The sequence below is a fragment of the Corynebacterium sp. HMSC056E09 genome (assembly GCF_001813425.1).
Taxonomy (GTDB): domain Bacteria; phylum Actinomycetota; class Actinomycetes; order Mycobacteriales; family Mycobacteriaceae; genus Corynebacterium; species Corynebacterium hesseae.
In genome coordinates this window covers 1-56840 of the sequence record NZ_KV812490.1, presented here as the reverse complement: position 1 = coordinate 56840, position 56840 = coordinate 1, and the positions used below count along the sequence as shown (strand labels likewise).

At 59.9% G+C, this 56840-nt stretch carries 51 protein-coding genes, 2 tRNA genes and 1 other RNA gene (1 of these 54 running past the window's edge); 23 read left to right on the top strand and 31 right to left on the bottom strand.

Annotated features, from left to right (window positions below; all coding sequences use genetic code 11):
- The 3 genes in view from HMPREF2912_RS03230 to thrC are tightly spaced (at most 55 nt apart) and all read right to left on the bottom strand, a layout consistent with a single transcriptional unit that may run on beyond the window.
- Positions 1-707 carry the 5' portion of a S1 family peptidase gene (locus tag HMPREF2912_RS03230; protein ID WP_246816456.1) on the bottom strand. The gene continues 79 nt to the left of window position 1, outside the view, so 707 of the gene's 786 nt are visible here — the first part of the coding sequence; the start codon lies at positions 705-707; its stop codon lies beyond the left edge, outside the window.
- Between the two features lie 55 nt (positions 708-762).
- Positions 763-915 (bottom strand): hypothetical protein, encoded by a 153-nt coding sequence (locus HMPREF2912_RS12980; RefSeq protein ID WP_167595809.1) that lies wholly within the window; start codon positions 913-915, stop codon positions 763-765.
- 4 nt (positions 916-919) lie between these two features.
- Entirely contained in the window at positions 920-2365 is a 1446-nt protein-coding gene (thrC, locus tag HMPREF2912_RS03225; protein ID WP_070683202.1) for a threonine synthase, read from the bottom strand.
- A 38-nt stretch (positions 2366-2403) separates the two neighbouring features.
- On the opposite strand from thrC, the gene HMPREF2912_RS03220 reads away from it, so the two are divergent.
- A complete protein-coding gene (locus tag HMPREF2912_RS03220; RefSeq protein WP_070683201.1) occupies positions 2404-3705 on the top strand; it encodes an MFS transporter in 1302 nt (433 codons plus the stop codon).
- A gap of 15 nt (positions 3706-3720) precedes the next feature.
- Positions 3721-3852, top strand: coding sequence for a hypothetical protein (locus HMPREF2912_RS13305; RefSeq protein WP_256375366.1), 132 nt, complete (start codon positions 3721-3723; stop codon positions 3850-3852).
- Between the two features lie 162 nt (positions 3853-4014).
- On the opposite strand, the gene HMPREF2912_RS03215 is transcribed toward HMPREF2912_RS13305, so the two are convergent.
- The 4 genes from HMPREF2912_RS03215 to HMPREF2912_RS03200 all read right to left on the bottom strand — a co-directional run bounded on the left by HMPREF2912_RS03215 (position 4015) and on the right by HMPREF2912_RS03200 (position 9378).
- Complete coding sequence (locus tag HMPREF2912_RS03215; RefSeq protein WP_227485674.1) at positions 4015-4446, bottom strand: hypothetical protein; 432 nt, start codon at positions 4444-4446, stop codon at positions 4015-4017.
- 34 nt (positions 4447-4480) lie between these two features.
- Positions 4481-4798 (bottom strand): hypothetical protein, encoded by a 318-nt coding sequence (locus tag HMPREF2912_RS03210; RefSeq protein WP_070519746.1) that lies wholly within the window; start codon positions 4796-4798, stop codon positions 4481-4483.
- Positions 4799-4973: 175 nt separating this feature from the next.
- Positions 4974-8033, bottom strand: a complete 3060-nt coding sequence (locus tag HMPREF2912_RS03205) for a bifunctional [glutamine synthetase] adenylyltransferase/[glutamine synthetase]-adenylyl-L-tyrosine phosphorylase (RefSeq protein ID WP_070596504.1) — start codon at positions 8031-8033, stop codon at positions 4974-4976.
- 7 nt (positions 8034-8040) lie between these two features.
- A complete protein-coding gene (locus HMPREF2912_RS03200) occupies positions 8041-9378 on the bottom strand; it encodes a glutamine synthetase family protein (RefSeq protein WP_070519741.1) in 1338 nt (445 codons plus the stop codon).
- A 411-nt stretch (positions 9379-9789) separates the two neighbouring features.
- On the opposite strand from HMPREF2912_RS03200, the gene HMPREF2912_RS03195 reads away from it, so the two are divergent.
- Entirely contained in the window at positions 9790-10653 is an 864-nt protein-coding gene (locus HMPREF2912_RS03195) for a DUF2786 domain-containing protein (protein WP_246816455.1), read from the top strand.
- A gap of 110 nt (positions 10654-10763) precedes the next feature.
- A complete protein-coding gene (locus HMPREF2912_RS03190; RefSeq protein ID WP_070596506.1) occupies positions 10764-12488 on the top strand; it encodes a CYTH and CHAD domain-containing protein in 1725 nt (574 codons plus the stop codon).
- Positions 12489-12623: 135 nt separating this feature from the next.
- On the opposite strand, the gene HMPREF2912_RS03185 is transcribed toward HMPREF2912_RS03190, so the two are convergent.
- On the bottom strand, positions 12624-12812 hold the full coding sequence (locus tag HMPREF2912_RS03185; RefSeq protein ID WP_070596507.1) for a hypothetical protein: 189 nt from the start codon (positions 12810-12812) through the stop codon (positions 12624-12626).
- Positions 12813-12958: 146 nt separating this feature from the next.
- Here HMPREF2912_RS03185 and HMPREF2912_RS03180 point away from each other — a divergent pair, with 146 nt between their 5' ends.
- Positions 12959-14230 carry a galactokinase family protein gene (locus HMPREF2912_RS03180; RefSeq protein WP_070596508.1) on the top strand — a complete coding sequence of 424 codons (1272 nt, stop codon included), beginning with the start codon at positions 12959-12961 and terminating at the stop codon, positions 14228-14230.
- Here the strand turns inward: HMPREF2912_RS03180 and HMPREF2912_RS03175 are convergent.
- The 5 genes from HMPREF2912_RS03175 to HMPREF2912_RS03155 form a co-directional block, all read right to left on the bottom strand.
- A complete protein-coding gene (locus tag HMPREF2912_RS03175; protein WP_070683200.1) occupies positions 14227-15630 on the bottom strand; it encodes an RNB domain-containing ribonuclease in 1404 nt (467 codons plus the stop codon). The two genes, HMPREF2912_RS03180 and HMPREF2912_RS03175, sit on opposite strands and share 4 nt — an antisense overlap.
- A gap of 36 nt (positions 15631-15666) precedes the next feature.
- An RNA gene (rnpB, locus tag HMPREF2912_RS03170) (RNase P RNA component class A) lies at positions 15667-16101 on the bottom strand.
- 15 nt (positions 16102-16116) lie between these two features.
- A complete protein-coding gene (locus HMPREF2912_RS03165; RefSeq protein ID WP_070596509.1) occupies positions 16117-17286 on the bottom strand; it encodes a bifunctional RNase H/acid phosphatase in 1170 nt (389 codons plus the stop codon).
- Complete coding sequence (locus tag HMPREF2912_RS03160) at positions 17283-17999, bottom strand: zinc ribbon domain-containing protein (protein ID WP_070596510.1); 717 nt, start codon at positions 17997-17999, stop codon at positions 17283-17285. Before HMPREF2912_RS03160 ends, HMPREF2912_RS03165 begins: the two co-directional genes overlap by 4 nt.
- A complete protein-coding gene (locus HMPREF2912_RS03155; RefSeq protein WP_070596511.1) occupies positions 18000-18848 on the bottom strand; it encodes a Nif3-like dinuclear metal center hexameric protein in 849 nt (282 codons plus the stop codon).
- 102 nt (positions 18849-18950) lie between these two features.
- Between HMPREF2912_RS03155 and HMPREF2912_RS03150 the strand changes: the two genes are divergently transcribed.
- From HMPREF2912_RS03150 to HMPREF2912_RS13165, 3 genes are all read left to right on the top strand, one after another.
- Entirely contained in the window at positions 18951-19442 is a 492-nt protein-coding gene (locus HMPREF2912_RS03150; protein ID WP_070596512.1) for a low molecular weight protein-tyrosine-phosphatase, read from the top strand.
- 31 nt (positions 19443-19473) lie between these two features.
- Complete coding sequence (locus tag HMPREF2912_RS03145) at positions 19474-20457, top strand: SURF1 family cytochrome oxidase biogenesis protein (RefSeq protein ID WP_070683199.1); 984 nt, start codon at positions 19474-19476, stop codon at positions 20455-20457.
- 137 nt (positions 20458-20594) lie between these two features.
- A complete protein-coding gene (locus tag HMPREF2912_RS13165; RefSeq protein ID WP_083304469.1) occupies positions 20595-21371 on the top strand; it encodes an excalibur calcium-binding domain-containing protein in 777 nt (258 codons plus the stop codon).
- 251 nt (positions 21372-21622) lie between these two features.
- Here the strand turns inward: HMPREF2912_RS13165 and HMPREF2912_RS03135 are convergent.
- Both HMPREF2912_RS03135 and HMPREF2912_RS03130 read right to left on the bottom strand, forming a co-directional pair.
- Positions 21623-21695: transfer RNA gene (locus HMPREF2912_RS03135), tRNA-Val, on the bottom strand.
- Positions 21696-21804: 109 nt separating this feature from the next.
- Positions 21805-22242, bottom strand: coding sequence for a DUF3052 domain-containing protein (locus tag HMPREF2912_RS03130; protein ID WP_070517365.1), 438 nt, complete (start codon positions 22240-22242; stop codon positions 21805-21807).
- 173 nt (positions 22243-22415) lie between these two features.
- Between HMPREF2912_RS03130 and aceE the strand changes: the two genes are divergently transcribed.
- Positions 22416-25172: a pyruvate dehydrogenase (acetyl-transferring), homodimeric type gene (gene aceE, locus HMPREF2912_RS03125; RefSeq protein WP_070596520.1), complete on the top strand. Its 2757-nt coding sequence runs from the start codon at positions 22416-22418 to the stop codon at positions 25170-25172.
- A 226-nt stretch (positions 25173-25398) separates the two neighbouring features.
- On the opposite strand, the gene HMPREF2912_RS03120 is transcribed toward aceE, so the two are convergent.
- The gene (locus HMPREF2912_RS03120) at positions 25399-26412 is read right to left on the bottom strand and encodes an alpha/beta fold hydrolase (RefSeq protein ID WP_070683197.1); all 1014 of its coding nucleotides are present in this window, start codon (positions 26410-26412) and stop codon (positions 25399-25401) included.
- 26 nt (positions 26413-26438) lie between these two features.
- Between HMPREF2912_RS03120 and HMPREF2912_RS03115 the strand changes: the two genes are divergently transcribed.
- Together HMPREF2912_RS03115 and HMPREF2912_RS03110 are read left to right on the top strand one after the other, a co-directional pair.
- Positions 26439-26741, top strand: a complete 303-nt coding sequence (locus tag HMPREF2912_RS03115) for an acyl carrier protein (protein ID WP_070519714.1) — start codon at positions 26439-26441, stop codon at positions 26739-26741.
- Positions 26738-27517, top strand: coding sequence for an HAD-IIA family hydrolase (locus HMPREF2912_RS03110; RefSeq protein ID WP_070562692.1), 780 nt, complete (start codon positions 26738-26740; stop codon positions 27515-27517). Before HMPREF2912_RS03115 ends, HMPREF2912_RS03110 begins: the two co-directional genes overlap by 4 nt.
- A gap of 3 nt (positions 27518-27520) precedes the next feature.
- On the opposite strand, the gene HMPREF2912_RS03105 is transcribed toward HMPREF2912_RS03110, so the two are convergent.
- From HMPREF2912_RS03105 to HMPREF2912_RS03060, 10 genes are all read right to left on the bottom strand, one after another.
- On the bottom strand, positions 27521-27955 hold the full coding sequence (locus HMPREF2912_RS03105) for a hypothetical protein (protein ID WP_070596522.1): 435 nt from the start codon (positions 27953-27955) through the stop codon (positions 27521-27523).
- 400 nt (positions 27956-28355) lie between these two features.
- Positions 28356-29159 carry a serine hydrolase domain-containing protein gene (locus HMPREF2912_RS03100; RefSeq protein WP_070683196.1) on the bottom strand — a complete coding sequence of 268 codons (804 nt, stop codon included), beginning with the start codon at positions 29157-29159 and terminating at the stop codon, positions 28356-28358.
- 10 nt (positions 29160-29169) lie between these two features.
- Positions 29170-29808 (bottom strand): excalibur calcium-binding domain-containing protein, encoded by a 639-nt coding sequence (locus tag HMPREF2912_RS03095; protein WP_070683195.1) that lies wholly within the window; start codon positions 29806-29808, stop codon positions 29170-29172.
- 256 nt (positions 29809-30064) lie between these two features.
- The gene (locus HMPREF2912_RS03090; protein WP_070683194.1) at positions 30065-31645 is read right to left on the bottom strand and encodes a mechanosensitive ion channel family protein; all 1581 of its coding nucleotides are present in this window, start codon (positions 31643-31645) and stop codon (positions 30065-30067) included.
- 43 nt (positions 31646-31688) lie between these two features.
- Entirely contained in the window at positions 31689-33287 is a 1599-nt protein-coding gene (locus tag HMPREF2912_RS03085; protein WP_246816454.1) for a peptide ABC transporter substrate-binding protein, read from the bottom strand.
- Between the two features lie 38 nt (positions 33288-33325).
- The gene (locus HMPREF2912_RS03080; RefSeq protein WP_070532747.1) at positions 33326-34399 is read right to left on the bottom strand and encodes a trimeric intracellular cation channel family protein; all 1074 of its coding nucleotides are present in this window, start codon (positions 34397-34399) and stop codon (positions 33326-33328) included.
- Positions 34400-34499: 100 nt separating this feature from the next.
- Complete coding sequence (locus HMPREF2912_RS03075; RefSeq protein ID WP_070562670.1) at positions 34500-34856, bottom strand: hypothetical protein; 357 nt, start codon at positions 34854-34856, stop codon at positions 34500-34502.
- A gap of 74 nt (positions 34857-34930) precedes the next feature.
- On the bottom strand, positions 34931-35380 hold the full coding sequence (locus tag HMPREF2912_RS03070) for a Panacea domain-containing protein (RefSeq protein ID WP_070532722.1): 450 nt from the start codon (positions 35378-35380) through the stop codon (positions 34931-34933).
- Between the two features lie 132 nt (positions 35381-35512).
- Positions 35513-35586, bottom strand: a tRNA-Ile gene (locus tag HMPREF2912_RS03065).
- 156 nt (positions 35587-35742) lie between these two features.
- Complete coding sequence (locus HMPREF2912_RS03060) at positions 35743-36201, bottom strand: hypothetical protein (RefSeq protein ID WP_070683193.1); 459 nt, start codon at positions 36199-36201, stop codon at positions 35743-35745.
- A 150-nt stretch (positions 36202-36351) separates the two neighbouring features.
- Here HMPREF2912_RS03060 and HMPREF2912_RS03055 point away from each other — a divergent pair, with 150 nt between their 5' ends.
- Positions 36352-37686 (top strand): AAA family ATPase, encoded by a 1335-nt coding sequence (locus tag HMPREF2912_RS03055; protein WP_070683192.1) that lies wholly within the window; start codon positions 36352-36354, stop codon positions 37684-37686.
- A 101-nt stretch (positions 37687-37787) separates the two neighbouring features.
- Here the strand turns inward: HMPREF2912_RS03055 and HMPREF2912_RS13385 are convergent, their stop codons facing one another.
- Positions 37788-37982 carry a helix-turn-helix domain-containing protein gene (locus tag HMPREF2912_RS13385; protein WP_083312475.1) on the bottom strand — a complete coding sequence of 65 codons (195 nt, stop codon included), beginning with the start codon at positions 37980-37982 and terminating at the stop codon, positions 37788-37790.
- A gap of 252 nt (positions 37983-38234) precedes the next feature.
- On the opposite strand from HMPREF2912_RS13385, the gene HMPREF2912_RS03050 reads away from it, so the two are divergent.
- The 6 genes from HMPREF2912_RS03050 (at position 38235) to HMPREF2912_RS13155 (ending at position 45279) form a co-directional block, all read left to right on the top strand.
- Complete coding sequence (locus tag HMPREF2912_RS03050; protein ID WP_070519692.1) at positions 38235-38468, top strand: hypothetical protein; 234 nt, start codon at positions 38235-38237, stop codon at positions 38466-38468.
- 136 nt (positions 38469-38604) lie between these two features.
- Entirely contained in the window at positions 38605-40077 is a 1473-nt protein-coding gene (locus HMPREF2912_RS03045) for a DUF3375 domain-containing protein (protein ID WP_070683191.1), read from the top strand.
- Entirely contained in the window at positions 40074-40754 is a 681-nt protein-coding gene (locus HMPREF2912_RS03040) for a DUF4194 domain-containing protein (protein WP_070519688.1), read from the top strand. The genes HMPREF2912_RS03045 and HMPREF2912_RS03040 overlap by 4 nt, the downstream gene beginning before the upstream one ends.
- Positions 40747-44139 (top strand): ATP-binding protein, encoded by a 3393-nt coding sequence (locus HMPREF2912_RS03035; protein ID WP_070683190.1) that lies wholly within the window; start codon positions 40747-40749, stop codon positions 44137-44139. Before HMPREF2912_RS03040 ends, HMPREF2912_RS03035 begins: the two co-directional genes overlap by 8 nt.
- Positions 44126-44659 carry a DUF3322 domain-containing protein gene (locus HMPREF2912_RS13160; RefSeq protein WP_246816453.1) on the top strand — a complete coding sequence of 178 codons (534 nt, stop codon included), beginning with the start codon at positions 44126-44128 and terminating at the stop codon, positions 44657-44659. Before HMPREF2912_RS03035 ends, HMPREF2912_RS13160 begins: the two co-directional genes overlap by 14 nt.
- The gene (locus HMPREF2912_RS13155; protein ID WP_246816452.1) at positions 44572-45279 is read left to right on the top strand and encodes a DUF2220 domain-containing protein; all 708 of its coding nucleotides are present in this window, start codon (positions 44572-44574) and stop codon (positions 45277-45279) included. Before HMPREF2912_RS13160 ends, HMPREF2912_RS13155 begins: the two co-directional genes overlap by 88 nt.
- Positions 45280-45453: 174 nt before the next feature.
- Here the strand turns inward: HMPREF2912_RS13155 and HMPREF2912_RS03025 are convergent, their stop codons facing one another.
- Entirely contained in the window at positions 45454-46314 is an 861-nt protein-coding gene (locus tag HMPREF2912_RS03025; RefSeq protein ID WP_070683189.1) for a hypothetical protein, read from the bottom strand.
- A gap of 94 nt (positions 46315-46408) precedes the next feature.
- Positions 46409-47092: a type II toxin-antitoxin system death-on-curing family toxin gene (locus HMPREF2912_RS12840; RefSeq protein ID WP_118854849.1), complete on the bottom strand. Its 684-nt coding sequence runs from the start codon at positions 47090-47092 to the stop codon at positions 46409-46411.
- Between the two features lie 593 nt (positions 47093-47685).
- On the opposite strand from HMPREF2912_RS12840, the gene HMPREF2912_RS03015 reads away from it, so the two are divergent.
- On the top strand, positions 47686-49950 hold the full coding sequence (locus HMPREF2912_RS03015; protein WP_070683188.1) for a DEAD/DEAH box helicase: 2265 nt from the start codon (positions 47686-47688) through the stop codon (positions 49948-49950).
- A gap of 492 nt (positions 49951-50442) precedes the next feature.
- Here HMPREF2912_RS03015 and HMPREF2912_RS03010 read toward each other — a convergent pair whose 3' ends face one another.
- Positions 50443-53205 (bottom strand): AAA family ATPase, encoded by a 2763-nt coding sequence (locus HMPREF2912_RS03010; RefSeq protein ID WP_148139402.1) that lies wholly within the window; start codon positions 53203-53205, stop codon positions 50443-50445.
- A 435-nt stretch (positions 53206-53640) separates the two neighbouring features.
- Between HMPREF2912_RS03010 and HMPREF2912_RS12545 the strand changes: the two genes are divergently transcribed.
- The 4 genes from HMPREF2912_RS12545 to HMPREF2912_RS02995 are packed head-to-tail and all read left to right on the top strand — an operon-like array spanning position 53641 to position 55833.
- Entirely contained in the window at positions 53641-54063 is a 423-nt protein-coding gene (locus HMPREF2912_RS12545) for a Wadjet anti-phage system protein JetD domain-containing protein (protein ID WP_371441101.1), read from the top strand.
- Between the two features lie 43 nt (positions 54064-54106).
- The gene (locus HMPREF2912_RS03005; protein WP_070624468.1) at positions 54107-54439 is read left to right on the top strand and encodes a helix-turn-helix domain-containing protein; all 333 of its coding nucleotides are present in this window, start codon (positions 54107-54109) and stop codon (positions 54437-54439) included.
- On the top strand, positions 54432-55235 hold the full coding sequence (locus HMPREF2912_RS03000) for an ImmA/IrrE family metallo-endopeptidase (RefSeq protein ID WP_070683186.1): 804 nt from the start codon (positions 54432-54434) through the stop codon (positions 55233-55235). The genes HMPREF2912_RS03005 and HMPREF2912_RS03000 overlap by 8 nt, the downstream gene beginning before the upstream one ends.
- Before the next feature lie 7 nt (positions 55236-55242).
- Complete coding sequence (locus HMPREF2912_RS02995; RefSeq protein WP_070683185.1) at positions 55243-55833, top strand: PIN domain-containing protein; 591 nt, start codon at positions 55243-55245, stop codon at positions 55831-55833.
- A gap of 20 nt (positions 55834-55853) precedes the next feature.
- Here HMPREF2912_RS02995 and HMPREF2912_RS02990 read toward each other — a convergent pair.
- Positions 55854-56840 (bottom strand): APC family permease (locus HMPREF2912_RS02990; protein WP_070683184.1); only part of this gene is annotated, 987 nt, incomplete at its 5' end.

The following is a 56840-nucleotide window of genomic DNA, read 5'->3' as shown; positions in this document are numbered from 1 at the left end:
TCGGCGCAGCCTTGACTGCTTGCCGCGGCTTCCGTCGTCCCCGACAGAACCCCGACGATCACGCCTTCAAAGGGGCTGCCCGGCGCGCCAAAGACCGGCGCCCCGGAATCACCATGTGTGGAACAGACTCGGGCACTCGCCGAGACGGTGTCTACCGTTCTGTCGCCAAATTGGAGTTTCCCGTGGCTTTCTCCATGTATTAGCGGTCCGCACGTCTCTCCTGTGATGCGCCCCAGCTTGCACACCTCATCCGGAAGCTCCTCCTGCCCCGCAGCGACCACGCTGGTAGGCATGTCCTGCGGGACATAAAACTCCGCCTGCCGCGTGATCTCCACCAAAGCGAAGTCGAGCTGGTGTGTGTCAGGTGAGCTGAGATCGGAATAGATGATGGTGCCGACGGGCTCCGCTGGGTACACGAATTCCCCATCCGCAGCGCCCGCCCACACCGTATCCCCCGGCTCACCGCAATGGGAGGCGGTGACGGCGATGGTACGGGCGTCGTCAAGCACAAAGCTCCACGCCACCGTGCAAAGGTTGAAGTCAAAGGCTTCGCCGGGAACGGGCTGCATAGCAGAAATGTCGAGCGCCGCGCCTGGCGGCACTGGGGAGGCATCGGGCGTATGCGTCTGCGGCGGAGCCGGCGTCATAGTGGTGTACTCGGACGTGCTCGAGGCAGCTTCGGGAACGGAGTCAACCCCCGTAGGCATTGAGCATCCAGCCACTGCCAGCGCAGTCGCGCTGAGCACCACCAGAAGGCAAGGCCTAGTCCTCCTGAGCGGATGCAGCCTCACCCGGGTCCGCCTTGTGATCCTTGTTTTCCTTCTCCATCTCAGCGACCTGCTTCATGTCACGGATGAACTTCTCCGGGTCAAACTCGGTGAAATACTCCGGACCCGAGAACTGTTCCTGTGCCATTGGCTTAAACCTCCGTGCTCTTGATGTATTGCGTGATGTAATCCTTCACCGCCGCCGCATCGTTGGGCAGATCGGTGACGTGGCGCTCGGCTTCCAGGATTCCAGCGAAACGCTCCGGCACCTCCGGCTCGCTGCCGATGGCTTCCGAGATGGTCTCCGCGAATTTCACCGGAAGCGCGGTTTCTAGGCACACGATGGGAGTGTCAACGCCGTACTCATCTTTGACTGCGCGGGCAACCTTGATGCCGTCGGCAGTGTGCGGATCCACCAGCACGTTGTAGCGCTCGTGGACATCCTTGATGGTGGCGAGGCGGTCCGCGTGGGTGGAGGAACCAGACAGGAAGCCGTACTCTGCGTGGGCGGCGTCGAGCGCCTGCTTGTCGACGTTAAACCCGCCTTCCTTCACCTTCGTGCCAAACAGATCCTTGATTTGTGCGGCATCGCGGCCAAGCAGGTCAAAGGCGAAGCGCTCGAAGTTCGAGGCACGGGAAATATCCATCGACGGCGAGGACGTCTTGTACGTCTGCTCCGAGGAGCGCGGGCGGTAGCTGCCGGTGCGGAAGAACTCATCGAGCACGTCATTCTCATTGGTTGCGACGATGAGTTTGTCGATGGGCAGGCCCATCTGGCGGGCGATGTGGCCGGCGCAGATATCACCAAAGTTGCCGGTGGGCACACTGAAGGAGACCTTCTCGGTGTTCTCCGTGGTGACCTTGAGGTAGCAGTTGACGTAGTAGACCACCTGCGCCATGAGGCGGGCCCAGTTAATGGAGTTGACCGCACCGATGCGGTTCTCGGCCTTGAAGTTGGCGTCGGCCGATACCGCCTTGACCACGTCCTGGCAGTCATCAAAGACGCCGTCGAGGGCGATATTGCAGATATTCGGGTCATCCAGCCCGAACATCTGGGCTTGCTGGAAGGGCGTCATGCGCCCGGCCGGGGTCAGCATGAAGACGCGGATGCCCTTGCGACCGCGCATGGCGTACTCCGCCGAGGAACCGGTGTCACCCGAGGTAGCACCCAGGATGTTGAGGGTTTCGCCACGGCGGGCCAGCTCGTATTCGAAGAGCTCGCCCAACATTTGCATGGCCATGTCCTTGAAGGCGGCCGTCGGCCCTTCAGAGAGGTGACCAATGTACAGGCCCTCCCCCAGTTCGCTGACGGGGACGATTTCCTCATCGTCGAACTTCGGGTAGGTGTAGGCGCGCTGGGCAATCCCCTCGAGGTCCTCTGCAGGAATATCGTCCACGAAGAGCTTGAGCACCTCCGCGGCCAGGGCCGCGTAGCCGCCTTCAGCCAAGGTCTGGCGCCACTGGGTAAGGGTGGCGTCATCAATGCGGGGATAGGTTTCCGGCAGGTAGAGCCCACCATCAGGGGCCAAACCTCCAAGGAGGATATCCGTAAAGGCAGCGGGCTGGCGGGCGGTATCGCGGGTCGAAATGTACTTCACCCCCTGCATCTTAGTTGGTGACGCGTAAAGTATCAGCCATGTCGGTTCCTCATCCACGCAATGTAATTACCACGAAGGCTCTCTCTGTGTGGGTGGCTGCGGTGTTGGTCTATATCGTGGCGATGACCGGCCGCACGTCCTTTGGCGTGGCGGGCCTCGAAGCCATCGATCGCTTCGAGGTCGACGCCTCCCGCATTGCCGTGTTCACCGCGGTGCAATTGGGTATCTATTCGCTGGCGCAGATCCCTACCGGGATGCTCATCGATAAGTTCGGGCCGCGGCGCCTGCTCGTCATTGGTTCCGTCATCATGGGCGTGGGTCAGGTACTCCTTGGCTTCACCAGCAATTATTGGGTAGCCATCGCCGCCCGCCTGCTCATCGGCGCGGGCGATGCCACCGCCTTCCTCTCCGTGATGCGTATTCTCCCCTACTGGTTCCCGCTGCACCGCACCCCCATGTTCACTCAGGTCACCTCGTCGCTTGGGCAGCTGGGCCAGTTCTTGTCCGCCCTTCCTTTCGCCATGCTGCTGGGCTGGGGTGGGTGGACCATGGCCTTCGTTAGCTTGGGTGCAGTGGGCATCCTCATCGCCGTTGCGGCCGCGGTGGCGGTTGCGGATTCCCCAGAATCCCTCGGCATCGTGCCCAAGCCGAAAGAAAAACCTAACGCGAAGCCGGAAAGCACAGCAGCGCTGTTATCCACAGTTTTCCTCTCCCCCGTAGCCTGGCAGGCATTCTTTATTCACTGGATCGGCCTGGGGGCCACCAACGTGTTCGTCATGCTATGGGGCGTGCCGCTGATGACTGCAGGCATGGATTTTTCTAAGACTAGCGCCGGCTGGATCCTGACGTGGTTTAGCGTGTGCATGGTGCTCGTCGGCCCACTGCACGGCAAGCTTTCCTCCAGGGCCAGCGGTTTCCGCCCGTGGCTCGCCTTAGGGTTTGTGGCTACCCACTGCGCGGTGTGGGCCCTGTTCTTCCTCTTCGGTGGCAGCTATCTCTCGCTGTTCATCCTCATCAGCCTGGTAGCCCTGTGCACACCGGTGGCAAATTACGGTTTCGACATTGTCCGTGAAAACCTCGACCGCACTGTCGTCGCCACGGCGACGGGCCTGGCCAATATGGGAGGCTTCATCGCCACGGTCATCGGCGCCCAGCTTGTCGGCATGGTTCTCGATCACTTGGGTAATGGGCCCGACTACCCCTTCCATGACTTCCGGCTCGCTGCTTGGGCAGTCTTTGGCGTGTGGTGCATTGGCATCGTGGGGGTTCTCATCACGCACATCCTGCGCAGCCGCGGCGGGGACGGCGGCCCGCACGTCACCATCGTGCAGGTTGGTTAGTTCAGGGCTGGGCTAATGAAGGGCCGCGGCGCTCAACGCCGTCTCAAGGGGTACCGAATTGGCCACTTCGAAGACCCCGAGCCCACCGCCAATTGGTACGAGGACGGCAATGCTCACCCCCAAGGCGGTTCTGAGCAGCTCGCGTAGTTTTCGTTGTTTCTCCACCTCAACGCACCAACCTTTATCGATTCGTTATCTGTGCGTGTGAGCTTAAGAGCCGCGGCTGCCAGGCAGATCCCCGTTGACTGCGTATCACCTGCCAGTCCCTGTGTGTTCGCGCCGGCACCCCAGCCGGGCTAGTTCATCGGGTTATTCGGCCGGGGTCGATTCCACGAGAATCGGGCCATCCACCGGGGCGACGACCCCGGCGTCAAAGGCGGCGAGCACACCCTTCGCATCATCTTTCGTAATTGCACCCGCCTCCACGGCCTTCTTGAGATCAGTCTCGAGGATCTGGCGGGAGCGGTACCTGTCTGATGCCACCGACAAGAGGCCGCGAGGAACCGACTCCGACGGGATCCCCAGTGCCTCTGCCAGCGAAACAATGCGGTCATTTTCAGCAGGGTCGAGTTGGACATCAACCGACTGATCCTGTGGGACGCCACCGTTGACCACCTGCTCCACGGTCAGCGCGCCCTCCGGCACCTGGTGCCGCTCTGTGGCCCACCAGCCTGCGCCGACGGCGGTGATGACAGCGATCACAACGAGGACCCACACGGCGATAAACTGCTTGGACTTCACGGCCACAACCTTAGACTTTTCTCACACCGCCGGCTTAATCCGCGCCAGGGCCAAAGGTCCCAAAAGAGGTACCGCGCGGGGGATGCGGCGAATCCAGGCGCTCGGACAGCGCATCAATGATGGACCGGATAGTTGATTCCGCTACGGAGCGATCGAGGCTGCTGCGGCGTGGGGTCTCTGGCTTCGGCTCAGGAGGGACAACGCGGGGCTTGTCGACGTCCAACCGCATCACCGTCCCCTCCACGCTCAGCGCGGCGGCGGGATCGCACCCGGCGGCTCGGGCCGCGGATAAGAATGCATCGAGATCAGCAAGCGTGGCAGCGTTGAGGTCGAGAGAAAGATTAAGGCTCATGGTGTTCTCCTTTTCGGGCTCCTTAAAGGGCGCGGGACACTATCTGTTCACTTCCGCCTAAGGCTAACGGCTAATCACCTGATTGAACAGGGGCGTGCGTTAAGTTCAGGGATAGATCCGGGTTAACTCAGGGTGCGGGTCAGGGAGGATAAACGCCTCTCCTCGCTGTGCTCTACTAATCGTGCTCGAATGACTCAGTCTCACCCCAAAACACCTCGTCGACTACCTTCCGGGCGTGCCGGGTGACTTTGAGGTAGTGCTCTAGGAATTGTTGGTTGTGCTCGGGCTCCCAGCCGGCCGCACCAGCCACCTGCGCCAGTTGAGGGCCCGGTGCCGGAAGCTGGTCCACGCGCTTGCCACGCACCAGTACTAGGGCGTTGCGGGCATCGGTGGCCAACAGCCAGGCCTCCCGCAGCTCCCGCACTTGCTGGACTGGAATGACCTCGCTCTCCTCGAGGGCGTCGAGAACGCGCAGCGTGGAGGGATCATGGAGCGCCGGCACGTCGTGAGCATGCATCATCTGCAGCAGCTGGACGGTCCATTCGATATCGGTCAACCCGCCGCGCCCCAGCTTGGTATGGGTATTGCGGTCAGCGCCGCGCGGCAAACGCTCGTTATCAACGCGCGCTTTCATTCTGCGGATATCGCGGATGGTCTTCTCGCTTACGCCCTGCGGTGGATAGCGGAAGGCATCCACCATGGTGAGGAAACGTTGCCCGACGTCTTTGTCCCCCGCCACGAAAGCCGCGCGGAGTAGTGCCTGCATCTCCCAGGGTTCGCCCCACTGCGAATAATAACGCTCATAGGACTCGATCGAGCGCACAACCGCTCCCGACCGCCCCTCTGGGCGCAAGCCCAAATCAACGTCCAAGGGCGGATCCCCGGAAGGCTTTGCCAAGCGGCGGCGCAGTTTTTCGATAATGCCAATTGCCCACGGCAGGGCTTCCTCTTCGGCATTGTCTTCCGTTGGCTCGGCGACCACGATGACATCGGCGTCCGAGCCAAAGCCCAGCTCCATGCCGCCGAGCCGACCCATTCCAATCACGGCGATGCGGGCTGGTGGTTCGGCGTCATCGTTCTCCAGCCTCCAGGCCCTGACTTCCGCGCGCAGCGCGGCTTCCAGCACTGCATTCCAGATGGTGGACAGCTCAAAGCACACCTGCTGGACCGGCAAAAATCCCAGCAGATCCGCGGCAGCGATCCGCGCCAGCTCCGCGCGGCGAAGGGCTCGGGCTACCGACACGGCTTTGTCAGGGTCCGCGTGACGCTTGGTGGAATTAATCAAGGCGGAGGAAACTTGCGCCGGTTTGGTTTCCAATAGCTTGGGCCCTGCCGCGCCATCGGAGAGCTGCTTAACGACGTCCGGCGCGCGGATAATGAGCTCCGATGTAAATGGCGAGGTGCCCAAAATCTTCATGAGGCGCTGGCCGACGACGCCTTCGTCACGAAGCATGCGCAGGAACCACGTTCGGTCGTAGGCCGCCTCCGACAGCTTGCGATAATTCAGCAGGCCCATGTCTGGATCGGCCGTGTTTGAGAGCCACTCCATCAACGTCGGCAGCAGGATGGCCTGGATACGGGCCTTGCGCGACTGCCCGGCCGCCAGGGAGGTGAGGTGCTCGAAGGCGCGATCTGGATGGCGATAGCCAAGTGCTGCCAGCTGCAAAAGCGCTGCTTCGCGCGACAATTTAAGCTCATCCGCAGACATTGACGCCACGGAATTCAACAGCGGGCGGTAGAACAAGCGCGAGTGCAGCTCAGAGATGAGCAGGCGAATCTTCCGCAGGTGGGCGTTCATCCGATCCGCTGCTGATTGATGCCCCTGTGGGTGAAATCCTGAATTGATGGCCAACCACGTCAGCGCCGTGAGGTCATCTTTTTCCGGCAATGTGTGGGTACGGCGGAAGCGCTCCAACTGGAGGCGGTGCTCGAGCAAGCGGAGAAACTCATAAGCCTCGATGAGCTGGGTGCCGTCCTCGCGTCCGACATACCCGGCGCGCACGAGCGCTGCGAGGGCATCGACCGTCGCCAGCGTACGCAGCGATTCATCTGAGCGGCCATGAACCAATTGCAACAGTTGGACGGCGAATTCCACGTCCCGCAAACCGCCCTCACCGAGTTTGAGTTCGCGAAGGCGCATATCCTCCGGGACGTTGTCCAGCACTCGACGGCGCATAGCCTGGACGTCTTCCACGAAGGATTCCCTCTGCGATGCAGTCCACACCATGGGCCCAATCTGGTCGAGATAGTCCGTGCCCAAGGGCAGGTAGCCGGTCTGTGGCCGCGCCTTTAGTTGGGCTTGGAATTCCCACGTTTCCGCCCACCGCTTGTAGTAGGCCACGTGCGAATCCAAAGTTCGGACCAGCGCACCAGATTTGCCTTCCGGGCGCAGGTTGGCGTCGACCTCAAAGAAGCACGCCGAGCCGATTCGATTGAATTCTGACGCGAGACGGGTGATCCGTGGCGTTGCCTCCGAGCCCACGAAGATCACGTCCACGTCGGAGATGTAGTTCAATTCGCCTGCACCGCACTTACCCATCGCGATGACTGCCAGCTGCGCATCGAGTGGCTGATCCTCGTAGACCACTCGGACAGCACCGGCGAGCGCTGCCGTCAAGGAGGCGTCAGCGAGGGCCGTCGTCAGCCGCGTGACTTCACGGAAACCCACCCGCGGCTGCGGCCGTGACTGTCCCTTGCGCGAATGGAAAGTCCCTGCGAGGTCATGAGCGGCGATGCGCATCATGAGCGTCCGGTAAGCCACCTTGAGCGATGCCTTGTGGTCGCCAGGAGCCGCCCGGTATGTACCGGGAGAGGTCAGATCGGGGCTCGCGGTATCAGGACGAGTGGGCGGCTCGGCGTACGTTGCCGGTTCCGCGCCTACCTCTTCCAACAAGGTGTGCAGCATTTCCGTGGGAGTCGGCAGCGGGCGCTGGAGCTCGCGCCAGGTCTCTGGGTGGGCGGCAAGGTGATCACCAAACGCAGAGGAGCCGCCCAACAGGGCCATCAACCGTACCCGGAAGGTTTCGTCCTCACGCATCGCCGGGCCAATCTCAGGCGCTGACTCGATGATCCTCATTAACGTATTGAGGGCCATATCGGGATCACCGGCTGCGGCCAGGGTCCACAGCAGCTCAAGGGACTCAGGATTATCCCACCCAAGGCGGGACAAGTCCTCCGCAGCAGTTGGCCGGGTAAGGCCAAGAATTGCCGGGGACGGTACAGATGCTGGACGCATGCTTCTCCTAGAAATTCAGGTTGTTGCGCAACTCGAATGCGGTGATCTGCTGCTGATACTCGTGCCACTCATCCCACTTGGCGCGCAGGAAGTACTCAAAGACGTGCTCTCCTAGGACTTCCGCCATAAACTCAGAGCGCTCGAATTCACGGAGCGCCTGGTCCAAGCTGCTTGGCAGATCCTTGTACCCCATCGCGCGGCGCTCACGACGGGTCAGCTGATGGACGTCGTCCTCGGCGGGATCACCAAGCTCATAGCCTTCCCTGATTCCACGCAGGCCAGCGGCAAGCAACACCGCGTAGCCCAGGTAGGGGTTCATCGCTGAATCTAGTGAACGGATTTCAACGCGACGCGACATTTCTTTGGAAAGACGATAGGTAGGAACTCGAACCAACGCCGAACGGTTGGAGATTCCCCACGTCACTGATCCCGGGGCTTCGCTGCCAAACATCAGGCGCTTGTAGGAGTTGGTCCACTGGTTGGTGATTGCGGTCATTTCCACAGCGTGTTCAAGGATGCCGGCGATAAACTGCCGCCCCGTACTGGAAAGTGAAATCTCATCGTCGGGGTCGTGGAAAGCATTGGAATCTCCCTCGAAAAGGCTCAAGTGCGTGTGCATGCCCGAGCCCGAGCGATGCTCAAATGGCTTCGGCATGAATGTGGCGTGCACTCCTTGCTGGGAGGCCACCTCTTTAATGAGGTAGCGGAAAGTCATGATGTTGTCTGCCATGGACAGCACGTCGGCATGGCGTAGATCGATTTCCTGCTGCCCAGGTGAGGTTTCATGGTGGCTAAATTCCGTGGCAATGCCCATGGATTCCAGCGCGTACATCGACCGGCGCCGGAAACTCGGGGCATTATCGTGCGTGGCTTGGTCGAAGTAGCCTCCGTTATCGGTGGCAATCAGGGTATTGATATCGCGGGCGTCTTCCAAGAGATAAAACTCAATCTCAGGAGAAGCCTTGCACGTAAACCCTTCATTGGCAGCCTCAGTAACCTGACGGCGCAGAATGTGGCGTGGGTCCACCAGAGAAGGTTGCCCATCGGGCTGGGTAATGTCGCAGAACATGCGCGCCGAAAGAAGCTCCGGTTCCTCCTTGTCAAAGGGCATGATTTGGAAGGTTGAAGGGTCCGGCATTGCGATAGTGTCGGCCTCTGAGATGCGGGAGAACCCTTCCACCGAGGAACCATCGAAGCCAACACCTTCCTCGAAGGCAGATTCCAACTCTGAGGGGCTCATTACCACCGATTTCAGCGCCCCCAAGATGTCAGTAAACCAAAGGCGAATGAAGCGGATATCGCGTTCTTCAACTGTACGAAGGACGAATTCGTGTTGGCTGTTCATGTTCTAAACCCTACCGCCGCGGGCCCAAGTAACGGCGGGAGTTGCATCTTTTGCCCCCGCCCCGCCAACTATTCCCCCAGTTGACAAGAGTATCTCGGGGGCAAATTTTTTCGACTCTTAGGACAGATGTCAACTTCACGTGCTTGAATGACCTCACAACCGAACAGATGTACCCATAGGATTGAATTAGGAACAGCCATGAACGCACACCACGGAACCTTAAGCTCACGAGGACTTGAGCTCATTAGCCAAGCTGCCTGTCAAGGGTGGTCACCCAAGGACCTACTCCACGTCCTAGGCAGCTTTTGCCACCCTCTTATTTATCGTGCCGCCGCTCGTATTCCCGCGCAGATTAATTCTACTGCGCTGCGCAAGGAATGGTTAAGCGTCTCCCCACCTAACTCGATGACTATGTCGACCGATGACCTCATACGGCTGATTGACGCTACTACCGCCTTGCCCCCGCTGCGTGACGTTGACGTGCTCACTGCAGAGAAAACTAGTTCTCGAGCAAACCAAGACAGCAAAGAGAATCGGATCCGCAACAAGATCACCCAGCTTCTGCGAAAGGCAGAATCCACTCCTTATGAAGAGGAAGCCAGCGCGCTCATTGCCAAAGCACAAAGCCTTCAACAACGACACCGTCTCGATGAGGCACTCGCCGAATCCCCGGACACGGTGGTGTCCACACGCATCCGTATCAGCGCGCCCTATATCAACCACAAGACCACACTTCTTAGCGTCATCGCGGATCAAAATGGATGCACCGTCCTCAAGCTTCACCCCAAGGGAATTATCACCGTCTTTGGTGCCGAGGCGGACATCTATCATGTCAGCGACCTTTTCGCTTCCCTCCTGCGGCAGTGCGAATGGCACATGACCCATGGGGAGGCTGCCGACAACGCGCGATTACTCGGCAATGTGGCGTCGTTTCGTCGAAGCTTCATTCTGGCCTACGCCACCCGCATTGGCGAGCTTTTGGAGGAAGCGAACGCCTCATTGGCGCCTCACGACGAGAAACAGGCAGACTCGGCTGCGGGCAGCAACGCCAAAAGGAAAGACGACGTAGCCCTCGCTCAGCGATCTTTATCAGCGGTAGAAGTGCGCAGACATAAGGCAGAAACACTAGCTGATCACCTCTTCCCTAATTCGCGAACCATCTCCTTAGCAATGAGGAACCACGCAGGGATGTCCGCAGGTGCAACAGCCGCGGAGAAATCCCACCTGGGTGGTGATTCCTCGGGCCTGGGTGGGCGCCGCCAACTCACCGGTTAAGACCCAGCAAGGGTTGGCACATTTGCACTATTAGCCAGGTAACCTAGAAGGCAGTGCAGAGGTTTTATACCTCCTCTTTTATCATTTCGCTCCCCGACGAAGGTGTGTACATGTCTCCAAAGACGTTTCTTGAAATCGAAGCCAAGTTCGCCGTGGATGAAACCACCCCGGTACCAGATCTCGCCCGCCTCGATGAGGTAGCCCGAGTCGCAGAAACTCGCCACCACTCGTTGTCGGCGATTTACTACGACACTGAGGATCTCCGCCTTACTCACGCGAAGATCACGCTGCGGCGCCGCACCGGTGGAAATGACGATGGCTGGCATATCAAAATTCCCGGCGCGGAAGGTCGTACCGAAATCCGAGCCGAACTCGGTGAACCCGTCGACGGCAAGTACGAAGTCCCTGCCGAGCTCCTCCACCAGGTTCGTTCGGTGATCCGTAACCACCCGCTCGAGCCCATTGCACAAGTGGACAACAACCGCACCGAGTTGCTCCTCGTCAACGCGGACGAGCAGCCTGTCGCTGAGTTCTGCGATGACCATGTCACCGCCTTCTCTTTCCTACCAGGTGGCTCTCAGAGCACGTGGCGCGAGTGGGAAGTAGAGCTCGCAGGAGAACTGCCCGGCACGAAGGAGGGCAGCGCGCTACTGCGGCATGCCACTTCCCTGTTGATCAGTTCTGGTGCGCGGGTTTCCTCCTCACCGTCCAAGCTGAAATCGGCATTGGGACAGTCCATCAACAATGTCGAGCTTCCCCCAGCACTCGCAACGTCTAACGTGGAACCCGGCTCACCCGCGGCGGCAGTCGTGGAAGCACTGCGAGCTAATCGGGATAAGCTCGTCGAGTTTGATCCGCGGGTACGCCGTGATGAGTGGGATTCCGTGCACCAAATGCGCGTTGCTACCCGCGAATTGCGCAGCCACCTTCAAACCTTCCACGGCATTGTCGTGGGCCCCGAGATCAAGCGCCTAGAGTCCGATCTCAAGGAGCTTGCGGCCATGCTTGGCGTTGCTCGTGACGCCGAGGTCGTGGAAGAGCGCTGGCAGAACCTCCTCGCCTCCGAGGACTCCGATGTGCTTGATGAAGCCACCCGCGAACACATCGCGCACGATATGGGCCGCGCTTACCGCCGCGCGCATCGTCGTGTCATCGCTGCTCTCGATTCTGATCAGTACCTGGCTCTGCTCGATGCGCTCGACGCATTCCTTTCCAACCCACCAGTCGCCGCCGAGGATGCTTCGGTTGACGAAGACACCAGCGCCGGGGACAACGGTGCGGTGGAATCTGATTCCGCTGCTCCAGTTTCCGCTGAATCATCTGAGCAGCAGGACGCAGCGAAGGACTATGCGCCGAAGCACGCCAAACGCGATGAAGAAGAGTCCCACGATCTTGACACGGTGATGGCGCTGCACCTCAAGCAGGCCTATGACAAGCTGGTCAAGCGCCACAAGAAGGCTATCTCCAACTGGGATAACACCGAGCTGACGCTGCACGAGCGTGAAGAGTACTTCCACGATATGCGCAAGGCCGCAAAGAAACTGCGCTATGCAGCTGAGGCCGCTGGTTCAGCCACCACGCTAAAGACCAAGAACCTCTACAAGGCCTGCAAGCAGATGCAATCTGTCTTGGGAGACTTCCAGGATTCCGTGACCTCTCGCGATAAGTTGCTCGAATTGGCAGAAACCGCACGCCGGCGGGGCGAGGATACCTTCGGCTATGGCCTGCTCTACCAGCGCGAGCGCGTCATCGGGTTGGAAGCACTCAACGCCTACTCGGACAGCTTTAAAGCCATCAAGTCCGCGTTTAAGCCGCTGCGCAAGAAGCTGCGCTAAGCCGCCGGCTCATCCTGCGTGGCTGTGTAGTTGTGCAGTCACCACAACGGCCCACACCATCGCCTGCTTGCGGTGGTGTGGGCCTGAGCTTTTCGCATCCCCCTCATGGTCGGCCATGAGACGTTTAGCTATCGCCTAGTTATCGTCTTCGGCGGCATCCTCAGCATCAGCCGCGGCGGTGCGGGCTTGCGCGATTTCAATAGCGTGCTCGGCTTCCTCGCGGGAATTGTAGGGGCCCATGCGGTTCTCCCAGCCGGACACCTTTCCCTGGGATACCTCGCCGGTAGACGGGTCGTAGAACCACTTGTTGTCAGCCTCAGCCATAGTTTTCTCCGTTCTGTCGGGCAAGTAATCAGTGCACCCCACACTACAGACCGCCCGCGGGCCTCGCCCGTTAGAATAGATTGGTCACCTACTCCTGCCCTTTCTTTTAGGCAGGCTATCGCCACCAGCAAAGGAGAACCTTCCCGATGCCCCTGTGGACTGCCCCTTCGACCCCGGCCATCGACCGCGTTCGCGCCGCACACCGCGAGAACGTGGGCGCTGATGCAGCTCATGTTGCTAGCGCCCCTGCCACCTGGGCACTCATCGGCGAGCACATCGATCACTACGGCGGCATCGCCATCATGGGCCTGGCCAACATCCGCGCGGCAGCAGCTGTCAGCCCCCGCAGCGACGGCCTGGTCAAGGTACGCCTAGAGCACACCAACGGCGAGACCGTTGAAGACCAGATTTCCCTCGAGCAGGTCTCTTCCCTCGCCGCGGAGCAACAGCCCAGCGTCGATTCCGAAGGCCAGCCCATCGAACCCCCTGCACCCGAAGGGGCCATCGCCGCGCGCCTCGGCGGCATCATCTACACCATGATCAACCGCCAGCTCCTTACCCGCGAGACCGCCGGCGCCGATATCACCGTGGTCAACGACATCCCCGATTCGACCGGGCTCGGCGCCGCCGCAGCCATCGACATTGCCACAGCGCTAGCGTTGCTCGGCAACGCAGATGATCTGCATGATGCTCCGCTGCGTGCCCGCATCGCGGAGGTGTGTTCCCAAGCAGTTGGCACCTTCGCCCGATTCCCTGCGCTGCGCGCCCGCCACTCCGCCGCGCTGCGCGGCGCTGGTGAGTCCATCACCATCATCGACTACGCCGACGGCTCCGTCACCCAGGCACCGCACATGGTCAACAAAGACATCGCGGCTTTCGCGCTGGCCGTGCCGAGTGATGCCGATTCCTTAGAAGCCGTGGCAGAGATTCGCACCCGCGAGCAATTCATCGACGCAGCCTGCCGCGCCTTCGGCACGCCTTCGCTGCGCCTGTTGCCGGATGCACCCCAGCGCGTCCTCGAGTGGCTCGCTGCTGTCCACAAGGTGCACGGCACCGAGAATCAGCCGACCATCGCGCAAGCCACCGCGTGGCTGACCTTCTACTCAGAGGAAACCGAGCGCGCCGAAGGAGTTGCCCGCGCTTTGCGCTCGCGCCGCGGCACCGAGCTTTTCCCGCTCCTCACGCAATCGCAGTCAGCCTTGTCCACCGTGTATGAATTCAGCTCCGCGGAGAAACTCGCGCAGCTGGCTACCGCGCGCGGCGCCGTAGCGGCACGCTCCGCCCACGCGGGCACGTCCTCCGCGGTCATCGCCTACGTCCCGAGCACCAAGGCCACAAACTTCGCGGCCGACTTGGCCGAGGACGGCCTGCTTGTCGTCCCGCTTACTGCCGGAAGCCCAGCAATCACCGAGGACTAGTCCGCCGGCCACGCGAAGAGCACATCGCGCTCCTCAACGTCGGCCTTGACCAAGGACACCATCGTCTCCTTGCCGGTCTCCGGGTGCCCCACGGCCTGCCCCATCACCGGCGGGTCCAGAACAAAGAGGCGCGCCTTCTCGCGCTGTTCCCCGCCATCGACCACCACGGCTTCGAAGTTGGTGCCTACCCACGGCGCCAAGACCGTCGCCTCCGTAAGGTTCAAACAGGCCTTATCCACCTGGGAGGCCAGCTGCGATGTCGAGCGCATCGTGGAAACGACATCCCCGGCGCGCTCGCACACCCACTGCGGAACCTCGTAGCCGCCGCTGAGCGCCAGGCAGACCTCCGTGGCGAAGCGGTCAACTAGACGCCGCAGCGGGGCCGTCACGTGCGCATAGTAGCCGCCGATTCCCGCGTGCACGTCCGCCTGGCCATCCTCCAGCCACACGTAGTCAGCACCACGAAGCAAACGCTGGGCCTCGCGCATCACCGCCATCCCGCGTGGTGAATCCGCGTCCACGGAATGCAGGAATTCAGAGATGCTACTCTCCCCCAGATCAAAGCCCAGGGCCTCCGCCTCAGAGCGGAAGGTGGCCTCAGCCTCCGGGGTGGCCGCCGATAGGGTGCGCAGGAAACCAACACCATGTGATTCCATCAGCCTCCCCGCGCACATCCCGGTGAGCAAGGAAATCTCCGAGTTATAGTCCATCACCTCATGGCGCGGCTCCATGACCAGCTCGTAGTGGCCTTTCTCCCCATCGCTGCTTTCGGATACGCGCTGCGAGGGAATGCGCAAGTTGATCGCCTCGCGGCGCAGCGAAGAAGCCTGGCGCAGCTTTCCCACCTCCGGCAGCAAGGCGATGGAGGAATGCAGCGTGCCCTTCTCCAAGTCGGCGTGCACTTGGTCGTAGTCCAGCCGCGCGTGGCTGCGCACGAGCGCGCGCTCCACCGAGAAGTCCTCCACCTCACCTGCGGAGTCAAGGTCGAAGGTCCAGAGGACGGCGGGGCGGTCGACGTCGGCAAGCAGCGAAGCCCTATCTTCGGAGAGCTCTGCCGGGTGCAGCCGCGCGGGCTCATCGGGCAGGTAGATGGTCTGGCCGCGCTTGAGGGATTCCTGCTCGAGTGCGGAACCCGGTTCGATGAACGCGGCGACATCCGCGATGGCATAGAGCACGCGGTAGCCGCCATCGCGCGCCTCGATGAACACGGCCTGGTCCAGGTCCATGGAGCCGGCCGGATCAATTGTTACCAGCGGGATGTCGCGGGCGTCGCGGCGCTGCTCAGCATAGCGGTCCTGCGCGGAGGCGGCCTGTGCGGTGACGTCCTCCGGGAAGTCGGTCGGAACGGAAAACTCCTCGGCGATGGGCCGAAAGTCCAAGGGCGCGGCATACAGTTTCATGCCGCCCCATTGTTCCAAAAAATAAAAGTGTGGGTGCGAATGAGCCAACCTATAAGCCGGATTCTGTGCCGCGCGCCAAGGCGCGGTGGCAAACATCCATCCAGGCCAACCGTTGCCAGTTGGCTCAAGCAGCTACCTTCAGGCTTCGGCGAGCAGCCTACTAACGCCTGATCGGGCCCGCTAACGTGGCGGGCCGTGATGCCTTGCTCCCAGTGGGGTTTACCCAGCCACCGCCATCGCTGACGGTGCTGGTGCGCTCTTACCGCACCCTTTCACCCTTACCGCTTCCCTTTCGCCGCGCCGAAACGCAGTGGAGGCACGCGGCGGTCTACTTTCTGTTGCACTTTCCCGCGGGTCACCCCGGGTTGCTGTTAGCAACCACCGTGCTCTGTGGAGTCCGGACTTTCCTCGGCCCGCGCCTAGCCCCATGAAGGGGCCGGTTCGACGGAACGCGTTTGCCCGGTCGGCTCATTCGCGCCTGTTAGTTTATCGCAGCACGCCCAGATGCCCCACATCGTTGAAACGGTGCAGGGTGCTACCGCCGTCGAAGAACTCGACCTCACTCACGGAAGCCAGCTCCAGGAAGAGGTGGTTGGGCGTTTGCGGTCCGGAATCGAGTGCTTGGCGCACGAAGGATTTGATGGGGTTGACGTGGGAGACCACAAGAACGGTCTGCCCCGCGTAGCGCTGCTGCAGCTCGCGGCGCGCGGCACTGACGCGGCGGTGCACGGCGCGCAGGGACTCCCCGCCCGGGCAGGCCACGGACGTGTCTTTCAGCCAACGCGCGTGGAGCTCAGGGTCGGCGGCATCGGCTTCCGCGAAGGTCTTGCCTTCCCAGCGTCCGAAGTCCACCTCGATGAGGTCCTCGACGGTTTCCACGCGCAGGTCCCTGCCCTTAACCACGGCCGCGGCCGTCTGCTGGCAGCGGCGCAGCGGCGAGCACACCACGGCATCGATGTGGGTATCGGCCAGGGCTTGCGCTGCGGCGAGCGCTTGCTTCTTGCCCAGCTCGGTGAGCTCGGGGTTCGCACGCCCGGAGTACTGCTTGGCGGCGGACATCGCCGTCTGCCCGTGGCGCAGCAGGATGAAGCGGGTGGTCTGTCCAGTCTCGGGGCGCCAGTCGGCTGCGGTAGAGGACGCCGTGCTTGCCGACGTCCCCCCGACCTCCCCGCTGGCATCCTGACTATCCGCAGCGACGGCCTCAGCGCCGTCGCCGGAACCCATGTCGAGGATGCCCGCGGGATCGCCCTTCGCGGCGGCGTCCATCGCCACGTTGGAGAGCGCATCAGCCACAGAGTTCTTCGCGCGCGGGACCCACTCGAGGCTAAAGCTAGGAATCTGATCCAGCAGGCGGCGCGCCTCGATGGCCAGCTTCTGCATATCCGGGTGCTTGATCTTCCAGCGCCCGTTCATCTGCTCCACCACGAGCTTGGAGTCCATATAGAACTCCACCTCATCCGCGCCCAGCTCCACCGCGGCCTCCAGGCCGCGCAGCAACCCGTGGTATTCGGCCACGTTATTGGTGGACTTTTGGCCAACGACGTAAGCGATTTCCCTGAGCAGCTGCGAGCGGTCCTCGTTATAGACCGCGGTGCCAGATCCGGCGATCCCGGGGTTGCCGCGGGAGCCGCCGTCAGCAAAGATGACTAGCTTCATGAGGCCGGGCGCACCAGGTAGGAGCCGCAGTCGCTGCACTGCGGAACCTCGTCGGCAGCAGCGTTGCGCACCGCGTTCTGCTCGGCCGGCGGCAGCACGATGAAGCAACCGCCGCAGCCGCGGCCGGTGAAGGCAGCGGCACCCACGCCGTTTTCTTCACGCACGGTCTCGTATTCCTCCAAGACATCCGCGGGTAGCTGCTCGCGCAGCTCGCCGATGCGCACCTGCGGGTCCGGGCGGTTCGCCGCGGCCTCTTGGGCGGCCTCAGCCGCGCGCTTGAGCACCTCGAGCTTGCGCTCGGAATCGGAAACCTTGGCGCCGTGGACATCCAGGTTGGCGCGCAGTGCGTGGATTTCGTTGTGGGCTTCCTGCAGCTCGCTCATGAGGTCCGCGATACGGGACTTGGCCGCGTAGAGATCGTGCTCGAGGTCCTTGCGGGTCTCCGGGTCGGTCGCAGCGCCGAGCTGCGCCTTGTCATCGCGCTCGCGCTGGCGTAGCTTGCGCTCGTCGGCCTGGATGCGCAAGATCTCCAGTTCCATGTCGTCGACGGCGAGCTGGGCGGAGCCGGAGGCGTCGACAAGCCGGGCGTGTGCAGCCTGTGCCTTCTCGTATTCCTCTTGCTCCGGGATGGTGGTGGTTCCACCGTGTGCCTGGGAGCGCTCGAGGGTGGCCAGCTCCAGCAGGATGTTCTGCAGGTCCTGTGGCAGTTTCATTTAGTTCTCCTTATGCGCAGAAATCGTCCATGGGTCGGTGCGGACATCGATGATCTCGGTGTTCACGCGCAATGCGCCCTCCACAATATCGCGCGCTTGGGCAGTCCAGGGAAACTCGCTGGCCCAGTGAGCGGTATCCACCACGGCCGGGCCCTCCGGCTCCGCCAGGTGCGCGGCGCGCAGGTGCTCGTCCACCGGGTGGTGGCGCAAATCGGAGGTGACGTAGACGTCCACGCCGAGCGCTGCCGCCTGGTCCAGGAAGGAATCCCCCGAGCCGCTGGAGACGGCAACTTTCTTCACCATGCGCTCCGGATCGCCGGCCGCGCGCACTCCCCATTCGGTTTCCGGAAGGGCATCGGCCACGCGCTGGGTGAATTCGCGCAGAGTCACCGGCTGCTCAAGCTCGCCCACGCGCCCTAGCCCTAAGGCCTCGTCGAGGTTCTCATAGGGCTCCACGGGGACGATGGGGCGGCCAGGCGTGATGCCGACGAGCTCGGCCAGCTTGTCGTTGACCCCCGGGCGGGCTTTATCCGCGTTGGTGTGCGCGGCCAACAGGGCCACACCACCCCGGATCAGCGTGTGGATGACCTTGCCCTTCGGGGTATCTGCCGCCACCGAGGTCACCCCGCGAAGAAGTAGCGGGTGGTGCACCACGAGCATCTGCGCACCGAGCTCGACGGCTTTGTCTGCCACCTCCTGGGTGCAGTCCAAGGCGAAGGCCACGGTGCTCACCTCGTCCGTGGGGTCACCGCACACCAGGCCAACGGCATCCCAGGGCTCGGCCAGCTGCGGCGGGTAGGCCTCGTGGATTACGCGGCGGATCTCGCCAACGGTTGTTCGTTCTGCCATCTCGTATGCTCCTTGTTGGCTTGAGGTTTCACGTCAGTCGCGTCGCTGCTATATCCTAGCTTTCGTTCGCCAGCGCACCCCTCTAGCTTAAGGAGCCTTTGCATGACGCCTCCGGAGAACGACAACCAGCTCCACATCGTCTTCGTGTGCACGGGCAACATTTGCCGCTCACCCATGGCGGAAATCATTACCCGCGACGCCATGGAGACCGACATGCTCGATCTCCTCGCGCGAGTTTCTTCCTGCGGCCTCGGCGGTTGGCACGTGGGCCAGGGCGCGGACGAGCGTGCCGTGGCTGAGCTGCGCCGCGGCGGCCACGATGGCGCCGGCCACCAGGCCGCCCAGCTGGGTCCGGACCACATGGACGCGGACCTCTTCGTGGCCATGGACACCGGCCACCGCGATGCCCTCATCGAGCGCGGCATCCCGGAAGACAAGGTGCGCCTCATGCGCAGCTTCGATCCGAACTCCCCGGAGGATGCCAGCGTGGAGGATCCTTTCTACGGCACGGAGGAGGACTTCGCCCGCACCCGCAGTGAGATCGATGCTTCCGTTCCGGGCCTGCTCGAGTGGATTAAAGAGAACCACGGCTAGATAATTCTGCGCGGCTACTAGACTGATCATCATGCTCAAGACATTCCTCAAGCCTGGGTGGGTGCTCTTTCTCATCTTCATCGTCGCGTTTTCCTATTTGTCTTTCACAGTGCTCGCTCCGTGGCAGCTGAATAAGGACGCGCAGATTGTGGAGCGCAACCACCTCATTGAGGAGGCCTACGACGCCGACCCCCAGCCGGTCACCGAAGTCTTTTCTGATGATGGATCCTTGCACAAGGAGTGGGAACGCGTGGAGCTAACCGGCCACTACCTCCCGGAGGATGAGGTCCTCCTGCGCCTGCGCCCGGTGGAGTCCGCCCCGGGATTCCAATCGCTGGTCCCCTTTGAAACCGAGTCTGGTGAGACCTTCCTGGTCAATCGCGGCTGGATGCCCACGGACGAGGGCAACTCCGTCCCCCACATCGATCCGGCGCCCACGGACAAGGTGACCATCGTGGGCATGGCGCGCTACGACGAACGCAAGCACACCTCCGCACCCATTGAGGAACAGGGTTATACGCAGGTCTACTCCATCAATACGGAGCAGATTGCAGAGCTTGTCGACGTCCCCCTAGCCCACGACTACCTCCAACTCTCCCCCGAGCAGCCAGGTGAGCTGCATGCGCTGCCGGTTCCAAAGCTGGACCGCGGCAACCACTTGTCCTATGGCTACCAGTGGATTGCCTTCGGTGTGATGGCACCGCTGGGGTTTGCCTACTTCGTGTGGTCTGAGATTCGGGAGCGCCGCCGCGCCCGCGATGAGGATGCCCTGATTGCTGAGGCCACTGCGGCCGCCACCGGTGCCGGTACCGGCACCCCCGATGCGGCCACGGACGTCGAAAGCTCCGCGCACGAGGATCCTTCCGGCGAGCGCTCTGATGCTACGACGCCTTCTGCCCCGCCTTCGACGCCTGCGGCTGCCACGCAGCCTTCGCGCCGCTCCCGCTCACGCTATGGCTCCGCCAAGCCGGACTTCTACGAGAAGATTCGCGAGCGCGGCCAGGAGCGCTACTAGCACCTGAATATTAGTGAGCTCAAGTTTCCTTCGTCCCCTGCTCAAGCGCAGTAGACTGCAATAACTAGAGTTACCAACTACCAAGTATCACTAGGGCTTATACCGAGTTCCTACTTGGATTCTCACCATTTGTACATATGAACAAGAAATTAAAGTTTAAGAACTTCCTCGCTTGGGGCGGAATCATTTTCGGCGCACTGATAATCGTAGGAAGTATTGCCTCAGGATCTTTTCGAAGCATTGCTGGAGGACTCTTCATAGGCCTAGCCTTTGTCCTTCCTAGTGCTTGGTATCTGTTACACCAACGGCGAGAGATTAATGGTGCCGCCCCACTTAAACGCCACTGGGGCATCATTACAGCAATTGCAATTCTCTCGGCACTCGTCGGAGGACTTATCACTCCTAGTTCTTCAAGTATGAGTCAAGAAGATTCCGGCGAACATCTAACTGAGCCAGAAACCTCGACCCAGTCACCGGCCCCCAAGACCACCGAAGAGTCGCCTACAACTAGCACCCCGCCGAAGCAAATTGATCGATGTGAACCCATTGATGGGGCTAAAAATACATTTTTCACTGATGGCTCACAAGGCTGGACAGAAGAATGCGACAACGAGATTCGTGCTGCAGAAGAAGAGCGACGCAAACAAGAGGAAATTGTGGAGTCCCAACGGCGTCAGACCGAGCAAGAAGCAGCTGAGGCTGAACAGCAACGTTTACAGCAGGAGCTCGAAGAACAACAGCAGATTGAGCAACAGCCGGCGCCTCAGCTTGATCAGCCGCCAGCTGATTTGAATTTTAGAAGCTGCAAGGAAGCCCGAGAAGCAGGCTATTCTCATATGACTGCGGGAAGCCCCGGCTATAGTCGACGCCTAGACCGCGACGGCGACGGTATCGCTTGCGACAAGGTCGGTTAGCAACAAGAGCTTCGTACTACTCGAGGCGTCCCTAACAGCTTCGCCTTAAATGTACTTAACGCTTCCCACACAGACTCCGTTTAGCGCCACCTAAGATTGGGGGCACTTCTGGAAAAGCAGTTTGAAACACTTACGCTGAAAAAGTGGCCTTCGCGGACCTGCGTAAGTGATTCATTCATCCCCCTCATCTGGGAGCAACCCGGGAATAAGTAAAAGGCCAAACCATAAAGTTGGTTTGGCCTTCCATTTTGTGCGGCCTGAGGGGATCGAACCCCCGACCTACTGGGTGTAAACCAGTTGCTCTTCCAGCTGAGCTAAAGCCGCAGTGCACTGTGTGCTCGCACAAGATTAGCCTATGGGCACCCGCAGCAACAAATCAGGGTGCAACTAGTCGCTGCGAATGCCGCGTGAGCAGGCATATCCTGCGGTTACTTTAAGGCTTCTTGGTGTAGCCGCGAGCTACAAGGCAGGAGCCCTGCCACTCACCGAGGCGCTCAGCCTTGGTCTGCACCAGACCAGCCAGCTGTGCGGATTCGGAGATCTCACCGGGCTCGAGGTTGCCCGGCTTTCCAGCGCCTGGGGTCAGCAGCCAGATACGACCGGAATCACCCAGGGGACGGGTGGCATCGACCAGCCCATCGACCAAATCGCCGTCCTCCGCGCGCCACCACAGCAGCACGAGGTCACACAGCTCGTCGGTCTCCTCATCGAGGAAATCTTCCCCCAACACGTCCTCGATGGACTCAGAAATCGTGGAGTCACAGTCCTCGTCCCAGCCAAGCTCCAGAGCAATCTGCCCCTCTTCGATGCCGAGCTTGGCTGCAAATCCCGTCACTCGCTGAGTTCCTTCCGATGAAGTAGTTGATGTCATGCAGAGTATTTTAACGTCTACGGTGCACTTTTTCGCGACGAACCTCCCCCCATCTTCCCCAGTGGTGGAAATTTTCCCTCATGAAACCACCCCTGGGGGCCTCCAAATGCCCCGCCGTGAAAGCGGCGCGTATCCTAGGAACAGATCTTTGTACTACGAACCAGGAGGATTTAATGGCCGACTTGGACGCCCACAACGGCGACTCCAACTTCCCCATCGTTCGCGATGGCGTGGCAGCATACCTGCACGACTCCGACCCGGAGGAAACCCGCGAGTGGATGGACTCCCTCGACGGTCTTCTGGACTCTTCCGATCCGGAGCGCGCCCGCTACCTCATGCTGCGTCTTCTTGAGCGCGCTACCGCCAAGCGCGTGCCGTTGCCGTCCCTGACGTCCTCGGATTTTGTCAACACCATCCCGACCTCCCTCGAGCCGGAGTTCCCGGGCGATGAGGAATTGGAGAAGCGCTACCGCCGCTGGATCCGCTGGAACGCGGCCATCATGGTGCACCGCGCACAGCGCCCAGGCATTGGCGTCGGTGGACACATTTCCACGTACGCAGGCGCTGCCCCGCTGTATGAGGTGGGCTTGAACCACTTCTTCAAGGGCAAGGATGATCCCTCCGGCGGTGACCAGGTCTTCTTCCAGGGCCACGCTTCACCGGGTGTCTACGCACGCGCCTTCATGGAAGGCCGCCTCACCGAGGAAGAACTCGACGGTTTCCGCCAGGAGCACTCGCGCGGCGAGGGCAAGGGCCTACCGTCCTACCCGCACCCGCGCCTGATGCCGGACTTCTGGGAATTCCCCACCGTGTCCATGGGCCTTGGCCCCATCAACGCCATCTACCAGGCACGCTTCAACAAGTATCTGGAAAAGCGCGGCATTAAGGACACCTCCAAGCAGCACGTCTGGGCCTTCCTCGGCGACGGCGAGATGGATGAGCCGGAGTCCCGCGGTCTGCTGCAGATGGCTTCCCTCTACGAGCTGGACAACCTGACCTTCGTGGTCAACTGCAACCTGCAGCGTCTCGACGGCCCTGTGCGCGGCAATACCCAGATCATTCAGGAGCTGGAGTCCTTCTTCCGCGGTGCCGGCTGGTCCGTCATCAAGATTGTCTGGGGCCGCGGCTGGGACAAGCTGCTTGAAGCCGATAAGGACGGCGCCCTGGTCAACATCATGAACACCACCTCAGATGGTGACTACCAGACCTTCAAGGCTAACGACGGCGCCTACGTCCGCGAGCACTTCTTCGGCCGTGATGAGCGCACGCTCAAGCTGGTTGAGGACATGTCCGATGATGAGATTTGGGCACTGCGCCGCGGCGGCCACGACTACCGCAAGATCTACGCCGCTTACGACAAGGCGCTGAGCTACGCGGGCACCGGCCGCCCGACGGTCATCCTGGCCCACACCATTAAGGGCTACGGCTTGGGCCACAACTTCGAGGGCCGCAACGCGACCCACCAGATGAAGAAGCTGACGCTGGAGGATCTGAAGCTCTTCCGCGATAAGCAGGGAATCCCGATCAGCGACGAGCAGCTCGAAGCCGATCCGTACCTGCCGCCGTACTACCACCCGGGCAAGGACGCCCCGGAAATCAAGTACATGCTGGAGCGCCGCAACGAGTTGGGCGGCTTCTTGCCGGAGCGTCGTGAGGACTTCGAGACTCTCACCACCCCGGATCTGTCCAAGCTGCGCTCGGTGCGCAAGGGCTCCGGCAAGCAGGACGTAGCCACGACCATGGCTCTGGTGCGTACCTTCAAGGAGCTCATGCGCGATAAGGAGCTGGGCAAGCGCGTCGTGCCGATCATTCCGGATGAGGCCCGCACCTTCGGTATGGACTCCTGGTTCCCGACCTTGAAGATCTGGAACCCGCGTGGCCAGAACTACGTCCCGGTGGATCATGACCTCATGCTCTCCTACCGCGAGGCTGCCGACGGCCAGATTCTGCACGAGGGTATCTCTGAGGCAGGCGCAGCTGCCTCCTTCACCGCAGCTGCTACCTCGTACGCCACCCAGGGCGAGGCGATGATTCCGCTGTACATCTTCTACTCGATGTTCGGCTTCCAGCGCACCGGTGACGCCTTCTGGGCCGCCGGCGACCAGCTGGGCCGCGGCTTCATCATCGGCGCTACCGCCGGCCGCACCACCCTGACCGGCGAGGGCCTGCAGCACATGGACGGTCACTCCCCGATCCTGGCGTCGACGAACCCGGCCGTGGAGGTCTACGACCCAGCCTTCGGCTACGAGATTGCGCACCTGGTTCCGCGCGGCATCGAGCGCATGTACGGCGAAGACAACGAGCCGATCATGTACTACATCACCGTGTACAACGAGCCAGTCAAGCAGCCGGCCGAGCCGGAGAACCTCGACGTCGAAGGCCTGCACAAGGGCATCTACCACTACAACACCGCGGAGTCCGGCTCCATCCCGGCCAACATCCTGGCCTCCGGTGTGGGTATGTACGAGGCTCTGCGCGCCCAGGAAATCCTGGCTGAAAGCTACGACGTCAAGGCTTCGCTGTTCTCCGTCACCTCGTGGGTCAAGCTGGCTCGCGACGGCGCTGCCCGCAACAAGGAAGCTCTGCGCAAGGGCGTTGAGCCGACCGAGGCATTCGCCACCTCCCAGCTCAAGGGCTTCGAGGGACCGTTCGTTGGTGTCTCCGACTTCGCCACGGACCTGCAGGAGCAGATTCGCCCCTACGTCCCGGGTGACTACATCGTCCTGGGTGCAGACGGCTTCGGCTTCTCTGATACCCGCGAGGGTGCCCGCCGCTACTTCAACACCGACGCCGAGTCCATCGTCGTCGCAGTCCTCGAGGGCTTGGCTCGCGAGGGCAAGGTGGAGCGCAGCACCGTGGAGAAGGCGGCTCGCGAGCTCAAGCTCGACGACCCGACGTCCACCCTCTCCACGTCCTCCGATGAGGACTAAGGCTAGAGCCTAAAACCTCAAGCCCCTTCTGCCTGAGCAGGAGGGGCTTTCTCATGTTCAACTCATGTTCAACTCATGTTCAAGCCGAGGGGCAACTGCCGTTGTTGCCAAAGTTCTGGCCAGATCTTGAAACAGAGGCTATAACTTTGGCAGAACGGGCAGTTCGGGCACCGCGCATGGCCCGACCGCCGCCGGCACAAGCCTCTGCCAAAATCAGCAGCAGACCCTAGCTACCCAGCACTCCATCGAGGACGCGCCCCAACGCCTTGGAGACCTCGCTGGGTTCCTCCAAGATGACCATGTGCCCGGCGCCGTCAATGACAGTCAGGGTGGAATCCGGCCAGTGGCGGGCAATGACCTCCGATTGGCGGTGCGGGGTCACGATGTCAAGGCTGCCCACCACAATTTCGCCCGGCACGTTTCTAAGCCTGGCCGCCGCGCCGAACTCGGAGTGCTCCACCAAGTCGTCGAAGAAGCCCGCGTAGCTCGACATCGGGGTATCTAGCAGCATCGCCACGTGGAATTGCAGCTTGTCCATCTGCGGGAAGCCCTGCAGCAGCGCCGCGAAGGCCGGGGCGATAAGTGCGGCGGCCTCGAAGCGCACGCGGTTGAGCCGGCTCGGCAACCGCAAACAAGCGCGATAGACCATGCCCAGCGTCTTCGATTCCAAGATGCGAGCCACGCCTGCGGCGGCAAAGCGCTGCATCGAGGTGGCCACCAGCGCCATCCCCTCAACGCGGTGAAAGACATCCCGCGGGGCGCGGCGCAGCAGGTTAAGCGCAATCATTCCGCCCATCGAGTGCCCAAGCAGCACCAACGGCCCCTCGGCGGCACGCTCAGCGATGACGGCCAGCACGTCGTCGGCCGCGCCCCGAACCGTGCACTGCGCGGGAGTGACGTGGGTGGATTGGCCGTGGCCGCGGACGTCGACAAGCAGGCATCGCACCGAAGGGTAGTTGCGGCGCACGTCGTTGACCTGGGAGTAGAAGCTCTCAGCAGACAAGCAGTAGCCGTGGATGAAAACCACGGTGACCTCCGCGTCCTTCGGGCCTACCTCGTACCACGCCACGCGCACGCCGTCGTTGTCCACGAAGCCCGAGTCCGTCACCCCGGTCAGTCCCGGCTCTGTCGTGAGATCGTGCAACTGATCATGGACGGTGTGCTCGATGGAGCGCATGCGGGGGCGGGCCCGGCGCGACCAGCTGCGGGCGATGGCGGAGGAACGTGCTCGAATAACCATGACATTTCAATACTAGACTGGGCCCCATGGCTAATGACCTTTCAGCGCAACTCCAAGCCCGCTTCGGCTCCGCGCCGGCAGAAGAAAAAGAAGCTTCCCCCGCCGGAGACGCATACGGCGAGCTCACCCGCCTCATCACAAAGGTGACCGGCGTGGAGGAAGGCCTGGAGCGCGAAGCGAAATTGGAGGACCTGGGGGTTGAGTCGCTCGAGCGCATCGAATTAGCCGTGCGCCTCGAGGAGGCCTGCGGGGTCCGCCTTAATGAAGAAACCATGCTCTCCGTCACCACGGTGGGCGAACTTGCTGATTATGTGGAGGAACACTCGTGATTTCCTATCTCTCAGACATGGACGGCGTCCTCATCAAGGAAGGGGAAATGATTCCCGGCGCGGATAAATTCATCCAGGCGCTGAAGGATAACAACATCGAGTACATGGTGCTCACGAACAACTCGATGTCCACCCCGCGGGATCTCTCCGCACGTCTGAAGAACACCGGTCTCGACATCCCGGCGGAGCGCATCTGGACCTCGGCGACGGCCACGGCGGCCTTCCTGTCCACCCAGGCCGGCCTGTCCACGGCCTACGTCGTGGGCGAGTCCGGGCTGACCACCGCTCTGCACGAGGCCGGCTGGATTCTCAATGACCGCGACGCGGACTTCGTGGTCTTGGGTGAGACCCGCACGTATTCTTTTGAAGCCATCACCACGGCTATCAACCTTATCCGCAACGGCGCGCGGTTCATCGCGACCAACCCGGACGTCACGGGCCCGGCCCCGCAGGGCGTGCTCCCGGCCACGGGTGCGGTTGCGGCGCTGATTACCGCGGCAACCAACCGCGAGCCTTACTACGTGGGCAAGCCGAACCCCGTCATGATGCGCAGCGCGTTGAATAACATCGGCGCGCACTCGGAAAATACCGTCATGATCGGTGACCGCATGGATACTGACGTCAAGTCCGGTCTGGAGGCCGGCATGCGCAGCATCCTGGTGCGCTCCGGCATCAGTGATGACAGCATCATCGAGCGCTACCCTTTCCGCCCGACTCACGTCATTGACTCCGTGGCGGAGCTTCCGGAGCGCATCCTCGATCCCTTCGCGGACTAGGACTTAGACCGCACGCTTGACGACGCCCCTGAACCCGTACTCCCCCGCCAACATCTCCACGGCGCGGCCCAGCGCGTCCAGTTCGCTGGGCGTTCCCGTAATAACTTGCTGGCAGCCTATCCCGAGGCCACCTGCGTTGTCAGGAACGCGGCCGCTAAGCGGATCCCATACTGGGTCGCGGTGCCAACGGGTACACCATTGGGCGGTCAGCGGGTCATCACCAGGCACTATGAACTCGCTTTCACTGCTGATGCAGCGCGCCATGGCGCGCTCGATGGCAGGGCGCAGGTTGCGCGGCATGCCCGAGATCTGCAGCACGGCGGTGCAGACCTCACCGCAGGCGCGGTTGGGCCAGCTATCTGCCGGGCTGCCAAGTGGGGTGGCTGAAGCGGCCGGCGCGGTGTCACCGGCCAGCTGCGGGTGAACGCGTTGATTCACTCCTTAAACTCCTTTGACGTGCGAGTGATGGCACGCCGGCATGCGCCGACGCAAGACGAGCTTCGTCTTCCCCTACGAACTTGTCTTCATCACGTCACTCGCGCCGAGGCGCGAACACCGCTTGGTGTCGCCGCAGTATGCGGCCACGCGGTGCGTCGTTGTGTGCCCACAATTTTCCCCCGCCACTTGAGCCACAACAACCCTCAACCTGCGCTTAAGCCCCCCACAGCCTCAACAAGAACTTGAGACTTCCACCCCGAAAATCGCCCCATCAATCACTTCAGTCACATAAGCCAACGCGTGCAACACGCGCGCGTTGTCGCCACAGCTACCCCACTACCCCCGTTGCGGCGCCCTACGGTACGCCGCGACGACGCTCAACACCGTCATGCCACCCCGGCTAGCCCGCCTGGCACTCCTGCCAGATGGCCGTGTTGGTCTCGGCCCACAAAGGCTTGCACCACTCGCCAAAATCGCGGTCCGTCAGCGCAACCATGGCCCAGTCACCAGCCACCCACAGGTAGGTACCGCTCATGCCGAAGTGCCCCACGGCATCGGCGGGCAAGCCACCCATCCACTGCTGCTTCTCACCGTGGATTTCAAAGCCCAACCCCCACGTGCAGTCTTTGAAGCTGCCATAGCCGGGCACGATGCCCCGCAGTCCCGGAAACTGAACGCTGCGCATTTCCTCCACCGTCGAAGGATCGAGCAGGCGCGGCGAATAGACCTCGCCGGCAAAGGCAGCGAGATCCTCCACGCTGGAGACCAAGCCATGGCCCGCTGACCCCTCCAGAGTTGTAGCCTGCATGCCCAGAGGAGCACACACGCCTTCAGCAAGGTATTCAGCAAAAGGAATCTCGGTGGCCTTTTCTACTTCCTCGGCGGCCCATTCATAGCCGGCCGAGGAGTAGATTCGGCGCTCCCCTACGGGCTTTTGTGGCTCGCGGGAATCAAAGCCCACGCCCGAGGCATGTGCCAAGAGGTGGCGCAGCGTGGAGCCTTCAGGGCCTGCCGGCTGATCCAGCTCCACCGCCCCTTCTTCCACGGCCACCATCACCCCATAGGCGGCCACCAGCTTGGTCACGGAGGCCACCGGGAAGCGGCGGGAGGCATCCCCCAGCTGCTCTACTACCTCGCCGCGGTGCAACAAGGCGGCGGCAACGGTATCGACTGGCCAGGACTCAAGGGAAGAAAATGCGCTCATGCGCTCCAGCTTAACGAGGATCGCGCTCGCAGCCTACGCCATCACCATCGCGGTCGAACTTGGAGCGGAAACCTGGCTCACCCGCATAGATCGGGCGGCCTAGTGCGTTCCACACGTCTGCGCAGCGAGTAAAGGACGCGGGGGCAGGCTTCGGGGCCGGAGCCGGCTTAGGTGCGGGAGCCGGCTTGGGCGCCGGGGCTGGAGCAGGAGCCGGAGCTGGCTTCGGCGCGGGGGCAGGGGCAGGGGCAGGGGCAGGCTGCGGTGCAGGAGCAGGTGCCGGTGCCGGAGCTGGTGCCGGCGGAGAAGGGATGATGCCCGGCAGCGGGTTCGGAATGATGCGCTGCTGCACCGCCCAGTACACGCCACCGGCGGCAGCCGCGAGGACCGCTGCGGTAATACCCACGCCGAGTGCAATCATTTCACCTTCGGAGGACTGCTGGAATTCGGCGTCATCCTCGTCCGTGTTGGAGGAGCCAGAACCCTGGCTCGAGGAATCAGCTTCCTGGGAGGAGGAGTCAGACTCGGAGGAAACCGTTGCGGTTGCCTCGGCGTTAGGGGCCGTGGTCTCCGCCTGAGCAGGAACAACAACGGACAGTGCGACAGATACAGAAACAGAGGCGGCGAGGGCCGCACGAGAGAACTTCTTCATAAACTCAAGTTATATCCTGCAGCACTACCCCGCAGGAAATCGCGCTCAACCGAGGGCTACATCACGTCGGAAAGCCACAGCGAGCTGGAAATCAGCAGCGGGCTACACCGCATGCGTTAACGGATGAGCCCGCCGCGCCAATATCAAAAATGTAGCGCATTACGTCGCTGCACTTCCCTATCACTCATATCTCTGATGCGCCCTCTCCACGCGCCTCTCTCATCTCTTTGTGGCGCCTCTCGGTGATGCCGCGGAGCTACATCACGGTGGACGGCTCTGCGGCTCCCTCAGAAACGATCGCGGAAGGCTGCTCATTCGCCGTGGGCGCGGGCGTTTCGGAGTTTTGCTCCACTGGGGCCTGGGTTTCGGTGTCCTGCGGATCCGCGGGGGCATACACAGCTTCGCTGTCCGGGTTGCTATCAGTTGGCATGTCCGGATCAACTTCTGCCGTCGGCTCCTGTTCTGCGGAGCCCGTGAAGTCAGTAACCGGCGCCTCCTGAGGTGTGGTCAGTGGCGCGGATGAAGACGCAGAAGGTTGCGCCGACTCAGAAGTGGATTCGGACTGCCCCATCCACCGCGAGGGCGATAGCCACCCAGCGTCCACCCCATCAGGGTTAGCGGAGGAAAGCAGCAACAGGCCAACCACACCGAGGCCGGCGATGAGCCCCGTCGTTGAGGCCCGCACGCGCCCGCCTAGAGTCCAGAAATAGTTCCACTTGTTGTCCGGCTTATCGTCGCGCCAGATGCCGCGCTGATAATCGTCTTCTTCTTCCTCCTCGGAGTCGCCCGCATAAGCCGGCCGGCCCGGCCCGTCATCTTTGCTGTCTTGGGGCATAGCGCCGGCATCAGCGACGGCGTCGGCAGCAATGACCTGCGTCTCCGCATCCGATGCCACGTCTTTGTGCGAAGGCTCCGCAGTATCTGCCGCCGGAATGATGGTGGTGGGGGCGTCGGCAGCGGAGACGTCGCCAAGCTCCTGCGAGGCATCCCCCGGCACGCCCTCAGTGGTGGGAAGCTTGTACAGATCCCAGAAGGTGGAGAGCAGCGCCGAGCGGATCGCGCGCTCCACCGCCCACTGGCGGGCGGGGTTGACCTGCACAAGGACGCGGTACTGCACCTGCCATGGCTGGCCGGCCGCAGTGGGGGCCGTGAGCCCAGTGGCGGGCAGAACGTCGAGCTCACCGGCCACATCCGCGTGGATGTCTGGGGCTTCAAGGGCTCGCTTCGAAATCTTTTCCACCTGTTCGGTGATCTCCGGCAAGGACTCGCCCTCGTGGACCGGGATAGCGATATCCACCACCGCGCGCGACCATTCTTGCGAGAAGTTCGTGACCACGCCCGCGGAACCATTCGGCACCATGACCACTTCACCGGTGGGTGTGCGCACCGTCGTCGTACGCAGGGTCAGCGAAACAACGGTGCCCTCCACGCCAGTTACACCGTCGAAGCTGACGTAATCACCCACGCCGAACTGCTTTTCCGAGAGGATGAAGAATCCCGCAAGGAAGTCACCGATGATGGCCTGCGCGCCGAAACCGACGGCGGCCGAAACGACTGTCGCCGGGATAGCCGCGCCCAGGGGCGGCACCCCGACGTTGGCCAGCGCAGCCAACACAAGAAGGAAAAAGGCCACCGCCTGCGCCACGTAGACTAGTGCACCGGCGAGCGCCAAACGCGCCTTGGTAGATTCTTGATTCTCATCCAGACGGGACTCAATGACCCGCACTGCCAAGCGGCCGATGCGCGGGATGAGAATCGCCAACAACAGCATTCCCAACAGCGGCAGGCCGTGATCCACGATGGCCTGCCACACGGCGAACAAGTAATACTTCAGCATTGCGCCAAGCCTAGTCCTTCAGCCTGACAGAACCCTTGGAGCCTTAAGCGCGATGGGTGAGATAGTAATTCGGAGTTGGCTTCCACGTGTAGCCCGCGGGGACGATGTCCTCGCCGAAAGCGCAGAAAGTCTTGGTCGTCCACAGTGGAATCGCCGGCATCTTTTCCAGCAACAGGCCCTGAGCCTCCGTGTAATGCTTTTGGGCTTCCTCCCGGCTCTTCGCCTGACCCGCCTTCTTCAGCAGCTCATCGTATTCAGAGCTGTTAAAGCCTGATTCATTCTCCGAAGAGTAGGACGCATATAGCGGCACCAGGAAGGTAGATTCCTCAGGGAACTCCGCCTGCCAGATCGTGCGGAAGGCACCGGTGAGGTGACGGGCAATCACCTCTTGTCTGAGGTCCTTCAAAGTGGCAAACTCATGGCCCTCCGCCGGCACGCCGAGGGTATCCGACAGTTGCTTCGCCACGGCGTCGATCCAGGTCTTATGGCCGCCGTCGGTGTTATAGGAAATGCTGAAAATCCCATCAAACGGTTCCAGCTTTTCCGCCTGCTCCCACAGTTCGCGGGCCTTCTCCGGCTGGTAGGTCAAGACGTCGGCCCCCTCCGGTGTCGGCGGAATGGAACCGTCCAGCGGCGCGACGAAGCCGGTAGCGGGAAGCACCATACCGTGGAAGATGTCCCGGGCCATTCCTTCGCGATCGATTGCCATGGACAACGCGCGGCGGCGCAAGCGTCCGGCCTCACCGCGGAAGTTCGCATCGTTGGCGGGGATGGTGATTTCCATGATGGAGCCGCCGGGCTTGGTCAAGGCGCGGGAGCCTAGTTCCTTTTCGAAGCTGCCTAGCTTCTCCGCCGGGATCCGCGTGAGCACGTCCAGCTTGCCATCTACGAGGTCCTGGTAGGCCTGCTCCTCCGAGGAATACACCACGAACTTGATGCCTTCATTCTGCGGCGTTCGCGGCCCCTTGTAGCGAGGGTTCGGCACGAGGGTCACAGCTTTCTCGCGCTCCCAGGAAGCCAGCACATAAGGCCCGCTGCCGATGGGATCTGTTCCGCGATCGCTCAGCCTATCCTGGTCTTCGGAGCGCATGGGGAAAAAGACCGAGTATCCCAGGCGCTCGAGGAATCCCGCCGTGGGGCGTGAGAGCTCAATGCGGAAAGTTTTCGGCCCCGTCACCTTAAGGCCGCGCATTGACTTCCTGCCTTCGTGGAAGCCACGGATTGGTTCAAAGTGGTGCGCGGAGAGCAGCGACTGGCGCACCGCGGTATTCCACGTATCGACGAAGTCTTCTGCTTCCACGGTTGAACCGTCGGAAAACACGGCGTCATCTCGAATCACCACGTCATATGTCGTGTCATCGACCTGCGTGATGGATTCCGCCAAGTCATAGTGAGCGCCACCGGTTTCATCCAGGTACATCAACCCCGAGTACACAAGGTTGATGATGGTCTGCCCCGGCGCATCGTTGGAATCAGCCGGGATGAGGGTGCGCTGTGGCTCCGAGATGTCCGTGGTGATGAGGTTCATGTCTGAGGTGTCGACGTTGCCAGGCTCCGCCGTGCATCCCGCCACCGTGGGCGCCACGACGCCCGACACCGCTAGCGCCGCCAGCATGCCTAGAAAAGAACGCCTCGAAGTCACGCGTTCATCACCTCACTCTCACTAATACTTTAAAGGATCTAATCATCTCTCTTTTCATAACGGCGCATGAGCCTCTCCACCAGTTCATCGGTGAGCTGGTCATCGGCCAAAATGCGATCCAAAAGCTCGCGTGGTGTCGGCCCCTCGGTGCTCGGGGTCTCGTAGGAATCTCCGCTCAAGTCCACGCCGAAATCGGAGGTTTCCGCTTCCGCGGCGGGCGGCTTCATCATCTGCGACATCTCCGCCACTTCCTCATTGAAGGAATCGAGGAACTCGGTGGCATCGATGGCTGCTTCCGAACGACGCTTGCCGGCGCGCACCTCGCGCTCGATACGGCGCTGCAGTGCCTTTTCCATCTGGTTGTGGCGCCAAGAACGGAGCTTGGAGGGCTCTAGGCGACGCCCCACGGCCCTGCCCTTGCTTTCCGCCTTACGCGCCATCACCATGACGTAGGCCGCGGTGTCATTAACCGGCGCCCACTCCTGGCGGGCGGGCACGCGCCACCCGGCCCAGATACCCAGCATGGTCATCACGAAGGAAACAACCGGACCAAGAATGACTCCCCAGGCCAAGTAGCCGGCCGAATCCGCGCCGAGGACCACCAAAGCGCAGGCCACCGCGGGGATCACGGTGGGTGTGTTATCCCCAAAGACGGCGGGTTCGCGCCCCATGGCGATGTCACGGATCATGGAACCACCCGTGGCGGTGAACACGCCCATCATGATGCAAGGAATCAGTGGCAACCCATAAGCAATGGCTTTGAGCGCGCCTGTCGACGCCCACAGCGCCGAGACCACCGCATCCCCATGGGACTGGACATAGTCCCACGTCTTGCCTTTGAAGTAGACGAAGCGGGCGATGATAGCGCCGGCAAACGCCAGGTAGAGATACTCCGGCTGGCTCATCGCGGCGACGGTCCCGCGGTTGATGAGCACGTCACGGATCATGCCGCCGCCGAGGGAGGAGAACATCGCGATGAAGAAGAAGCCCACGATGTCATAGCCGCGCTGGCGGGCCATGGTGCCGCCAATCATGCCCATGAGGAGGACACCAATGATGTCGGACCAGTAGTACAGCGACTCGATCAATGGGTCCATCTCGACAACGCTCATGGTGGTCATCGTATCGGGTGCTGTGCGATATCTCGCATTAAGGAGCTATTCCTTGAAGTACGCCGCCTAAAAGCTAGCCTACGAGGGCTCAGAACAGGAGCTAATGCACGTAGAGCTCGTTATAGGACTTCTCTATCCAGATGACATAAAACACTTCACCGTCTTTCCAGCCGACGAAAGGTAAATTCCCCTTGTGGCGGTAAACTCGGAATCTCTCGACATCCTGAAACTGCCTCGGAATGCAAGGAATAATTGAGCCAGCCGGAATGAATTCAGAGCCAAGTCCATGCTTGGGATGCTGCGCCAATTCTTTCCATGACAGCACTGACCGCTTGTGCCACTTTTCCAAAAACTCCGCGCGCATCGAGTCATCTAGCTCCCCGAAGCCCCACCCCTTCTGCAGGAACCGCGTTGAAAGGAGCGGATAGTCAGCTCTAGTACTACGGAGTGCCTCCACGACACTCGACTCTGGGGTGCTCCTCGCCCCTCTGGTTGGCCTACTCCCCCGTCGTTTACTTTTCTTGCCCACGGTTAACAGAAATAGTTTTTCAGATCGGCATCCGTAATCTCTAGCCCTCGTTTGCCCTCGACGAAGTTCTTTTTCCAAGGAGATTCGGTGTGGGTTTTATTACGCAATGCCCATGCAGAGTATGGGCCATATTTGTCCCACACCTCAATCAGATCCTGCTCGACGTCACGGTAATCATCCCAATCAAAGTCATCTGAGATGAACTCATCGGGGTCTATGGGAAGCTTTCCGTAGTGCTTGACGTCATGGTAGATGTCTACAACTACTGGGCCATGCGCCCATGCTTCCATTCGGTCAGGGAAAAGCGGCAGGCCATCAGAAGAACGCATATGCAGACCTTTGGCGTAATAAAGAAGCTTTTGAAGCTTGAGCTGCGTAATTTCTGCATCGTCAGTTTCATCAGCCCACGCTACGAACCATTCAGCTATTTGCCGCGCCGTATATTGTTCCATGTCTGCCCTCCTTCCGGTTCCTGCCAAGAGTACAACAGGCCCAAGACACGGCACCATCCCAACGATCGAGCAGGAGTAAGAACACCCGTCATAAGGGCAGCATCAAGAGGGCGCAATGAGAGCTTTAAGCTGTGGGGCCACCGGGGCTCGAACCCGGGACCAACGGATTATGAGTCCGTAGCTCTAACCGACTGAGCTATAGCCCCGCGTATTCCCCGCCTGCTTTTATGCACACAGCGAATCCGCTCCCAGCAACATTAATCGGCGGGCCCAGAAAACGACAATTTAGGCCCCTGAAATCGCTGTCTAAGCTTCAGCAGTGCTCTTCCGCCCTTTCACTGCCAAGACAGGTTTCTGTTCACTTAGGTTCCAGCACACTGAGTTAGCCACCAGGCCTTTTCTTTCTTCTTCATTCTTCTGGCTTGCCTGCGCGCGCGGCGTCGCGCGCGCTTTGCTTTGCGGATGTCCACGACCCACCGCGGAACAAAAGGCCACGGAAGCGGAATCCCAATCGCCCCCGTAAACCCAATAACTCCAATGACGAAAGCTGCCACGAGCGGAACAATCAGCACCGTTTCGACGGACTCGGGAAGGTTCGCACTTGCCACCAACCCTGTGGCACCGGCCGCGCCCATAATGAGCGTGCCATAAGGATAAATGAAAAGGACGCCATCGCTTTCTGCGCCTGTTGCATCAGCTGAGTCGTACCACTCTTCTGATTGGGGATTCCTCCGCACGTACCGGATATAAAAGGTCCAATAGGCCACCATGACCAGCACTAAACCGACACACACAAGCAGCCCAGTGATATCTCCGTCCATAGGATGCGGCCTCCTGTGGTTGCTGTTGCGGTGTGTAGTAAACGCTACCAGCGCCCGCCGGGGTGAGTCTGAAATCCGGATGAGGGCACGCACCCGGGCCTAGGACAGCTGTCTATGATCCGGCATGTGTGAGCCTGTAGTGTCGCGACCATGAGGCTCCTTTCCTTTAGCGTGTCTAACTTCCGCAGCATCCGCGCGACGCAAACGCTCTCGCTGTACCACCACTGGCAGCACTCCACCGCCCCGGAGGAAGGATGGGCACAGGTCAGCGAGCCCACCTCCGTACTCATCGGCCCCACGGCGTCGGGAAAGAGCAGCGTCCTCAATGCCCTCGCCTTCGCCCTGCTCGCCATCGAATCCTCCGCCACCACCTGGCTTGCCGACGCCCCACCCAACCAACTCCCCCACGCCCCGTACCGCCTGGATCCTCGCACGCAGCGCCTGCCCAGCACCTTCGAGCTGGATTTTGAGCTCGATGGCGTGCGCTACCTCTACGGATTCCAGTGGAGTTTCACCGGCGTGCACGCGGAATGGCTCAGCCGCGTGCCATCGACGAGGTGGAGCCCCTGCTTCGTGCGGACCCGCGGTGAGGAGGTGCAGTGGACGAGGTCCTTCATGGGCAAGGGGGACGCGGCCAAGCTCGGCCCCGTAACAGACACCGAGCTAATCCTCTCCGCCGGCCTGCGCGACGGGCACCCCGTCCTCGCCCCGCTGGCCCGCGCCTTGGTGCACGACGTGGCCTACCTGCCGCACGGGCACTCCTCCATCAGCACGGCCTCACGCATCACCGCCCTCATCCGCACCGGCAAGCTGCACCTGCATGAGGCCGCCGCGCTGCTGCGCGCGGCCGATGCCGGTATCCACTCCGTGCGGCTCAACCAGGACCACATCCCGGAGCACGTCTTCCGCCAGATGCGCCCGGTCATCGATGCGCTTAGCCACAGCGACGGCAGCATCCGCCGCCCCGACGAGTTCCGCGGCTACACCGATGCGGAGATTGAATCCCTGCTGCACGCCATCATCGTGGAGCACAAGGCCGATGATTCCTTCTACGAGCTGAAGCTGACCGATGAATCCGGCGGCACGCAGAATTGGATGGCCACCGCTCCCCTGGTTCTCGATACTCTGCGCCGCGGCGGGATCCTGGTGGCCGATGAGCTGGATTCCGCCCTGCGCCCAGCGCTCCTTGACTTCATCATCCAGGTCTTCCGCGAGCCCAGCATCAACGTCAACGGCGCACAGCTTATCTTTGCCTCCCACACCTTCAGCGTCCTCGAGCGCGCCGGCGAGCTGGGTCTGCGCCCGGAAAGCTTCTGGTCCGTGGAGAAGACCTCCGCCGGCGAATCGGAACTGCACAACCTCAGCGACGCGCCCGTGTCCCTGGGCAACCCCGACGCCACCCACCACTTCCTGCGCGAGCGCTACGGCACCGCCTCACGCAAGGCGCTGACTGCGCTGCGGGAGCTTGTCACGGACGGTGCATGAAAAGGGCGGGCACTTGGCGACGACTCCCCTCAGAACAAATGCGCATTCTCCTCTTCGAATGCACGCCATTCCTGGAACGCCTTCATACGTTCTTTGGCAAGCTAGCGCCTCATTTGCAATACGTCTTCACGCTTGAACCTCGAATGCGTTCCACGCTTGTGGGTCGCAATTTTTCCTTCTTTTGCCCATTTCATGAGCGTTGGGCGCGAAACGCCTAGCAACTCGGCGGCTACCGTACTGGTGAGCTCCTCAGGAATGCGAGAGATTGTGACTTCTCCTCGTTGCACAACGGACATCAAGACCTGGGAAATCAATCGCTGAACATTACGCGACAACGCGACTGAGCGCTCTTGCGCTAGCCACCCCAGTCAGCTTCCAAGGCGTTGTCATTCAACAGGTTGGCCAAGTCACTCGCGATACCGATGCAAAGCAGGGACTCACTCCCGACAACGGTTAGAGCGGCCCCATGCTTGACTGATTGCTACTAGATTAGGGGCTGAGCACAACTGAAATTCTCGTCGGACAGCCAGATGAATCGGAGCAGCACAGTGTCTGAATTTATAATCATTTACAAACGTCGCTCAGGCGAGTCTTTCATCAAACAATTCTCGGACTCGACTCAAGCGCTTAAGGAACGCCTCCGCCGCGAAGCAGCGATCGACGATCCTGATATCGAGATCGCCCATATTTCAGCGCCTTCCCTGGAATCCTTGAAAAAGTCGCATTCACGGTATTTCATGGGCCGCGTTGAGGTACAAGACGACCAGGTGGACGCAGCCTAAAGCTTCACTTCTGACCCCGCCTCCATGGGCGTAATTAGTTCGACCTGTGCTCTGTAGGTCATGCACCAGGCAGAGGCTTCGAATATTTGAACCAGTCGTGACTGCGCATGTCCGGCACACCTGTCAGAATCAAGACATGTCTGTTGAAGCACGCGCCCTCTCCCTCCGGCGCCTGATGCGCGATTCCGCCGCAATCCGGCTCCTGGCTGCAGACAACGCGCCCGTGATTCTGGCGTTGATTGCGGAGTACTTCCCCCGCGGCACCCGGGCGCGCCCAGCAGCAGAGGTATACGAGCTCATGGTCACCGATTTCGAAGTTTTGGCCAGCGAGTTTTCCATGCCCCGCACGCCACAGAACTACTGCAATGACTGGGTTAAGGCCGGCTGGTTAATTAGAAAGTCCGGCAAGAGCTCCCACGGTGAAACGCTCGAGCCCAGTGAAGATGCGCTCTCAGCACTCGAAGCCATCGAGCGCTGGGAAGCACCGGTGACCGCGGTGACCGCCTCACGGGTGGAGTCGATCAGCTCGGCGCTGCAAAGGCTGGCGCGGGATACCAACGAGGACATCGCTAGCCGCGTGGCCAGCTTGGAAGCAGAACGTGACCGCATTGACCGCGAGATTGAGAAGGCACACCTCGGGCAGTTTGAAAGCCTCACCGCCGCGGAGACGGAGGAGCGCGTCCAAGACGTACTGAACATGGCCATGGCCGTGCCGAGCGATTTCGCCCGGGTTCGCCATGAGCTCGAGGCCCTCAACCACCAGCTTCGCCGACAGCTCTTAGATCCGGAGGGCTACCGCGGCGAGGTGCTGGAGGAAATCTTCAACGGCGTGGACCACATTGCGGAATCGGAGGCCGGGCGCAGCTTCCGCGGCTTCTATTCCCTCCTGATGGATAGAGAGCGCAGCGCCTGGTTGGACCAATGGATCAAGGAGGTTCTGGAAAGCGAGCCCGGGCAGCAGCTCGCCCCGGACAGGAGGCAGCGGCTGCGCAGCCTCTTCCGCGATATGGAGGAAACCAGCTTCGAGGTCAACCAGACCATGACCGGGCTGGCGCGCAGTTTGCGCAACTACGTCTCCTCCGAGCAATTCGCGGAGGACCGGCGCATGATTGAGCTGCTGCGCGAGGCCCGCGGCATGGCCATTGATGCCGCGCAGAACTCCGAGCTGAAAGCCTTTCACCGGATGGACACACCGCTGCAGCGCATCGGTATGTCGATTCATTCGGTCTCCCGCATCCGCCTGGCCAACCCTGGGCGGGAAGTCGTGGAGGAGACACCAGTGGCCTACCACCCCGACGCGGAAGACCCGCAGGCGCTTTATGAGCTGGTGCGCGAATCAGAAATCGACTTTGAGGAATTGCACGAGGCGGTACGCGGGGCCGTCGCCAAGTCCGGCCCCTGCACTATTGGCCAGGTGCTGCAGGCCTATCCCCCGACGCAAGGTCTGGCCAGTGTCGTGGGTTTGGTGCACATCGCGGATTCCCACCCGCTGCCCTCGCTGAAAGAAGCACACGAGACAGTCACGTGGACCGAGGAAGACGGTACCGTGCGTTGCGCCCAGATCCCCACCATGTATTTCGATCACACCACCGTTAAGGAGCTACAGTGACCGCCGCCAACAGTCCCCGCGTCGATGCCGCGCACGAGCCGCCGCTGTGGGAACACGATAAAGGAACGCTGACCTACCATTCGCGGCGCGCGCTGGTGCAGCTGTTGCAAGGCCCGCTCATTCGCGCGCAGAAGGAACCGGTACTGTGGGCGGCGATTATCTCCGACGAGGAGAATCTACGCGCCCGGTTGCACGAGGTGTTTCTGGAGCTCGTCGTGGATGAGACGGAAGGCTTCGCATTCACCCGCATGGTGGAGGAAGACAGCTTGAGTATCCCGCAGGTGCTGCGCACGGACAAGCTCAAGCACATCGACACCGCCATCTTGTTGAACCTGCGCCAAGAGCTGGGCCTCACCCTGCCCGGCGAGCGCGTCATCGTGGACGTGGAGGATCTTCGGGAGAGCATCGGCTATGTCCGTGCGGTGGATAACCGCGACGAGGCCGGCTTCACCAAGCGCTTCAACGCGGCAATGAAACGCATACAGAATGACTATTCCCTCATCAGCGCCACCGAAACCGAGGGCCGCTTTGAGGTTTCCCCGGTACTGCGCCAGCTTTTCGACGCCTCCACGGTCTCCGCCATCCGGGATGAATACGCCCGCCTGGCACAGACGGAAGACCAGGATGAGCAGGAACCAGAGCAGCTCCAAGAGCAGGAGGATGCCTCCGATGACTAAGAACACCACCTACTACCCCGGACAATTCCGTATCAGCCGCATCCAGCTGATTAACTGGGGTACTTTCCACGGCTACTTCTCCATCCCGGTAGCCCGCAAGGGTTTCCTCATTACAGGCGGCTCGGGTTCCGGCAAGTCCACGTTGCTCGATGCCATGTCTGCGGTGCTCGTTCCGCAAAGTCACGTGAAGTTCAACGCGGCGTCGCAACAGGACCTCGGGCGGCACAACGGGCGCAACCTCGTCTCCTATGTGCGCGGCGCGTGGCGGCAGCGGGAGAACACCCAGACCGGTGAGATCGCCCCCGAGTACTTGCGGGAGGGCGCCACCAACTCGGTCGTGGCGCTGACCTACGATAACGCCGCCGGCAAGCAGCACACCCTCATCGCAATCTTCCGCCTGAACGGCGGTGAGAACTCAGTAGGCCAGATCAAGAGGTTGTATGGGCTAGTGCCGGGCGACGAGGACATCGACAAGCTCAGCCCCTTGCTCACCCGCAGCCTGGACACCCGCAAGATTAAGGCAATGTACAAAGGCCCCGGCGCGTCCTTCACGCCGACCTACACCACGTTCGCAGACCGCTTCCGCAAACGCCTAGGCATCAAGAATGTGGAGGGCCAGCTGCTTCTCCACCGCACGCAATCCGCGAAGTCCCTCTCCAGCCTGGACCAGCTCTTTAGGGACTACATGCTGGACCGTCCGGCTACCTTTGAGAAAGCGGATGAAGCCGTCGAGCAATTTGAGGATCTGCGCCAAGCCTATTTAAGGGTCGAGGACGTCAAGGCCCAGATTGATACGCTCGCTCCCCTGCCCCAGCTGCATTCCCAGCGCACAGGTGCGGAAACGGACAAAGCACGAGCGGAAGCCATGGCTGAGGCACTGCCAGCTGTCCGCTCCCGCTTGGTGGCAGAAGAACTGGACGTTCGCATTCGGGCCCTGTCAGCGCAGTTGGCTGAAGCCCAGTCTCAGGCCGCATCCCTTGAGGCCGATGTTGCTCACCTCGATGACGCAGAGCGCCTCGCCGCAGTGGCCGTCTCCCAGCTCAGTTCGGGTGAGCTCGATGCCTTAAGGGCCAAGATAGAAACCGCCGAAAAGGAGATTGAGCACCGCACGAAGGAGTTCCAGCGCCTCAGTGCAGCGGCCGGACAGTGGACTGATCACTACGAGCTCAGCCCGCATGGCTTCGCCCAACTACAGGCCAACGCGAAGATCCGCATCGCAGACTTCGAGGCCGACTTCAAAGACCTCATCAACCACCAACAGGAGGCCGGCGTGGCCGCCCGCGACGCCGCCACCGCCTGCTCCACGCTGGACAGCGAGCTGCGCTCCTTCAGCTCGCGGAGAACCAACATCGATAAGACCTTGGTGGAGCTGCGCTCGCAACTGGCCCGCGATACCGGCTATGCCGAGTCCGAGCTCCCCTTCGCCGACGAGCTCATCGATATCAGCCCTCACCAGAGCGAGTGGGAGCCGGCGATCCAGAAGCTACTGCACAATTTCGCCGCCACCCTGCTCGTGCCCGAAGCCGCGCGGGAGGCCATCAACCAGTGGGTCAATTCCCGCAACGTGGGCACGCGCTTGGAGTACCGCACCATCCCGGAGTTTGCCCCAGCGCCGGCAGCGGCGCGCAGCCCGCGGCAGCTCATCCACAAACTCGAGTTCCAAGACCATGCCATGGCAAGCTGGGTACGCCACCACATTTCGCGCCGCTTCAACTACGAATGCGTGGACTCCGTAGCGGAATTGGAAAAGGCCACCTTGACCCCGGCCATTACCCGCGATGGCCTGGAGAGCCGCCCCAAGGACAAGGACGGCTCAACGCGCTTCATCAAGGATGACCGCATGCGCTTTAGCGGCACCGCCTGGTACCGGGTCGGCTCCACCAACACCGCCAAGATTGAGTTGCTGCGCTCCCAGCTCACCGAAGCCAAGGCCACCGCCCGCGCTACGGCCAAGCGGGTCCAGGACTTCAACCGGAAGATGGACATCCTGCGCTCCCAACGCGATAAGGCCCAGCAGGTGCTAGATACCTCATTCCAAGACATCGACACCGCCTCCGCCGAGGGCCGCAAGCGTGATCTGCAAGAGCAGTTTGACTCACTGGCTTCCTCCCCAGAGGCCCAGGCGCTGGCCGCCGCGCACGCACAGGCCAAGCAGAAGCTCAACGCCGCCCGCGCCAGACTCAACGAGGCACAGAAACACCTGGGCAACGTCGAAGGCGAGCTCGAGCGCTCCACCGCCCGCCGCCGCGGCATCGGCCCCGTGCCGGACATCGCGGATAAAGACATTGAGACGGCAGTCGTTGAAGCCCTGCACAAAGGCAAGCGCAGTCTCACTATCGATGACATCGATGCCCGCCGCGATGAAGTCCAGGCCAGTTTGCAAGAAACCTCCCGCACGGCCGCGCGCCGGATCGAGGAAGCCAACGACAAGATTGTCTCCGTCCTGCACGCCTACCTGTCCGAGTGGCCGGCGGAGGCCGCCGACTTGGAGCCGCAGGCCAGCTTCGCCGGTGAGGGCATTGAGAAGCTCAAGTTCCTCCGAGCGGACCGCCTGGCTGATTTCCGCGCCCGCTTCCTCGAGCTGCTCAACGGCCAGACGGTGCGCAACCTCTCCCACCTGGCCACGGATCTGCGCCGCGCCCGCAGCGATATTGAGATGCGCATGGAGTACATCAACAAATCCCTGGAGCGCTCACCCTTCAACGGTGAGCGGACCCTGCGCATCGACGTCAAGGACGCCCGCGGCCAGGTGGTCCAAGAATTCCAGCGGGATCTCGATGCCGCCACCTCCCACAGCCTGGCGGAAGTTACCGAGGATGATCCAGCGGCAGCCATCGCACGCTACCACGCCTTGGACAAGATCTTAAGCCGCCTCGGCTCCAGCCAGCCGGAGGATATCCGCTGGCGCAACGTGGTTTTGGATACTCGCCGGCACGTCAGCTTTGTCGGCCGCGAGTGCTACCCCGATGGCACGACGGCCAACACCTATCAGGACTCCGCCTCGCTCTCCGGCGGCCAGGCGCAGAAGCTCGTCTTCTTCTGTTTGGCCGCGGCCCTGCGCTTCCGCCTCGCGGAGCCGGACCAGGACGTGCCCACCTATGGGTCCATCATCTTGGATGAGGCCTTTGACCGCGCGGATCCCGCTTTTACCCGCACGGCTATGTCCGTCTTCGCGTCCTTTGGTTTCCACATGATTCTGGCCACGCCGTTCAAGCTCATCCAGACTCTCTCGCCCTATGTGGACGGCACCATCGTGGTCAGCTACGACGAGCCCACCATCGACGGCCGCCCGCAGGCACGCACGGGCTATAAGCTTATCGACGCCTCCACCACCCACGACCTCCAACAACCCGGCCCCAAGGACTCCGACGATGCGGACTCCTAAAGACCTGCGTGCACACGCCGCCAAGTACCTGCGCAACCACTTCGCGGAAGCACTCGCCGATCCCGCTGCGCTCAACCTTGACTGGCCGCTGCACCCGCCAACAGCTATGGCCGCCGCCCGCAATATTAAGGTCACGAGGGACTTCATCCGCGCCTGGCAGCGCTGGCCGCACCAGGAAGAGGTCATCTATGAATCCCGGAATTGGTCCCGCGCGGGCCTTGGCACCAACGACGTTCCCACTCGCGTAGTACTCACCGGCGCCGCGCGCATCGCTGCCGCCGCGGGCCTGATGTCCGACTACAACCGGGCCCTCCAGTGCGCCCAGGACATCGCCGCCATCTTTCCGGACTCCCCGGACTTCACTCATACCGTCCGCCGCACGTACAACCAGTGGAAGGACTTAAGCACCTACGACCTGCGCTGCCTTGGACCGTGTCTGACCTGGCTGCGCGCCAATCCCCACTCCGGCGAGTGTGGGAGCGCGCCGTGCCGGTGGAAGGCGTGGATGGTAAATGGATAGGCACCCACCGCCGCCTGCTCCTGGCGCTCCTTGCTCCCTTCGGCATCACGGACTTGGGCCTGCGCCGCAGTGATGCCCGCCTGCGCCTGCGCTATCTCAACCACGCCCCGGCACTCTCCGATATCGAAATCCCCCTCGCCGACGCCGCAACCCTCTTCCCCGACACCCCGCCCCGGGTGCTCATCGTGGAGAACAAACAAACCTTCCTGGCACTTCCCGCGCTTGCCGACGCCTCCCCAACCACCATCGCCATCCTCGGCTCCGGCACCGCCGCTCACCAACTCCAGGCACTGGGCTGGCTACAACGAGCCGACATCACCTACTGGGGCGACCTCGACGCCGCCGGCTTTGCCATCCTCAACGCCGTGCGTGCCCACTTCCCCCACACCAGGTCCCTCCTCATGGACACCGCCACCGTCACCGCATTCCAGCACCTCGCCGTCCCCGACCCCGGCGACGGTTCCGCCACACTCACCCACCTCACCACCGAAGAGCAACGCGCCTACCGCTTGCTTTACACCAAAGGAAGACTGCGCATCGAGCAGGAGCGGATTCCTTTTGTGCACGCCAACGCAATGGTCCAAGAGGCCCTCGGTGGCGGCTCAACGCAAAGCCACTAACACCCCAAGCACACTAAAAATGACCCTCACCTGCCAGTAGCTCCGGTGAGGGTCGAGCAGCTGTACGCAAAGTAGGACTGCCCCTACCAAGAATTATGCCCAACGAGCGCAGAGATAGTCAACGCCTGCGTCGCAATAATGAGCCGGCAGTCAATCGTCTCGATGAAGCAAACATCAATCTACGAAGCCATCATCACCAAGCCCATCAAGGTACGCGCTCCAACTTTTAAAGACATCAGCAAGCAGATGTAATGGTGCTTCATCAACGTCGTCGCAGTGCCGAAAATCCTTTAGGCTGAATGCTGCCGCGCCGACCGCGATAGCGGTTCGGATAGCCACTTCGTAGGTTTCAATTGCATTGCCGCAGCTTCCGATATCTGCTGAGATCGCTATTTCAATTTGGCGGACTACATTGTGGTGCACTGATCGATTGAACTCGTTGTACATCTCACGACCTTTAAACCCATCAAAATACGTCTCAACCAGATCCGTATACGGCAATAGTCTGTGACGCCTGCCGTACCCCTGCGATGCAAACGCTTGCCTAATTTTTTGATGCGCCTCCAAAGCGTCATGAAGCTTGGAATCGGGCCTTGCAGCGTCAGAGTTCTCGTACCCATTTATCACGACGTTTACCGCTCGAGCGGTTCTAACCCACGGGTCTTCTTGCTCATTCACATACATTACTAGAGCAGCGTTTTCTAGAGCAGGCCTGGCAAGAATTGATGGTGTAAGCGGATACCGAATATCGGACTTCAGCAACAGGCCGATCGAGTGCAAAGCTGCACCCGCGGCTTGCAAGGCCGCCGCTGTTAGCTCATCAGGAAGTCGAGAAATCCCCCATTTTTGAGCCCCACGAATCTTAGGCTCAAATTCCGCCTCAAGGGCATCCGCAGCTTCTGCAGTAAGAACTCGAGGTGAACGAGCCATCTCATTTACAGTGTGCGCTGCGACCTCACAATGTGCGCCAAGCCCCTTCAGAGGAAAGTAGTGCTCATACTCAGCAAACGAGTTTTCCAACGGATAACCCTGCACAAACTATCACCCCATAGCCTTTCGCACATGTTCACTATACCGAATCGTGCGTAAGGCCTAATCTCCGGCCTCTTGACCTAGCAGTCCAAACTACCTAGATATACCTAGACCAGTCATGCATGTCTAAGTGCGCTTGAATTGCTCGAGCTTTAAACTTTATTCTCTTTTTCTCTAGAGGGTTATCGGCATACTGGAGTAATTCTTCAGCTGCTTCGCGTGCTTGATCGGAAGTAAGCACCATTTCAATAGGAGTACTCTGGCTCCCCGCGAGATACAAGTAGATAAAGCGCGTTCCGTCAGGAGTCTTTCCAACGCCTACGAAATAGTCTTCCCCTTCATCCGTTATTTTAGTTACGCTAAACCCTGACGGTAGATTACCGGCGTTCCCTAGAAAAGGCGCCACCAAAGACCGCAAAGCATCTGCGATTTCAGGCACGCCAACTTTTTCACCAACTATTCTTTCCACAAGATGCTCAGAAGCATCTGCGTCAACTTTTCCAAGCAGGGGACCTACCGCCAGGTTCAGCCTGAGAAACAACCAGCAAGCCGCCCAGCCAGTCCGCTTGTTACCATCGAAAAGACTTTGCGTGGTGCAGAAAGAATGCAGAAGTGCTGCAGCTTTATCCCAAGCGGTTGGAAACGCGTCTCTCCCGAGAACAGTAGTCGCCGGTCGGTTTACATTTGCTTTAAACTGATTGGAATCACGGATTTGCAGAGGGGACCCACAAGCCAATTCCCCGACGATTAGGACTTCCTCTTCGTTGGGATAAATGGTCAAGCTAGACGGCGGTTAAGTTCCGCGGACCAATTGGCAATCTCCCGCCCTAAGTACTCAACGTAGCGGCGACGGTCTTCCTCATCCATATCTTGGACCTGAGTTACAGAAGTATTAATGTGGTCAGGTCTTGAAACGGTCGACTTTGTCAATTTAATCCCTCCTTCGCCCTTCAGTAGTCAGCACCTGCTTATTTCAGAGATTAGCACTCGTCGGAGAATTTGCGTAGAGGAAGTCATCACCCCTCCTTTCCCAGGAGGACACGTACACCTGAAGCGTCTTTCACCTAGCAGTGAGACTCTTCTTAAGGACAACCGAATTGTGTGCGAATGTCTAGAGGCCACCTCAACGCTCTCCACTTGCTGCGCCTGTCCCGCACACCTATCAGAATCAAGGCTTGACTGTTAAAGCACGCACTCCATCTCTGCGCCTAGGAGGCCCTCCAAAAAGCTCTGGAGCCTTCGCGGCTCCAGGCGACAACGTTCCGGTAGCCGGCTCGTCGTGCGATTATTCTAAGCAATACATCGCCATGCCTACAAGGCTCTTAGCCGCTCACCGTCCGATAAACTAGTTCCGACGCACAAGGAACACGCACCATGACTGAACAGGAACGCCTCCGAGCGCTTGAGACTCGCGTTAGCGAATTGGAATCCCAGGTAGCCCAACTACTGCAGACCCTCGGTCATACTCCTTCGCGCCCTAGTACCGCAGATACACCGCCGCCGGCGAACGTTCACTCTGATACACGCTCACCGGAGGAGAAGATCGCGCTCTTCATGGATTACTTCACAGGGCGGACAGACGTCTACGCAGTGGCTAAGAATACTGCGGGGAAGAAGGCCTGGTACCCGGCCAGTAACGGCTACTACGACCGAAGAAACCCTGACCTGAAGCCCTTAACGCCGAAGGTGATCGAAGAGCATCTGCGCCGGGACAACCGCTTCCACGTTGGACTTTATCCGCTGTGCACAGATGATAGTTGCCGGCTGTTGGTCTGCGATTTTGATGATGACGACTTCAAGCAAGCCGCCCGTGCCTACGCCGAAGAATGCAAGAACCACGGCCTCGATCCACTCATAGAGGTTTCACGATCAGGGAACGGAGCTCACGTCTGGACATTCTTCGGCGAACCTATTCCGGCTAGTCTCGCTCGTTCCGTGGGCATCGGACTTCTGGCCAAGGCTAGCCCGGATTCCTACTTCTCCAGTTTCGACCGGTTCTTTCCATCCCAAGACACACTGCCGGCGAAAGGCCGTGGTTTCGGCAACCTGATTGCCCTTCCATTGGCTGGCCACCATCGATCCGAAGGCACAACGGTCTTCGTCGACAGTGATTTTCGAGCATCGCCTGACCAATTCGAGGCCTTGGCTAGGACGAAGAAATCGGGGCTCGCCGAACTCAAGAGAATCTACGCTGAGCTTCAGCCCGATCCCGAAACATCTCTCCCCCAAGCACCCACCCGCGAAGAGTTGAAGAAGCTCAAAGCCTCCGGAAAAGTCCACGTCACACACGATTCGCACGTCCATGTCGATTTATCGGGCGTCGACGCCACCACTCGTACGGCCCTGCGGCACCTAGGTGCTATTGCCAACCCGCAGTTTTATATAAAACAGGCCCAGCGTTTCTCCACTTTCGGCACTCCACGGCTCATCGTACGTTTTGATGAGAAGGATCAAGTCCTCACGCTCGACCGCGGCACGCTCGATGACGTCCTCGACATCTTGAAGACTGCCGGATATACCGTCACACGTCGCGGCCGTACGCCCAAACCTAAGCGCATCGATGCATCATTTTCCGGTGAACTACGCCCCTACCAGCATTCCGCCGTCAAACAGATGCTCAAGCACAAGTCTGGAATGCTCATTGCCCCTCCCGGTACCGGAAAGACCGTCATGGCGTGCGCAATCATCGCTCAGCGTTCAGCCCCTACCGCAGTCATAGTTCCATCGCGGGAGCTAGCTACCCAATGGCACCAAGCCCTCAAGCAGTTTCTTCCAGACGCTCAAGTTGGGCAATACTCAGGCACCAAAAAGAAACTCAGCGGCGTGGTAGACATTGTCACAGCTCAGTCCATCAGCCGTAATGATTCCAAGACTGACTTTCTCTCTGACTACGGCCACATCATCGTTGACGAATGCCACCGAGTCGGTGCTGCCGGATTAACCAACGTCCTCGCACACCTCAACGTTCGTTTTATGCTCGGAATGACCGCCACACCGTTCCGCTCCGACGGTCTTGATAAGCTGCTTCCCCTCATTTGCGGCCCTATCCGCCATACCGTCGAGCTCGAGCGCCCCGGACGCCGCGATTACGTAGTCCACAACACCGAGTTCACGTACGACTCCCCTTACCTGTTCTGGCCGGACCTCGACACTGCTCTGGCGGCGGATGAGCACCGCAACCGCCTCATCGCCGATGTCATCACACAAGCAGCGCAGGACAAACACACGGTCCTCGTCCTAGTGAAACGACGCGAACACCTCGCAGCCCTCAACGCCCTGCTTACCGACGCCCCCTTCCCCGCCCTTCAGCTACACGGCGGACAAAAGGCCAGCGAGAGGAAGGCCGTCCGTGAGCAGCTTGCCGCAACACCGCATTTCGTCCTTTTAGCCATGTCCCAGGTGGCTGGCGAAGGCATTGATCTTCCTGCACTGGATACTCTTGTGCTGGCCGCCCCAGTAAGCTTCCGCGGCGTTGTCATTCAGCAGGTTGGCCGAGTCACTCGCGATACCGATGACAAGGAGAACATCTCTGCCACCGTGCACGACTTTCTCGATGCCAACGTCCCTGTCCTCGCCTCAGCCTTCAAAAAGAGAAGCTCGACCATAGCCAAGCAAGGATTCACTCGCGACACCAGGTAGAGCTGCCCCGTGCGTTATCGATTACTACAAGTTTAGAGGCCGTGCAAAATTGAAATCCTTGCTGGACAGCCAGATGAGTTGGAGCAGCACAATGACTGAATTTATAACCGCTTACAAACGTCGCTCAGACGAGTCTTTCATAGCACAATTCTCTGATTCGACTGAAGCACTTAAGGAACGCCTCCGCCGCGAAGCAACAATCGACGGTCCAGATACTGAGATCGCTCACATCTCAGCACCCTCATTGGAGTCCTTGAAAAAGTCTCATTCCAGGTATTTCACGGGCTGCGTTGACGTCGAAAAATGATAGATCCTGCGCTGACCGCCTCTTGCGCGCTAGCCTAGCAAGCATGGAGAAAACCAACGTCGCACCGAAAAACTGTTATGACTGAGGAAACTAAGCGTATTTCACGAAAGAGGACCCTTTGAAGCATAGAACCGGGTTCCAAGCCACTACAAAAGGCCGGCGCCGCTCGGCTCAATTGAGATTTCCTACTGCCGCCTCTTTTGGACTGATTTATGAAAATCTACTAGCCTTTCCAATTCCTTCCTTAGGATCGCGGAATTAGGAAAGTCCTGAGCAGCGATTTCGCCAGCTTTGCTATGCCCACGCATAACTCTCGATTCAATCGTCATGCCAAGCTCTACGGCGTCCAAGTCATCCTCACCGATATCGGTAAGAGGCCGAAGATTTCGTGTGTGCACTGCCGGGTCCATTCTAACAACAGCAGAGTTCAATAAGGTCTCTTCAACCACTCTCTCCCAAGTCTCACGTACAGCCCCTAGAAAGGACTCTCCAGCTGCAGGATATTCATCCGGCTGCTTTCGCTCTAAAACCTCAAGCCTCTGCATTTCGTTTTTCAAAGCCCCAATTTGCTGCTTAAGATTGCGTCGTCTCCAATCAACCGGGGACAAACTACCCGCACCATCAGCCCTTCTATATATTTCGACTTCCGAAATCTCTGGAAGGCGAGACTGCCCCTCAACAGAGCGCGATAAGTTCTCCTCCCACAGCATCTGTTGCAACAACTGAACAAACGCAAAGTCATGCGAAAAGATGACAACTTGTCTTATCGCTGACTCTCTTATTAATCGACGCGCGACTTTTTCACGAAAACGATGGTCAAGGCTTGTAACGGGATCATCAAAGATCAGGCACGATGAATCCTTAGAACCAGTCAGATCCGCAAAGAATCCTGCCATCGAAACTATGCGCTGCTCCCCTTCGCTCAAAATCTCCCCCATCACATTCGATTTCTGAGAATTATACTGGGGCTTAATGTAGCTAACTCCCTTAGAAGTTTTCGCCAACTCCAGCTTGACGGGGATCGACGGGTCAAAGCCCAAGTCAGCCAGCTCAATAGAAAAACGACTGGAGATTTCGCCGATGAAATCGTTAGACAACTTTTTCACTAAGTTCGTTGCACTCCGACCATTGCATTTCTTGGAAGCCGCTGCGTAGGCTGCCTTTTGCAGCTGCGTGTCATGCGCCTCTTTAAGAGCCTGTCTATGATTGGAAGCCTCACGGCAGAACTCAAGTGCAGCAATTCGCTCACCCAAACTTTCCTGCTCATTCCCCTTCGAATCCAATGCTTGAAGCTCTCGCGCTTCACGATTAAGCTCACTTTCAGCTGAGTTGAGGAGATCATTTAAGTTTTTGAATTTCTCCGCAACTATGTTCGCATCGTTTACTGCGAATTCCCCTGCAGTAAGGGCTTCTTCATTGCTAGTACTCTCAGAGCTAATTTCGACGAGTTCCCTATCAATCGCTGCGAGTAGTCGCTTTGCACTCGAATAGAAATCGATAAACGCGTCGTTTATAGCAGTACCCAGGTCACCAGAAACCTCAAGGCTCTCTACGAGAGATTTGGATAGTTCGGGAATCTCCAGGTCAAAATACTCCCTAATCCTATTAAGAGATGTTGTCGCCGCTTCGAGGGTTGCCTCTGCATTCTTTAAGCGCTGATTCGCTTCTCCTTGAGCAAATTGTTCGAACGCCAAAAGCCTATCCTTGGCAGCCAAATCCAAGTCCTGGTGACAGACTGGGCATGCCTTCCATTGCGAGACTTCTGAAGCGTATTGCTCGTGCGAAGCTGGGAGTGTAGCAAAGAAGTTCCCAACGGATTCCCAGAGTTGAGGCCAACTATTAGTAGCGCAGATTCGAAGTCTATCAGCCTGGCCTAAGGCACCTTGCACTTCCCGCACCGTGTTCTTTGCTCGTTCAAGTTCTTTCCGAGATTTTGCAGCTTCATTCGGTGTAAAGCTTTGAAGCACACCTCTAATTGTTGCCGCCTTGGTCCGTTCTGACCGCACCACGGCTTTTCTTCGATCAATTCGCTTCAATAAGACTTCTTTCGAGTCGAGCTTAAGTCTGGCAAACCGCTCCTCCAAACTTGCAAGCTCTTCAGCTTGGCTTTTAGAGAACTCTTGAATGCCTTCGATAGCATCTTTTGCCGACTTAGGATCCAGCGACTTGATTTCGTTTAGGAACTCTTCGAACTTTTCAGTCTCATGTCCACGAACCTGTTTCTCCGCTAGCTCAAGCCTGCCTAGGCGGCCGTCAAGCTCCGTCTTAACTTCACCCAGAGCTTCAGCAAAACGCGATAGTACTTTGATTTGAGTGGGAGAATAAGCAATTGTCAGTTCATCGGCTAGAAGACTGTGCGCTGACAACGAGTCATAAACTCTTACACGCTGAAAACTACTATCAACAAACTTCTCATTCTCAGTCCATTCGGCTTGCTTCTCTTCGCTCCCCTCGAGAAAGCAAATCGAGGCCTGAGGAATCGTTGTGGCAGCTGTTAGTGCATTTGGCAAAATTCGATTATCGCCCCTACTTGCAGCAAACTTTTTCAGAATGCGTGCATACCCCGACTTGCCCGATCCATTCTTACCGAAGATTACAGTCATACCAGCTGGATCGAATTCGATAGCCTGGTCGTTTTGTAAACGATTTACCCCCGTTTGATGCAACACCTTTAACAGTCTTATAGGCCGCTCAGAAGACTTCCGAATTCCGAAATCATCGGCCGAAAAGTTTCGCTTTCCTCCGGTCTCCGTTACATGTATTGGCTGAAACCAACAGTCTTCTTCCTCATAGGCCGCTTCCACTGCTTTGTTGGCAATTCCGCAGACATATTCGGCCGATAGAGCGACACCGCCCGCCACATCTGTAAGTAAGTCATGTTGCCACTGCTCAGACAGATTATCTTCTGCCCAATTGGCAATCTGTTTTGAAAAGTCCATCTGCGACAATTAAAGCGCTCCTTGCAATCAACCCACTGCTCGATCTGCTGCCAGAGGCGATTGACAGCTTCTTCGAGGCGACCTCTCCCGAACTGATCGGTAGTGCCACTTTACAAGAGTGAGACAATTGTCGTAGTAAAGTCGACCGCCCCTTTCCATTCTTTTCCCTGCTTTGCAGATCATGCCTTACGGTTTACGTTTGGGCGCCTTGTCAGACGCGAATTTTTGGCACCGGTGCTCTGGTTTCTCGGTGCTGTCATGTTCCGGGAAGCTGGTACTGAGCTAGGGGGTGCTTCACCCGAGACCGTTTTGGTCGTCTGGAGTAGTTAGCGCCGCGTCTTTGCGCATGTCAAAGCGCTGATACGGATTCGGTAGCTTTTGTTTTCAGCGACTTACGAGTGAATCGGCCCCTAATCTTTCTGACAGAGTTTGAACTGAGCACTCATCGTAGAGAATAAAGCCTTCCTGACACTTCCCGCGCTTGCAGACGCCTCAACAGCCAACTCCACGCACTGGGCTGGCTACGCACTGGGCTGGCTACAACGAGCCGACATCACCTACTGGGGCGACCTCGACGCCGCCGGCTTTGCCATCCTCAACGCCGTGCGCGCCCACTTCCCCCACACCACATCACTACTCATGGACCCTGCCACCGTCACCGCATTCCAGCACCTCGCCGTCCCCGACCCCGGCGACGGCTCCGCCACCCTCACCCACCTCACCACCGAAGAACAGCGAGCATACCGCCAACTCTTCATCAAAGGAAGGCTGCGCATCGAGCAGGAGCGATTTCCATTTACGCATGCAAACACAGCGATTAGGGAAGCTTTCCACTGGTCATCAGACACTCAGAATCACTTTGACTAAAACCTGATTCACGTGTTTAATCGAAGTCAACAAGGAGCACAATATGAATATCCCCACCGACTTCGGCGAGCGCGTCCGTGCGCAGCGTCAGCTGCGCGGACTCAGCCAAAGAGAGCTCGCCGCCATGACCGATGAGATCCTGTCCCAGCCCACCCTGGCTCGCCTGGAGAAAGGCACAGCCACGCCAACTCTCCACCACATCATGGCCCTCGCGTGGGCTCTAGGGATCGACGCCGCTGAGCTCGTGGACGCCACCCCGCTCTCCCAGCGCGTGCGAGTTGCGGCCCGCGGCCACCAGGCCAAAACCGAGGAAGCAACACAAACTCTTCTGCCTTATCTCCAGCTACGAGTGAACCTGGATAGCGCACATGCCTAATTCAACGAGCCCCTCACAACAGGGCGTTGAGCTGGCTGCTGATTTTCGTGCGAAGCACGATCTCGGCTTAGGGCCAGTCGGCGACATCAACAATCTCATGAAGCTCGTTGATGCTGACTTCATTGTTCTCGACTTAACGGATGGCCTCGATGCACTGACTCTTCGCGATCCTGCTTCAGGTGCCTTAACCGTAGGGATTAGCACGAGCAACAATCCTTTCCGACAGCGTTTCACCGTCGCCCACGAAATCGGGCACATCGTGGCCGGGGACATCACGGAGGATGGCGCTTCCTTGCAATGCGACAAGACTCTGCCTTCCGAAACACGCGCAAACACCTTTGCGCGCTGCGTACTCTGCCCTGAAGAAGCGCTACAAGCGTTGCCTCCATACGCAGATGCGGAAGAGTTATTGTCTGCAGTTGTCCAACGATTCCAAGTCTCTCCGCATGTAGCAGCTATCCAGCTGCACCAAGCTGGACTTATTTCGAAAGAAACAAAGGAAGAGCTAAGAGAACACACCGCCAAGGGACTCGCCTCCCGCTTCGGATGGAAAGCCTCGTATGACCACGCACGCAAAATTGCTGCTCTGCCGCGGGCTTCCGAAAGGCTCGTAGCCGATGCCTACAAAGGCTACTCCCAAGGTCTCATCCCCCTGTCAACCGTAGCGTTCGCCGAACAGGTCAGCCCCGAGGAAGTAGCAGATTCAATGCAAACCGCTCCAAGTTCTGTCAGCCAGAATCTCACAGATCAGCGCGATATAGAGGCAGACCTGGATGACTTCTTCGCCAACGAGTAGGTTCGCCATGACTAGAAGGTTCATCGTTGCGGACACCAGCGTGTTACTAAACTTCATCTGCGCCGGTGAGCAGGACCTGCTTCTCAAGTTCGTAGACGATGAGCAGCTTCACGTGCCTGCGGCGGTCAGAGACGAAGTAGAGAGAAAACTGAAAGCTCCGCGGTTTCAGTGCGGAGCCCAAACATGGGCATCACTCATTACTCATGGACACGTGCACGTGCTTGACGACGACATGGATCGCCTCTTCAAGTACATTCGTCTATTCGCGGGCCCCAGATTCTCGATCCAGGGTGGAATGGCGAAGAATCTGGGAGAATACGTCGCAATCGCTCACTGTCTAGCACTCCTTGATGAGGACCCTTCGGTGCGTACTGCCATCATTATCGATGACGAAGACGCGAAAGCCCTCATACGCAAGCGACAGGCAGCAAGGGCCTTTAGCACCGAAGCAGTACTCTTCCGCTGTGTGGAGCTCGGTATCCTTACCGACCGTGGACAATCCCGCAAGGTGTGGGAGAAGCTCTCAAGATTCGATGTCTTCGTCCCATTCGAGACCACTCGGCTAAATGACCGCTCGGCCTACCGAGATGCTCATTAATCATCCGACTTACACACCCACTACCCCGAAATCAACGCCGCCGTCTCCTCCGGCGGCACATTCTTCAACTGACGACTCTTGATAGCCCACGACGCCAGCCCCAGCACAATCCAGACCACCAGCGCGATGAGCGGAGCCGTCCCAAGCATGCCAGGCGAGCCCGGTACAAAGAGCAGCGCCAAGAACCCGACGGAGAGAATGCACCCGGCCAGCGCGAAGTGCTCATAAAATTTGTTCAGCGCAATGGGCTTGGGCATCCCGGGGACCTGCCCAGTGCGCGCAATCTTCCATGCACAGAAGCAGGTATAGAAATACGCCACTGTGATACCAGCACTCGACATATCGACGACCCATGTCAAGGCCGCGCGCCCAAACCACGGGGTCACCAGGCACACTGCGCACACCAAGAGAATTGCATTGCGCGGTGCGCGCTCCTTGCCGTTTAGCTCTCCTAACCGACTAGAGACCAGGTTGGCGCGACCAAGGGTAAGCAACACACGGCTTGCTGCAGTAAAGAACCCGTTAAGCCCAGTAAGGACTCCAGCGCTAACAGCAACGACCATGAGCACTAGGCCTGTCGGCCCCATTACGTCACTGATTGCAGCTGCGGGTGGCCATGGCTCCCCTTCATAAGCATCGTGATTGGTTCCCACAGCGATGGAGGTCGCGAGCATCATCGCCAAGTAGATCAAGGTTGCCGCAATGATTCCCCACATCAGAAGGCCTAGCGCTTTCTTCGGCGAGAAATTGAACTCGCCCGCCAGCTGCGGAATAGAATCAAAGCCCACGAAGGCCCACGGAGCAAAAGCGATGATGGTCGCAGCCGCTGGTGCCGGCGGGACGTCGACGGGGAAAGCTGGTGCAAGCCCCGGGCGCTTGGCGACGCAATAAATCACCATCGACGCCACGATGACCACCACCGCCACAATCATGAGTACAACGGCAAAGAACTGGAACCGACCTGAAAGCGCGCTGTTCAGAAGACTGAAATGGTAGCGGTGTGGTGA

Excerpts from the sequence above, each read along its gene's own strand:
- HMPREF2912_RS03000 (WP_070683186.1), top strand. The coding sequence starts at position 54,432 with ATGCCTAATTCAACGAGCCCCTCACAACAGGGCGTTGAGCTGGCTGCT.
- HMPREF2912_RS02995 (WP_070683185.1), top strand. The coding sequence starts at position 55,243 with ATGACTAGAAGGTTCATCGTTGCGGACACCAGCGTGTTACTAAACTTC.
- HMPREF2912_RS03115 (WP_070519714.1), top strand. The coding sequence starts at position 26,439 with ATGGCTAATGACCTTTCAGCGCAACTCCAAGCCCGCTTCGGCTCCGCG.
- HMPREF2912_RS03035 (WP_070683190.1), top strand. The coding sequence starts at position 40,747 with ATGACTAAGAACACCACCTACTACCCCGGACAATTCCGTATCAGCCGC.
- HMPREF2912_RS13165 (WP_083304469.1), top strand. The coding sequence starts at position 20,595 with ATGAACAAGAAATTAAAGTTTAAGAACTTCCTCGCTTGGGGCGGAATC.
- HMPREF2912_RS13385 (WP_083312475.1), bottom strand. The coding sequence starts at position 37,982 with ATGTCCGTTGTGCAACGAGGAGAAGTCACAATCTCTCGCATTCCTGAG.
- HMPREF2912_RS03155 (WP_070596511.1), bottom strand. The coding sequence starts at position 18,848 with ATGGCAGAACGAACAACCGTTGGCGAGATCCGCCGCGTAATCCACGAG.
- HMPREF2912_RS03130 (WP_070517365.1), bottom strand. The coding sequence starts at position 22,242 with ATGACATCAACTACTTCATCGGAAGGAACTCAGCGAGTGACGGGATTT.
- HMPREF2912_RS03060 (WP_070683193.1), bottom strand. The coding sequence starts at position 36,201 with ATGGACGGAGATATCACTGGGCTGCTTGTGTGTGTCGGTTTAGTGCTG.
- HMPREF2912_RS03180 (WP_070596508.1), top strand. The coding sequence starts at position 12,959 with ATGCCCCTGTGGACTGCCCCTTCGACCCCGGCCATCGACCGCGTTCGC.
- HMPREF2912_RS03120 (WP_070683197.1), bottom strand. The coding sequence starts at position 26,412 with ATGGTTATTCGAGCACGTTCCTCCGCCATCGCCCGCAGCTGGTCGCGC.
- HMPREF2912_RS03095 (WP_070683195.1), bottom strand. The coding sequence starts at position 29,808 with ATGAAGAAGTTCTCTCGTGCGGCCCTCGCCGCCTCTGTTTCTGTATCT.
- HMPREF2912_RS13160 (WP_246816453.1), top strand. The coding sequence starts at position 44,126 with ATGCGGACTCCTAAAGACCTGCGTGCACACGCCGCCAAGTACCTGCGC.
- HMPREF2912_RS03195 (WP_246816455.1), top strand. The coding sequence starts at position 9,790 with ATGTCGACCGATGACCTCATACGGCTGATTGACGCTACTACCGCCTTG.
- HMPREF2912_RS03190 (WP_070596506.1), top strand. The coding sequence starts at position 10,764 with ATGTCTCCAAAGACGTTTCTTGAAATCGAAGCCAAGTTCGCCGTGGAT.
- HMPREF2912_RS03175 (WP_070683200.1), bottom strand. The coding sequence starts at position 15,630 with ATGAAACTGTATGCCGCGCCCTTGGACTTTCGGCCCATCGCCGAGGAG.
- HMPREF2912_RS03200 (WP_070519741.1), bottom strand. The coding sequence starts at position 9,378 with ATGAACAGCCAACACGAATTCGTCCTTCGTACAGTTGAAGAACGCGAT.
- HMPREF2912_RS12980 (WP_167595809.1), bottom strand. The coding sequence starts at position 915 with ATGGCACAGGAACAGTTCTCGGGTCCGGAGTATTTCACCGAGTTTGAC.
- HMPREF2912_RS03055 (WP_070683192.1), top strand. The coding sequence starts at position 36,352 with ATGAGGCTCCTTTCCTTTAGCGTGTCTAACTTCCGCAGCATCCGCGCG.
- HMPREF2912_RS03045 (WP_070683191.1), top strand. The coding sequence starts at position 38,605 with ATGTCTGTTGAAGCACGCGCCCTCTCCCTCCGGCGCCTGATGCGCGAT.
- HMPREF2912_RS03220 (WP_070683201.1), top strand. The coding sequence starts at position 2,404 with ATGTCGGTTCCTCATCCACGCAATGTAATTACCACGAAGGCTCTCTCT.
- HMPREF2912_RS03005 (WP_070624468.1), top strand. The coding sequence starts at position 54,107 with ATGAATATCCCCACCGACTTCGGCGAGCGCGTCCGTGCGCAGCGTCAG.
- HMPREF2912_RS03210 (WP_070519746.1), bottom strand. The coding sequence starts at position 4,798 with ATGAGCCTTAATCTTTCTCTCGACCTCAACGCTGCCACGCTTGCTGAT.
- HMPREF2912_RS03185 (WP_070596507.1), bottom strand. The coding sequence starts at position 12,812 with ATGGCTGAGGCTGACAACAAGTGGTTCTACGACCCGTCTACCGGCGAG.
- HMPREF2912_RS03145 (WP_070683199.1), top strand. The coding sequence starts at position 19,474 with ATGCTCAAGACATTCCTCAAGCCTGGGTGGGTGCTCTTTCTCATCTTC.
- HMPREF2912_RS03090 (WP_070683194.1), bottom strand. The coding sequence starts at position 31,645 with ATGCTGAAGTATTACTTGTTCGCCGTGTGGCAGGCCATCGTGGATCAC.
- HMPREF2912_RS03160 (WP_070596510.1), bottom strand. The coding sequence starts at position 17,999 with ATGAAACTGCCACAGGACCTGCAGAACATCCTGCTGGAGCTGGCCACC.
- HMPREF2912_RS03205 (WP_070596504.1), bottom strand. The coding sequence starts at position 8,033 with ATGCGTCCAGCATCTGTACCGTCCCCGGCAATTCTTGGCCTTACCCGG.
- aceE (WP_070596520.1), top strand. The coding sequence starts at position 22,416 with ATGGCCGACTTGGACGCCCACAACGGCGACTCCAACTTCCCCATCGTT.
- HMPREF2912_RS03150 (WP_070596512.1), top strand. The coding sequence starts at position 18,951 with ATGACGCCTCCGGAGAACGACAACCAGCTCCACATCGTCTTCGTGTGC.
- HMPREF2912_RS03165 (WP_070596509.1), bottom strand. The coding sequence starts at position 17,286 with ATGAAGCTAGTCATCTTTGCTGACGGCGGCTCCCGCGGCAACCCCGGG.
- HMPREF2912_RS13305 (WP_256375366.1), top strand. The coding sequence starts at position 3,721 with ATGAAGGGCCGCGGCGCTCAACGCCGTCTCAAGGGGTACCGAATTGGC.
- HMPREF2912_RS03070 (WP_070532722.1), bottom strand. The coding sequence starts at position 35,380 with ATGGAACAATATACGGCGCGGCAAATAGCTGAATGGTTCGTAGCGTGG.
- HMPREF2912_RS03080 (WP_070532747.1), bottom strand. The coding sequence starts at position 34,399 with ATGAGCGTTGTCGAGATGGACCCATTGATCGAGTCGCTGTACTACTGG.
- HMPREF2912_RS03100 (WP_070683196.1), bottom strand. The coding sequence starts at position 29,159 with ATGAGCGCATTTTCTTCCCTTGAGTCCTGGCCAGTCGATACCGTTGCC.
- HMPREF2912_RS03015 (WP_070683188.1), top strand. The coding sequence starts at position 47,686 with ATGACTGAACAGGAACGCCTCCGAGCGCTTGAGACTCGCGTTAGCGAA.